Origin of the sequence: Chryseobacterium endalhagicum, assembly GCF_016745235.1 — a bacterium.
In the GTDB taxonomy this organism is placed as follows: domain Bacteria; phylum Bacteroidota; class Bacteroidia; order Flavobacteriales; family Weeksellaceae; genus Chryseobacterium; species Chryseobacterium endalhagicum.
On the sequence record NZ_JAELVM010000001.1, the window covers coordinates 878,927 to 936,597 of the forward strand.

Consider the following 57,671-nt stretch of genomic DNA (forward strand, 5'->3'; position numbering starts at 1 on the left):
GGCATTGTATTTTGTTTTATTACCGTTGGTTTCAAATATAGGATAATGCTGTGAAGCATCAAAAATCTGATTTTGCCATGAAATAGTCTGGTGATCCGCAATTTTATAAGAAGCTCCGATATTCACAGAAGTATTGTAATACTTTCCGTTGATATTGTTGAATCCTGTACTTCCTACCACAAATTCAGGCACCTTATAATCATTCTGACTCGTTAAATAACTTCCTGAAACCTTGATGCTGAATTCATCATTGCTGAAAGAAGCCTGTGCAAAATTATTATACGTATCAAAAGAACTCGCCTCCGAAAAAACGGAAGCCTTAAATCCTCTGTTGAAATCTAAAATATTATTCAAATGAATACTTCCTCCGATGGCTCCGCTGCCATACACAACACTTCCTCCGCCAGCTTTCACATCAATCTGGTCATACCCGAAAGCCGGAATATTATTCACATCTCCCTGCCCCAGAAAACTGGAGTTAATATTGATTCCGTTCCATACAAAGGCGGTCTGCTGAGCGGTTGATCCCCGGAATGACGGTGAAGAAACAGCGCCGCGGCCATTTTCCTTGATGTAAATAGAAGATTGAAAACGTAAAAGTTCAGAAAGATTCGTTGAATTTTTCTCAACATCTTTTGGAGTAATGGTACGGACCGGATGAAAAAGTTTAACCCTGTTCATCTGGTTGTCAAAAATATAAATGGTGTCAATATCCTTCTCCTGTCCGAAAAGAAAGCTGCCGTAAGACGCACAAAGCAGTATTAAAGATCTTTTTATATCCATACTATTTTACTTTTCCTCCGAAAGTAATAAGGTTTTAGTTAGTATTTTGGCAGGTCTCCTGACTTTCGCTTTCTGCGCCTTCCCGTATGAACAGTGGCTTTTTACAGAAAATGGTGTTGCGATTTACAGTTGCGGGGACAGCTTGGGAGTTCCACCCAATTCCCTATTATTTCCAATACGCTGGAAACCAAAATTTTTGCAAAGATAACTTTTTAAATGTATTGAACAAAAAGGCACAAAAGTGAATAATGAATGCAGGATTCTGCTTCTCAAAGAAATTTTTAAATGTATAAGTGATCACGAATGAACAGGATACTATAAAATTGAAAAATTATTCTTTAAATTAACTACCTGCCTGCGAAACAAAATTGATGAAAACCTAAAAGTGAATGGTCAATTTTGCTTCGCAAGTGAATCGTCAATGATCAACCATAAGTATACAGCATTAAAATTCACTACACGTCAGCGAAATAAAATTGATAAAAAACCTGAAAGTGAATGGTGAATTGTCAATTTTGCTTCGCAAGTGAATCGTCAATTATCAACGATAAATGGGCAGGATTAAAATTCACTACCCGCCAGCGAAACAAAATTGATGAAAAACCTAAAAGTGAATGGTGAATTGTCAATTTTGCTTCGCAAGTGAATCGTCGATGATCAACGATAAATGTGCAGCATTAAAATTCACTACCCGTCAGCGAAATAAAATTGATGAAAAACCTGAAAGTGAATGGTGAATTGTCAATTTTGCTTCGCAAGTGAATCGTCAATGATCAACGATAAATGTGCAGCATTAAAATTCACTACACGTCAGCGAAATAAAATTGATGAAAAACCTAAAAGTGAATGGTGAATTGTCAATTTTGCTTCGCAAGTGAATCGTCAATCATCAACCATAAATATACAGCATTAAAATTCACCATTGACTTGCGAAGCAAAATTGACAATTGACATAAATCTATGATCTTGGTTCTTTACTCTTTGTTCTTGGCTCTTTTTCCTCTACAAAAACGAAGAATCAAAATAAAACGGCAGCAGATCCTTAATGGAATGCACCTTCACCACTTCATCATTCATACTTGAAAAATAAAGATCGATATCGTCATTCTGCTTGGTCTCGTATTCTATTAAGCTTTGTCTGCACGCTCCACATGGCGGAATCGGCGGATTTTTCTCATGGAATTCCTTAGGACCTCCCACCACGAAGATCTTTTTTACTTTTACATTCGGAAAATTCGCAGCTACCCAGAAAAGAGTCGTTCTTTCTGCACATAACCCTGATGGATAGGCAGCATTCTCCTGGTTGTTCCCGGAATAAATTTCACCGTTTTCCAGCAGAACGGCACATCCTACAAGAAAATTCGAATAGGGGGCATAGGCATTCTCGCGGGCCTGCTTTGCACGCTCGAATAGTTTTTTTTCTATATCGTTCAGTTCACTGCTGTTTTTAAACTGCTCGTAACTGATCTGTATGTCTTTTTTCATATATTAGTCAGACTAAAAAGGGGGGCTAAAATTACTCCTTTTTCATCAGCTGGACAATGTTTTTTTTATGTATCCATAAATTGAAATTCAAAAAAAGAAAATGCTTTATACTCCAATAAAATTCAGAAATATAGAATTAAAAAACAGATGGGTAATGTCGCCCATGTGCATGTATTCATGTGAAAACGGACTGGCCAATGACTTCCATTTCGTACACTATGGCAGCCGGGCTCAGGGTGGAACCGGACTCATTATGGTAGAGGCCACCGGGGTAGAACCGCGAGGCAGAATTACCAACCACTGCATGGGGATCTGGAATGATGAGCAGGCGGCAGAACTTGGAAAAATCGTTCATTTCGTACATTCCCGTTCAGAAAGTAAAATAGGAATCCAGCTGGCTCATGCCGGAAGAAAAGGTTCCACCTGGAACAACCTCCAGATCCCGCTTGAAGAAGGCTGGGAAACCATAGCACCGAGCGGCCTTCCATATCATCCCTCAGAAAGAATTCCCCATGTGCTGACCGTTGATGAAATCAGAGAACAGGTTCAGAATTTCAAGGAAGCAGCCAGAAGAGCTGTAAAGGCCGGTTTTGATATCATAGAAATTCACGGGGCGCACGGATATCTGATCCACCAGTTTTTATCGCCGCTTTCCAATATCAGAACAGACGAGTATGGAGGAAGCTTTGAAAACAGAACCCGTTTTCTGGTGGAAATTGTAGATGCCGTAAATGAGGAACTGGATGAAAATACAGCCCTGTTTGTAAGGATTTCCGGAACCGAATATGCAGAAAACGGCTGGAATATCAATGACAGTGTAGAGCTGGCAAAAATTTTAAAGGAACATGCGGTAGATCTTGTGGATGTTTCAAGCGGTGGCAATATTCATGGGGCGAAAATCTCTGTTTTTGACGGGTATCAGGTTCCTTTTTCATCACAGGTAAGAAACGAGGCCGGAGTGAAAACCGGAGCCGTTGGATTGATTACAAAAGTTGAGCAGGCGGAAGGAATCCTGCAAAAAGGAGAGGCAGACCTGATATTTGTGGCAAGGGAAATTCTAAGGAATCCATACATTGCCGTTCAGGGATCATTTGAAATGAAGGAGAACTGCTTCTTCCCGCATCAGTACACCAGAGCTAAAATTTCAACATAAGCTCCGGATGGATATAGAAGACTTTATGCTCACGTGTCCCAGTAAGAAATTTCTGGGAATAGAATGTCTGGGATGTGGTGCTCAGAGGGCAGTTGTGCTCGTATTTGAAGGCAGGTTTTCAGAAGCTTTTCATCTATATCCGGCGGTTTACACCCTTTTATTGTTTTTTCTGATTTTAGTTTTGAGTTTTATAGATAAAAAAAGAAAGTATGGTAATCTTCTGATGATTTTGGCAGCTGTAAATCTGGTTATCATGGTCATATCATATTACTACAAACATTTTTATCTGCATGCTCATTAATAAATAAAAAGATCAGAATGAGACAATATTTTTTAACAGCTGTTTAAAGCCTTTGAAAAAAAGTCGTAGAATTACTACAAAATGTGAATCTCTTTAATAAAAACTTTTTAAATTAGAGCGTGGGGGTTATCTTTGTTAGACAAACTTTACGAAATAGTATAATCATTAATGATTAAAATGCAAGAATATGGCAGGAAATTCAAGAGGAATCTTAAAATTCAATGGAGGTGAAGGACAAAAGCTGTTAAAGCTTAATTACAGTGTATCCAGATCTACAGACGTTTCAGGACGTGTAGCATCCGATCCGTCAAATGCTTTGATTAAAGTAACTGTGGAAGCAACGGAAAAATCTGATATCCTGGAAAGCTTATTGAATGGTAAATACAAGCCTACAAGCGGTGAAATTACATTCAATAAATCTCATGAAGAAGGAACATTGATTACCCTGAAATGGGAGAACGGATATGTGATTCAGCATGAAATGGATTTTGATGCTATCGACACCAACAGTATGCTGGTAAGCTTTGTAATAAGTGCAGAAAGTATTTCATACGGAAATTCACTTTACGATGGATTCTGGCCATTGAGCTAGGTCACGCGTAGTGAAAATATAAAGAGACTGTCCCTCCAAGACGGTCTTTTTTTACCTGTTAGGAATGCTGATTGAAAGTAAGGAATCTTTGTTTTTTATCAAAAATTCCCATTTGCATGAATAATATACACCATTTAACACAAATCACTTTATAAAATATGTCAACTATACCTGAAAAATCAAATGGAGCGGCTTTTCGCCCGGCGCAGAACGCAGACGGGGTGTCCGAGAATCATCATACCGGAATCAATCGTTTGGTCAAGCTTTCCTTAGTTATAGAGGGAAAAATTATCAAATTTTATAAACATTTTAAACTGAAGCAAAGTTCCCAGCGCCATCATGAATTTACGCTTACCCTCGCGCATGATACTTTGGGAGACCGGCAGACCCATTCCCTGGAAGATGCCAATAAATTTCTGGGCAAACGTCTTACCGCGGTCATTTCATATAAAGATATAGAAAACAGTCCGGAGAGAACCTTTGTAGGGATTATTACCGGAGTAGGATTCAGCCAGGAGAAGATGAGTCTTGGAAACATTGTGCTTACCGGATGCAGCCCTACCATTCTGCTGGACGGAGCTTCCCATATCCAGAGTTTTGGAGGAAGCCAGCCTGTAAACATAGGTATCATTGCAGAGGAAGTGATTAAACAGGGAATTGATAAAAGCCGCTTTGATATCAGAGTGGATGCCAATAATTTCTCTCAGATCATCTACAGCAGCCAGTACGACGAAACGCATTACAACTATCTGGCAAGAATGGCTGAAGCATACGGTGAACAGTTTTTTTATGACGGTGAAGTCCTGCATTTCGGGAAACTGCCGCCTCAGAATAAACCCATTACCCTTACCTACGGAAGCAGTGCCAATGACATCAAAGTGGAAATGAAAGCGGTGCATACCAAACCACAGTTCTACGGGTACAACAGCAACAGACATGAAAAGCTGACTTCAGGTTCTACGCCTATTCAGCACGTAAGTGATATGGCAAAAACAGCTTACGATCACAATAACAGTATTTATAAAACGCCCGCACTTCAGATCGCTCCAATCAAGGCCTCAACGCATCTGGATGTGGAATATTCACAGAAAAGTGCTTCCGGAAGTGAAGCAGTCAATGTTTTTTCCATCTCAGGAAATACCACGGTTCCTTTCCTTCATCCTGGATGTATTGCCGATGTGCAGATGAGAAAGCAGGATTCAAATGAAACATCTTATTTCACGAGAATAATGATCACGGAATCTGAACACGAAATTGATACCATCGGACATTACAACGGAAGTTTTGTAGGAATAGCCGCAGATACAGGATTCCTTCCGAGACCGGAATACAAAATCCCTAAAGCCGAACCTCAGACTGCCACCGTGATATCCAATACAGATCCGGAAGGACAGGGCAGAATTCAGGTGCAGTTTGACTGGCAGACCAGCGATACCACGCACTTTATCAGAATGATGAGCCCGGATGCAGGTGGAACAGATCAGATCACCCAAAACAGAGGTTATGTAGCCATTCCCGAAGTGGGCGACCAGGTGATGGTGAATTTCGTTCACAGCCATCCGGACAGACCTTTCGTAATGGGAGGAATGTTTCATGGAGGAATTGCGTTGGGCGGCGGCGTGAATAATCATCTGAAATCTATCCAGACACGAAGCGGAATCAGGATCTTAATGAATGATGAAGAAGGAAGTGTAAAGATCATGGATCCAAGCGGAAATATCTATTTCATGGACGGTGCAGGAAATATCAGCATGAAGGCTCCGAAAAATTTCACCCTGAATGCAGGCGACAATATCAATATCACTGCCGGAAAGGAAATTTCGATCAGTGCAGGAGAAGGAATCAACAGTTCTGCGAATGACAGCATTATTTCTACTGCCGGAAAAGATATCGTTCAGACCGCTACCGGGGATATCCGTGAAACTTCGGATACCAGAACGGAAATGGTAGAGAAAGAATTCAAAAGACAGTCTGAAACCTCCAACGAAATAGCCGGCGAAATATCCATGTTCAGCGAGCTTGAAAATATGACGATGCAGAGCGGCAAGATTGTGGAATTCAACAGTGCTGAAAAATCAAAACTTTTCTGATATGGCAATCATCAAAACAGCTAAGAATATACAGGTAAAAGTCACAGACTCTTATCATCTGAATGTTGGCAAAAAGGTTGAAAAAATTGCCCAGAAGATAAACGTGGAGGCGCAGAAGAATAATCTTGTTTTAGCGAGCAATAAGAAAATAATGTCTCATGGAAACAAGTAAATTAAGAATTCTGATTCTTTTTATTGCAGGTAGTTTCTCGTTAATCAATTGTCAAAGTAAAAAAATGGAGCAAAAATACAGCTGGCTGGGAACCGTCTCGGCACCACAGGAATATCCGATGGAAATTTACGGGGGAGCCATTACAGCAGATGATTTCACCTATGGGTTCGATGCCATCTGGGGTACAGCAAATACCGGCTGGGGAACTGAAGGAGGAACCATGAGTGTGGAAACCAAACAGATGGATCTTCCCGGCAAACTGGAATTTACCTGGTACTCATTGGTGGAAAATAAATTTTATACAGGAAAATGGGATCTGGATAAAGAAAAGATAAAGGGTCTTTTTGAAAAAGGTTTTATTGATCAGGATAACGGCAAAAAAACAACATACAGCAATTTTATTGTGGGATTGGCACCAAAAGGCCGTGTTGTTTTATGGATCAACGGTCCGGGAAACCAAAAAGAAGTTGGTGTTTTCCAGGCTCATGATACGCTGATTACCCAGGAAAAAGCCTACGAAAATGCCAAATACATGCTAAAAGAAGGGTTTGCAGACAGAATGCTGAAAGATCCGTCCTATGAAACATTTAAACCCGAAATCCGGGCTAAAATAGAAACAGAAGGATATCCCGATGCAGGCGTTTATGATATCTACAGAGAAAGATATCCATGGAAACCCTCGGTAATCCTTCCGGAAGGCAGTGAATGGATAGATTTCGGACTTACGAATTACAACGGAGAACAGGAAAACCTTTTCGGAGAAAGCCTTACAGCAGATACCTACAGAAAAAGAGCTGTTCCGAAATTCTGTGGTTTTTACTGGAGGGATCAGAACAAAAACCGGTATGCAGTCTGGGTTGATGCCTTTGATGAAAAAGAAATTTTTGAATTATTTGCGAAACTTGGAAAAGAAAAGGATATAGATTTCATCATCAAAGTGAATGGAGGCAATACGGGAGTATCATTATCATTAAAAAATGAAAAGGAGGAACTGCCCGTTACAAAAGCAAAGATCAGGCTTTCCCGTAAAATAGAATAAAAGTAGCCGCCGGAAGGATTTTTCATTGGCGGTCTGTCATCAAAAAATAAAATAAGAACCATGCACAATAATAAATTTGGAGATTATTCACCGGAAATAACCAAAGAGGAAGTGTTAGATATTACTCTTGGGGTGTTTTTTGACGGAACTTTGAACAACAAAACCAATACCACCGAAAGAAGAGCAAAAACAGCTGACTACAAGAAAAACGGTGGGAAAACTACCGATAACAACAGTTATAATAACGACTGGAGCAATGTAGCGCGTTTATGGGACAATTACGATAAAAATTTTGGAATTTATATAGAAGGGATCGGGACGGAAGATAAGCAGGAAGATTCTATGCTGGGCTATGCCTTCGGAACAGGAGATACCGGAATCCGCGGGAAAGTGAGAAAAGGCTGTGAGGAGATCGTGAAAAAAGTAAAAAATATCAAAAGCTCAAAAAAAGCTGATAAAATTGCGGTACTTACTTTCGATGTCTTCGGTTTCAGCCGTGGTGCTGCGGCCGCCCGTAATTTCTTACACGAAATAGGAAAGTCAAAATACAAAGCTAAAACCACAACCGTCTCATACCAGGGGATGACCGCTACTTCCCATTCGGACAGCGATGGAAACACAGTGGCTTCAGTAGAACTTCCGAAATGGGGACATCTTGGACTGCAGCTTCAGGAAGCCGGAATTACAGTAGATGTACTGAAGGTAAGGTTTCTGGGGATTTATGATACCGTTTCGTCCTATTCCAAAAACCTTTCTCCAAAACCGAATTTCCACAATGATGTGGAAGAACTTGGGCTGGATGATATCGGAAGGGCACAGACCATTATTCACTTTGTAGCCGAAAACGAACACAGAGAAAATTTCGACCTTACCAATGTAAGTGTAGGCATTGAGAAAATATTTCCCGGTGTACACTGTGATGTAGGCGGAGCTTATGAAGATGGTCCGGAAGTTTGGGAAGAGGTGGAAACATCCTGGACCACCAGTACGAAATTAAAGGCATTGAGACAGCAGCTGATCAATGAGGCATGGTATACAGATGAAGAACTTACCATTACGCCCGGATTTTATCTGTCATTAAGGGGTGAACGTAAATTTCTGAAAAAGGCATACAGCTTTATTCCTTTGCATTTTATGGCAGAATATGGGGTGGAAGAAAAAGTTCCTCTCAAAATAAAAAAACTTACCGACGAAACCTATTCCATTTCATCAGATGAACTGCTGGTAAGGGTGAAAGACCGCTTGAGACCTTATGCAATGGGAGATGGAAAGCAATATGTTTTTAAGAGAGCTAAAGATATTGAGACGGCATATGGAGGAGCCTCCATACCGGAGCAGAAGTATGCAGATTATCAGAGGGAAATGAGAGAGCATAATGATCTGAGGACCCTCAGAAATAAATACCTGCACTGGTCGGCAAGAAGAGAAGGTATCGGAATGGATCCTACTTCAGACAGGGTAAGAGTGATTCATGAAGCTTAGGTTGAATGAAGAAACATCTGGCCATAAGAACAGGCATTTTATTATCAGGATTTTTACTGATATATATCTATGACAAATGGGATTCGTGGTTCGGTTCTACCCAATCAATAGGAGGAAACAGCGGAATGTCTATTCCTATGGACTTTGTTTTAAATGTCTGCTGGGCAGCTTTATGGTGTCTGTTTCTTCTGATAGAAATTATTGTTTCTTTTTTTACAGGAAACAGAAAGTACAGAGGTGTCAATTTAATACTGATCCTGTCAGTGCTTGCACTGACGGCTATTTATATAGGAAACATTAAATAAAAATAGAAGGAAAAGAGCGTACGGAAGCCGGATTATTTATGCAGAAATTTAATATACATACCGTTCAGACAGGGGAAAGCTTAAGAAGCATAAGTGAACTGTACAGCCTGGATACGGCTGCTTTGAAGATATTTCACAATAGCTGCTGCAACGTAAAAGATATGATCCTGATTGAGCTTACAGGCCAGAAGGAAATATTTCTTCCCAGAACTGCGGTAACGGATAAAAAGAGGCTGGTACAATTCGGGAGGGCAAACAGCCTGATTTTTCGGCCGGAGAATTCGTTCAGCAGGTATGGAGTGACGATTATTATTGAGCATAATGACAGGAAGAATGAGCTGAAATATGAAACTTCAGTGCGTTGGCTGAGAACAGAGAGCAGATTTCATTTTTTTGAAATAGACAGGACTTCGGTCCTTTATCTGAACGAAGAAGAAGTCAGTGAAATAGCAGATCTTCTGGCTTATAAAACCTCTAAAGTTTTGTATCCTCTGCAGATCAGCGTAGATGAACAGGGGAAATTCAATGCGGTAGAGAATCTTCCGGTTTTCATGGAACGGTGGGATGCCGTAAAAGAAGAGCTTTACAAAGAATTTGAGGGTGAAACGGTTGATGAATACTGTTTAAAGATAGAAAAGGTGATATCAGAACCCGATGCCATGGATATTTATCTGAAAAACGATTATTTCATCCGGACTTTGTTCTTCGGAATATATCAGAATTTCGGAAAGGAATACCAAATGGAGATGGCAGACAGTTTTCCTATAGTTAACAATCCTGTGGAGCCGAAATATCAAATAAAGCTCGAAATTGATCCTTTGAAAGATGAATATAATTTAGTGAATATAGAAGGAGAAGGAAGACTGAACGATGAAAGGTCCGCTTATGATTTCATGAATAAAGCACCTTTTTCAATGATCATTGAAGACCATCCGTTAATGAACCATGAAGGAAATTTCAGGATAGCCTGTTACCTGAATGGAGAAACATCGCTGACAGAATCAATGTATCTGGAATGTGATATAGAACTCGAAAAGAAAAAGAAAATATCAGTAGTAGTGGCTGCATTGGCAGATCAATAAAAAAACTAACAAAATGAAAATCAAATTGAATCATAAAATATCCATATTGGTGTTTATATTGAGCTTTGGCCTGTATTTCGGGCAGAAAACAGAGTTCAATGTACCGAAAGATATTGAGACCTTACAAAACGCCATTTTTTATTTCCAGAACGATTTCACGAAAGATGAGCCTAAAGCAGCTGCAGCATCCGACAGTGATTTCTCAACGACTGTTGATCTCTATAATCTGAAATACGACGGAGTTTCTAAAAATCCTTACCTGGATCTGGCACTGAAAAGCGGAGCAAAGCCAAAACAGTTTATTCAGCAGGCGATCTGGACGGTAAACATGAAAAAAGTGTCTTCAAAAAGTACGAAAGTCACGGTTTATCTTGAGCAAATTATTCCAGACAGCTGGTCAAAGAAAGAAGTGGATACAAAACTCACCAAATCCACAGGAAAAGTGGAGCAGGAGATTAAAAAATTTCTTTTAAACTATAAACCCGCCGAGGCCGCAGCAGGAGCGGAAGCCGCAGACGCATCATCAGCTGAAGCCGCGACCACCTATTCGGATGCTCCCACAGTAGCTACTGAAGACGGAACCCCGAAGCAGAAAAAAGCTTCAAAATATCTCCAGAGTTTATTCAGCAAGAAACAGTTTATTGCGCTGCCGGCATCTTCTGACACTTTTACAAAGCTTTTGAAGGTAGATCCTACCCAGCCGGAATGTAAAGACTGTAAAAACGGGAAGTATTCCAACTGGGATTTTGATGATTTCAATATGATCTACGCCAGCATGAATAACGGACTGGAATATTACGCCATTCAGTATTACGGGAGCGATATGGTTTCAGGATTACCGCATGGCCTGGTATTCAATGACAGCTCGCCATCTGAATGCAAACAGAAATTTGCCCGGTATAATGCACAGCTCTACCAGACCACCGTGGATACAGATGAAAATACATCCAGAGCATTAACAGTGGTTACTTTTAAAATGAATTCCTCCTTTGTACGGCTGGAATTCGGGAATGAATATTTAAGCAGATTAGTAATTTCAAATAAAGAATTTTAGCCATGGCAGAAAAACATATTGTAGTACAGGGTGCTATGTGCAAATGCCAGTTCGGACAGGCTCCGGACAAGCTTAAAGTACTCTCACATCAGAAAGAATACGCCAACGATAAACAGGCTTCCAAAAAACTGATCGTCACCACGAAAGAAATAGGAGCCGCCACATTCGAAAAAAATACCTTCGGAAACTGTATAAAAATGGGAACTCCGCCGCCGCCGTGCAAGATCATGGTAACGGAATGGAAGGACTATTATGAAAAAGTACAGCTCAACAACGGCGGATACATTATCCTGGAAACCAGCAAGGCAGTCTGTGCCATCGCCGGAACACCGTGTATTGAAATCATAGACCACGGACAGAGAACGGAAGGCAGCGCGCAGAATTTTAAAAATGCTGATCCGGACGTACAGCAGCAGATCAATCCGATGGTGGATGCTGAGGAAATGTATAACGAGCAGCCCAAATACGGCGGGCAGGATAGTGCAATCTAAACGATAAAGAAATGGCAAAAGGTGTAAAGAAAATAAGGGTTACAAAAGGTAATTATTATCCGAAAATGTCTGTTCCGGGTCAGAGAGTTACGATTGTGCCGAACCAGGATGTAACCTTCCAGGTAGAAGAATGGCTGCCGGATACAACTGCTGAAGATAAAAAGAAACCGGTGATCTGGATGAGACAGACCAACGACCGTAAAATTATCATTTATCAGGTTCCGTCTACAACAGGATATAAATTTAATATTGACAAGCAATACTGCGGAAGCTATCATTTCTATATTGAAGCCAGTTTTTCCGGTAAAAGAGATACCAAAAACAACGTAGGCCTTTACGTAAAAGGCTGGTGCGAACCCAAAATTGTAACCAGTAAATGGACGACTCAGAGAGGAAGCAAGAACAGCATCAAAAACCAGAATAAAACCAATTATATCTCCTACGGCCATATCGTTTATCTTAATCTGACAACGGAAGGGCTTAACGGGAATACCGTGACCGTAGAACTCTGGAACCAGCAGACCGCAAAAGGGGATAAACTGGTCCACACCTACAATAATGTACAGGTTATAGACGGAGAGGTCAATTTAAAAATAGAAAATACCTATTCATGGATGGCCCATGTGGAGAACATTCAGAATGTGGAAGAATTTTACATCAAAGTCAAAGATTCCGGTTCCAAAAAATACATTAAAGACAGCCGCGGTGATGATCTTCACGCCATCTATCTTAACGTGAAAAATAAAGTGGTGACCACCAATGCCAACGTCAGCCAGAACCAGACGCCTACCAAAGTCTATAAGCCGGATGTGAGCGTGGTAAGATATGAGCCCTGTAAATTTGAAGTCATCAAGATTACAGAAACCGATACCAAAGACGGGAAACCTGAAAATACCACCGCTTTGGTTTTTGATAACGGGAAAGGAGTTAAACAGCTTAAAACAGGCCAGCAGCAGGAACATATACAAAGAACGATCTTTTATAAATTTGATTCCACCGTCATTGATAAAGACGGAGAAGCTATCCTGAACAATGTCCTTAAATTCCTTCTTGAGCACAAAGATTCTACCATCAATCTGAGCGGTTATGCCTGCGTCATTGGAAAACAGAATTATAATAAAGGACTGTCCCAGAAAAGATCCGATATCGTTAAGAAATTCTTTGCAGACGGAGGATTGGACCCCAGAAGGATTATCTCCACAGGAAAGGGAGAAGTAGACCCTACCGATGACAAAATGGGCAGGGACAACATCAAGTATAAGGACGAAAAAGACTACGAAAACAACAGAAGGGTAGATATTTCTTTTGTGTTTAATGCCCACGATGCACAGACCATTATGTATGAAGTGGTGGCTCCAAGCGTTTCCACCAAGAAAAACCTGACCATAGATATTGCAGGATTTGATACTAAAATTTGTTTCAGAGACAGCAAGCATAAGCATAAAAAAGAAATTTATGTAGTGGATGTAGGCCAGGCGATAGATGCAGGCGATACCAAAAAGACCTTTACGACGCCATCGTTTAATTATTCGGTATATTCCGATCTTTCGCAGTTCAATGCACTTCCGATACAGTATATATTACCGGGAGCTACTACGCCTAACCAGTTTCATCTCCATGTTCACAGCTGCAGATATTACAGCAATGAAAAACGGACGACGGTATTGATAAAGGTATACCCGGATATCAAGTGGACCCTAAGTTTCTTTCTGAACCTTACCAATGACCTCAGTGTAAAGTGGATGAATATGGATCCGCATGAGCATAAAGAACTGCAGAAAAAAGCAGGAAAGATGGGTGCTGAGAAAAGATGGAAACAGAAAGAGGCATCATTGGGATTCAGCTTAAAGGCAAAATGGAACAATGATAAGCAGGAAAAAGAGCTAAAATACGAATACGAAACCAAGTTTAAAAAAATATACGATACATTTGCTTCCATAGGCGCAATGTCAGATGGAATTACCAACCAGGCAAAAGGAAAAGTACGTTCCATTTCACCCAAAGGGATTCCGGTAAGTTTTGTCGTAAAACCACCCAATCTGGAGCTTTCAGGAAACTGGCTGTTAAAGCACCCGAAAGACAACAATATGATCGTCGGTACAGACGGAACCATAGAATTAAAGGCAAGTCCGCTGATTGGCCTGGAAATGACGGTGGATCTGCTGGGAGCGTTGGTATTCGGTATCGCAGGAGCAGTAAGCGGAGGTACGGCAGCGCCGGGAGTCACAAGACTCTATCAGGAAATTCAGGGGAAACTGAAATCCGGAATTGACGTAGGAAATGATAATGCCGGTTTCAAGGCATCAGTGGATATCTTCATGGATCTGATCATTTCCAGCACCATAGAGGTGGAATCCAGCTTTAATTTTAATACAGCCGGGAAACTGAAAGATTCTGAATTTAAAATATCTTCTAAAACCAAGCTTAAAATAGAATTGAAAGTAGGAGTGAAAATCCAGGGAGAGGTTTCATTAGCCGTTATAAAAGCAGAGGCCTATTTTGAGGCTTCCGCGTCGGGAAGTGCTTCCATCACATTCGGACATGGCATCAATTATGATGATAAAGGACTTTACTACCGTCCTGCTCTTGGATTTGACGGACTTGATGCCCAGTATGTGGTGACCATCAGCGTAGGCCTTGCGATTAAAATTGCAAAAAACAAGCATAAAGTACAGGAGAGCAGAAACGGAAAATATGAAATTGCAAAAGGAGATTATAAAAATGTGATTCCTCCTTTTGATGTTATAAAAGAACTGGAATCTTACTTTGGAATAAGTGCGAATATTCCTTTAATTAAAAATGATTAATACTCATACAATGAAAAATCTTATCTTATTATTTAGTTTTTTGGCTATTGTGTCCTGCAACGGACAAACCGATCTGGAAACGTTTAAATTTGACGAAAAAGTACCCGGAAATATTGCGAAAGGGGAGAAGGAAACAGAAGCCAATTATGGGTTATTATCATACAAGCAGGCAGATGTTCAGAACTATAAACTGGGAACTGCATCATTTTCTTCGTATTCAGTTCCGAAAGGGTATGAGTACTCAAACAATAATCTTTCCGTATTGGTAAACTCTTACCAGAATAATAACTATCTGGGATTCATCCTTAATCTTGCCAAAGAAGACGAAGGGAAAAAAGTAATTGATTACCTGACTAAAACATACGGAGCCCCGGAAAAACGTTCAACGGATAAAACCGGACTGGCTTATTTCTGGGATGCCGCTGCAAAAAATAAGTGGATATTTTTAACCCAGACTCAGGAATTAACAGAAGATAACGCCAAGTATACCAATACAAAACTGATTGTGGTAAAGAAAGGCACCAGAGTAGACAATGCTTCTGATGCAGGCGTTTTTTCTATTTTAGACAGCTTTAATCTTGCTTATCCAAAAAAATAACAGATGAAACCTTATTACGAAATAGATTTTAGTGCCGTAATGTGCTCCTTTCAGATCAAAATTAATGATGTGGAACTGATTTCATTGAGTATAGACGGGCAAACCAGATCCGACTTTCCGGTGAATCATCTGATCCTTGAAAGCGGAAAGCAGACCATAGAAGTGAAAGGACTTCCCATGAGCGGGCATACAGAAATGCATGACGATTCCTATATGAGATACCGGGTGAATGTGTACGATATGTCTTCAGGAGACTATGCTTTCGTAAAACAGTTTGATGAATATTTTACGCAAAAACCAGACAAAAACATTCCTTTTATTGGTCATACAAGCACATTTAACGCAGATGTTCCTTACAAGCTGGATGCATGGCAGAACGGAATCAATCTGAAAGATGCAAAATTCGATGTCAAAGAAAAACTGATCAGAAAATACAATGAGATCATCAGGCTGATCAATGGCGGCAATTATGAATCATTTATGGAGCAGTATCAGAAGAGAGAAGGTAATAATGCTTTAGCCATGTACTTAAGTAAAAACCAGGCAGAAAGCAGAATGGGCGGTGTTATTTCTGATATGAAAGACGGATACAGAGCGCAGCCCCTTCTTGACGATATTTACGTTGAATATTCAGGGTACGGGAAACTGGCTGCTTTAAAATGTACAGATATGATGCCTGCAATACGTTTGGAAAATCCGGAAACCGATGAAGAATTGGTATTGCCCATGACATTTTATATTCCTGAAGGAAAAGACGAATTTGAAATCATTTAACTGCTGTAAATGAAACATGTATTATTGGTCATAAGTTGTTTTTTGATGTTGAACTGCCATTCTCAGAAGAAAGAGGATGTTCATCTTATTGGAAAATGGAATGGTTCCCTTAAAGATGTGAAAACAGGAAAACTGATAGAAAAAATTATTCTGGAATTCACCGCTGACGGAAAGTTTTTCCAGCATTTGGGCGAAGGAAATCACAAGAATACCATAGAATCCAGATTTGAAATTCAAAATGACAAGATCATCACCACTGAAAAAGATACCGGAGAAAAAGCAGAAAGTAAGTATACCATTAAAAATGATACCCTGACTATTCTATATGAAGGTATTGAAAATAAATATATTAAAATTAAATAACCTGGCATTTTGGTCAGGAAGTTTGAGGCCGGAAGAGGGAAGTTATTGAAGTGCAAAGGCAGAAATATACGGCGGTGTTTATTAGGCTTTTTAATCCACTTCAAACAAATTTAAAAGGAGCTGTTTGATATTATTGTCTGGGAGTAACTTCCATCCTCCATCTTCCGTCCTCCATCCTTTTAATCTTCACTGCTTATCTCAAACTCTGGTTAAATAGTATATTTTCTTCTGTTTTCTTTAAAACAATCATATGACTTATTTCGGGTACTTTGTTCTGGCTGTTGTTTTATTCTCATGCTATATTGCATACAGGATCTTTGATAAAATTCTGAAAAAGAAGGGTTCTGAAAAAGGAGAAAAAAATCTTCCGGAAAAAATATTTGTTCTCTTCTTTGTGTTTCTGCTGGTGGCTTCCATCAATGTATTAACGATGGTATTGTCATATACTTTCTTTTGGGAAAAAGGATACAGAACGCTCAGTGAGACGAAATATGAAGCCGTTGTCATTGGTTATAAAAAAGAAACAACTAAAACACAGAACTTCCGGAATTCCACATACGACAGTAAATTCATCTATTTTCCAAAAGTAAAATATACCAATTCAGAGGGGAAAGAAATCATTAAAACGGTGGATATGACCAGCAACCATCCGCCTGCTCCCGGACAATACATAAAGATTACCGACCGGACATCCAGAGAAAGCGCAAATGCTGTGGAACTTAATTGGATCGTTTTTATTTTCGGAGGAATTTTTACTGGAATTGCAGCATTTTTTGCCCTTTTAATTTCCAGCTATATCACAGAATGTACTTTAAAAAAAAGAATCACATTATCCCTGTATGGAGCATTCATCCTATGCCTGCTCAATATCTCATGTGTGATGCTTATCTGGTTTAAACAATAAAATTACACGGAACTTTTACTTCCCGAAGCAGAATTAACCACCATTTTAAAATAAAATGTATTTTTGAGTTGATAATAATAAACCCTATTTAGGATTAAGAATGGAGAACAACAGGAAAATGTCGAAAACAGGATATATAATTCTGGGAATTATAGTGTTCTGCTTTCTCTATTTTATTTTATGGATCATCTTCAAAGAAAAAATGCCGCTGCATGAATATCTGTATGAGATCTCCAAAAATTATGACAGCTATGCAGAACGGATCATTATTCTGGTTCCTCTGGCCTTGGTGGTCGCAGCAGCTTTGCTTTTTATGCGTCCCACTCCTGCTAAACGGTTTTTAAGATTACAGAACTCTCTTCCTACATCAAAAATAAAATCCCTGGCAAAAGGGCTTGTAGAAGTGGAAGGCACCCTGATCATGAAAAATCCGCTGACCTCTCCGGTGGATCACGAAACCTGCATAGGATATTATTACACCATTGAAGATATCAGCAAAGATTCCGACGGCAGGCTTTCTTATACCACCGTTCACAGGGAAACCCAATGTAATGTTTTCCAGATGCAGGACGAAACGGGAACCATAGAAGTACAACCCGATAAAATTGAATTGGTCCTGTTAGGAGAAACGAATGTGAGCAGCAACAACAATAAAAGATATACGGAAACCCTTTTGAAGGCCGGCCAGAAAATGCTCCTGGTGGGCTATGCAGATGCTGAGAATGGAGTTCCTTTTATAAGAAGAGATGATCATTATAAAATCCTGGGAATCACTTCAGCTTCCGGAATCACCGTGTGGAACAGATACCAGCCGCTGCTGAGGTCATTTTTATTCATTTGTTCCATCATCCTTTTAATAATCATCTATATACTCGTAGAATAATGAACCGGACAACCGCCATCATATTACTCGGATTGCTGGGGGCAGCAGTCATCAGCTTTTTAATCAATTTATACAACAAATTGGTGATGCTTAAATTTAATGTAGAAAAAGCCTATGGAAATATCGATGTTGTTCTGAAACAGAGAGCAGATGAAATTCCTAACCTGGTCAGCGTGGCCAAACATTTCATGAACTATGAAAAAGAGATTCTTACCCGTCTTACGGAGTTGAGGTCCTCTTACAGCAATGCCTCAGATTCAGAAAAAAAGACCGCATTAGCCAATGAAACCTCAAAAGCACTTACCTCATTTTTTGCTGTGTCTGAAAACTATCCGGAACTTAAGTCCAATAATAACTTCCTGGAACTGCAGAAAAGAATTTCCGAACTGGAAAATAAGATCGCGGACCGCAGAGAATTCTTCAACGACAGTGTAAACCTTTACAATATCGGCATCCATGAATTTCCCAATGTAATTTTTGCGAAAATGTTCGGTTACAAAGACAAAACCTTACTGGAAGTTCCTAACCCTGAAAAACAATATGATGGCGTTCAGTTTTAATACATTCTTTGGATTTGAGCAGGATCTCATCGCTTATCCGGAAGCAGCCATTTTTGGAGCCATGCTCGTACCTGTGTTACTGATGATTCCCATTGCAGTTATCGCCTGGATATTCAGAAAACTTAAAATTAATATGTACATCATCCATGTCCTTTTATATACCCTGATGTTTACATTTTTCCTGGGTTCTATAGCGATGCTGATCCTTTTCTTTATTACGGACAGAAACGGAATTAAATTAGCGTATTGCTGGACGGTCATTCTCGCGGGGATGTTCTTCTTTAGCCTTATCAATACAAATACTATCACCAAAATGTTTACGGATTGGTCAAAGATTATCAAAGAAAAAGATAATTCGAGGCGGTAAATAAGTGTAAAAATATATATTAAAAAAGAGGCTGTCTCAAAAGTGAGGCTGTCTTTTTTAGATAATTTCAACGCAAAGTCTGATACTATTTCTCCTAATTTCAAGGTATACAAAGAGATGTGGCTGTGCCACTGAATATGCGGACGTTTTATCCACACGCTTCATCGAATCAATTTCAATTGATTCTCTACTTTGCATTCCTAAAATATAAAGTATGATCTTCAAACTTTGCGTCTAATAAAAAAACTCTGCATAAAAAAAGCCGGCTCAACAAAGTTGAGCCGGCCTTCCTGACATTTAATCATTTATTTTACAATAAATTTCAGTGTAGACTGATCCAGTTTTAAAATATAAACGCCCTGCTCAAGATTTCTGATCTTAATAGAGTTTCCGTTTTTAAAAGGACTGTTGATCGTTTGAAGAGATTTACCCTGAAGATTGAAAATCTCAGCTTTCTGGATATGCTGAGTTTCTCCCTTGACAAAAATTTCCTGACCGGAAATTGGGTTTGGATATACCTGAAGCTCCTGAACTGCGGCTGCTTCAATTGAAGATTTTTGAGCCATTTTTGCTGTCCCGGATGAATAGCACGTCCATTTAAGGTCGTCGATCGCTACTCTGTTGCTGGAAGAGTTGTTTACAAGGCTTACCGTAACGTTTCCTGAAATATTGATGTTATTAATGGTTGTTGTGGCCGCTGTAGCACTGTAAGGGATGGTTCCTACTGTTGTACCGTTTACTTTTACATCAAAAGTTCCGTTGCTTCCTGAGAACTTAAGCTGTGTAGTTACAGTTAATGATCCGATACCGTTTGCTGAGCTTCCTGAAGTTAGAGAACCGTCTCTTACCGTGATCGCTTTGCTGTTGATGGTTTGATCTGTTCTGGAATCAGTTGCAGTCCATGAAATACCGCTTCCTGTCCATGTTCTTGAAGTATAAGATGATGCGCTGGCAGAAGGAATGGTTTCGAAAGTTTCATTCACGCAGTCTGTACCAGGATTAGTTGGTGTTCCTGGATCAGGAGTTCCCGGACCTGCATTACCCCAGATCTGGGCTACATAATTCGGATTGTCGATGAATGGATTTCTGTTCCCCTGATACGTATAAGAGGCATTATTTCTTCCGATTTCAGCAGCAGAAACAGGATCCTGATTGTGCCAAGCCAGAAGAACATTCAGCTCCCATGTCTGTAATCCCGGAAAAGCTGAATTTCCAAGCATATTTCCTGAAGAGAAAGTAGAAAGTTTGCTCTGGTAACGGGTTACAAAATAAAAGATCATTCTGGCTACATCACCTTTAAATTCGTCGATAGGTTCAAAAACAGTTCCGCCATAACCTGAAGATGAAGAACTTCCCAGCTTTGATCCGTTTTTAGAAGTAAATGTTGCTGAACCTACCTTTCCGAAAGGATAATTGCTTCTCATACCGTTCACTTTTCCGTCAGTGGCACGGATGAAATGAACATCAGAAACCATTGGCGAAGATTCACTGAATAAGCTTTGAGGCACAATATGTTCTCTGTTGTAGCAGTTTCCTTCTACGGAATATGTACCACACTGATTTGTTCCCGGAGTATATTTGTAAGGATCGGTACCTGTTGGTTTTTCCGAATAGATATCCATGATAGAACCGTCATTTTCATAGTTCTTATCAATATCAGTCGTTTTATAGGCTGTCCAGAGTCCGCTGTAGCCTTTGTCCTGATGTCCGCTGGTAATGATAGAACTTAATGCCGTTTTAAGTGCAGCACCGGTCAATCCATTGGCTGAACTGTAATACCCTGCAGGAGCCTGGGCATTCGCAAGCCCCGCTATCACAGTACATAAGATAATTTTTTTCATACTAATAAAATTTATGTAAGAATACTATATTTTCCCGAAACAGAAATTACATTACTGTTAATTTTGAAATGTACAGCATGCAGTTTTACAACGAACATAACTGTTTTCAAGCTTTCCACCGATAAATTTAAATGTTCAAAAATATACACAAACATCTGTGCTGATCTGAGAAATCTGTGGTTAAAAAGATATGTATTATAAAAGATAAAAGTTTTTAAATTTAGCTTATTGTAAATGAAATTTTAAACCGTTAAGGGATTTTAAGTCTTTAAGATTATTAAGTTGAGCTTCGCTTTAAGCAATGCATATCTTAAAAAATCTATAGATTTTCCTTAACTATTCTTATCTCCTGAATTAAACTTAATGTTTCAAAATAAACAAATGTTTGCTTTTTCTAAATCTTAAACATAAAAAAATCCGGTACAAAAAAATTGCACCGGATTATATATAAAATTGATTTAAATAAAATCTTATTTTCTCTGAGGAGGATAGTTTTTCATAATCTCAGCCATAATCTCAGGAATCTGTCTCTGCTTGGATCTCGGAGAATCTACGGAAATCCCGCTTCCGATGCCCTGCCAAACCAGCTTGTTTGTTTTAGAATCAATAAGATCTACGATCAATGCTCCTTCATTATAATTGCTGGTCCATGTTCTGCTCATACCGACACCCCATCCGAAAGGACCGCCCCATCCCCACATTCCGTAAGGAGAACCGTTGTTGGTAATATCCGTTACTTTTTTGTGATTTGCTTTTACATTGATGATCAGATCAGGATTTTCGCCGGACTGAAGTCCTTTGCTCTGAAGCTGTCTTGATAACTCGTTCAACACTCTGTCTTTATCAATATCATTCAGTTTCAGATCGTCAATTCTGATTTTATATGTTTTGTAGGTAGTGAAATTAGCCGTTTCAGCATAATCTGAACGTACCTGGAATGGACTGCACGATGTAAGGCCTAATGCAGCCGATGCTAACAAAATAAAAATATATTTTTTCATTTTATTTATTTTTTTTATCGTTTTTAATGAATGTATCAGTCTTTTTATCGTACCCGTAAGGACAGTGTCTGCAGCCGCTTTTACAGCAATATCCTCTTTTCAGATGGAATTTTTCCGTAAAAACCTTGTACCCCTGTTCATTGTAGTAGAAGTCTTCACCTTCTTTGATGTCATAATGGGCCATAAGTTAAATCTCTAAGTCAAAAAACTTTATATTTGTTAGTATGATAATTATATGCCAAAAGCCATTAAAAAAATTAAAAATTAACGGCATTGCTCTTTTTCCCTTTATCTTCATTAGGAAACCCGAAGATAAGGAAAATAATGTACTTATCAATCACGAAAAAATCCACTTAAGACAGCAGCTTGAAATGCTTATCATTTTCTTTTACATCTTCTATGTCATCGAATATTATTACTGGTTTTTCAAACTTAAAGACGGGTTCCTTGCCTACAAAAGAATCTCATTTGAACGCGAAGCCTATGCAAATGAACGGAATCTGGATTATCTGAAGAAAAGAAAATTCTGGGGTTTCAGGAAGTATTTGTGATATAAAATTAAAAGATTAAAAGATTAAAAGATTAAAAGATTAAAACATTCAAACATTCAAACATTCAAACAATTTCATTAAATATTCAATAGGAATGGGCTTTAATCCATTTTTAAAATATTAAATATTCATCAAGGCTTCAGCCAAAACATATATTCTTCATCCTTAAAAACGCAATCATCTGTGAAAATCTGTGTAATCCGTGGTGAATAAAAATTTTCACGAAAAAACGCATAAAAATTCAAAGCATATTACAAAATTAATAATTTCAAATATTCAATAGGGGCGGGCTTTAGCCCGCCTATAATAAATAAATCTGCATTCATCCGGCTTTAGCCAAAACCTAAAAATTAAACCTAAATTCCACAAATTTTTCCACGAATAATCACAAAAACATTTAACATCATCATCTGTGAAAATCTGTGTCATCCGTGGTTAAAAAATATTCCTACAAATAAAATATTTTTGCAAATACCTGCAATCATCTCTGCAAATCCTTACTCATCGGTCGTCAAAAAAATCAATTCCAAATCTTTTACTAATTTTGCATATAATAGTTAAATACTAATAATGCTGTTAAAGCTCCCGGCAGAACCTATTCCCATTCAGGAAATATCCATTTCTGAAAACATAAAACTCTTTCTTAAAAGAGAAGATCTTATTCATCCCCAAATCTCAGGAAATAAATATTGGAAACTGTTTCACAACATCAATAATTATCTGGAGAATAATCCGGAAAACCCTTATCTCATTACGTTCGGAGGAGCATTTTCCAATCATATTGCTGCGGTTTCTGCGGTTGGAAGCCTGTCCGGTATTCCTACGCTGGGAATGATAAGAGGGGAGGAGCTTGCGGCTAAATGGCGGGATAATCCTACATTAATTTTTGCAAAAAGAAACGGGATGAACCTGAAATTTGTCACCCGCGAAGAATACAGACACAAGGAAAAACTTACGGAATTTCTGCAGAACGAGTTCCCTGAGGCACTTATCATCCCTGAAGGAGGAACCAATGAAGAAGCGGTGGAAGGCGTGAAAATGATGCTGAATGACCAAACAAAAGATTTTGATTATCTTTGCACCGCAGTCGGAACGGGAGGAACCGTTGCCGGAATTGCAAAATTTTGTGAAGAAGATCAGAAAGTTATAGGATTTAAAGTAGTTGACGATGCTTCACTGGAGAATAAAATCTCTGAATTAACTTTGAAACAGAATTTTAATCTAATAGATTCATGTTTTGGAGGTTATGGTAAAATAAAAGATGAAAACATCCGTTTTATCAATGATTTTAAAGAGAAATACGGGATTCCTTTGGAACCGGTATATACAGGAAAGATGATGCAGAAAGTTTTCGAACTTATAGAAGAAGGATATTTTCCTGAGAACAGCAGGATTCTGTGCTTTCATACCGGAGGATTACAGGGTATTGAAGGAGCAAATCTGCTTTTGGAAAAACAGAATAGAAATTTAATTATATAAGTAAAAATTGAAAAACATGAAAAGACTTTTCTTACTCATAAGCCTTTTAGTTTTATCAAAATTCTCAGCTCAGGCTTGGGCTACTGAAGACCAGTACATTCAAAAATTCGCTAGATATGCGGTAGAAGAAATGGAAAAATACAAAATTCCGGCTTCCATCACATTGGCTCAGGGACTTCTGGAAACGGGAGGAGGGCAGAGCAGACTGGCTCAGGAAGGTAAAAATCACTTCGGAATAAAATGTAAGGAAGACTGGACCGGAAAAACCATGAAGCACACAGATGATGCGCCTAATGAATGTTTCCGTGTTTATGACGATCCTCGGCAGTCTTATGAAGATCATTCCATATTCCTTTCAACAAGAAAATACTACGCCAATCTTTTCAATCTTAATATGAAGGATTACAAAGCGTGGGCACATGGATTGAAAAAAGCGGGCTACGCAACCAATCCTCGTTATGCCTCAATTCTGATCACTAAAATTGAAAAGTACAGACTGTATGAGTACGACGATACCAATTCTAAAGAAGTACTCTATGCCGTTCTTAAAATGTATCCTAACCTGAAAGATGACCAGACGTTCATGGCTCAGCTGGAACCTTCGAAAATGGGAATTAAGAAAAAAGATCCCGTTACAGTAGAGGTTCCTTACAAGCAGACCTCTTATGTGCAGCAGCAGAAAAGAGTGGAAAGGATCAAAACGAAAGCTGAAATTCTTAACTCAATACTTATCAAAAGCCACCCGAATGACGGGCTGAAATATATTGTAATTCCGGAAGATACTACCGTTAAATTCATTGCAGACAAATTCAAAGTAAGCGAAAGCAGACTGATAAAATGGAATGAATTAGATAACAATGTTTTAAGAAAGAATGATATTGTCTTCCTTGAATCTAAGAATTCTGAAGGAAATACCGCAATGTACAAAGCCGAATCCGGTGAAGATATGCACGATATCGCACAGAAATTCGGAATCAAATTGAATAAATTATATGCTAAAAACAGAATGGATGAAGGACAGAGACCTTCTCCGGGCCAGCTGATTTATTTAATTGACAAAAAACCACGAAACTAATTTTTTGTTGCAGGTTCCTTGTTTTCAGTTGCTGAATAACTGCGAATGATGAACTTTCAGCGTTCAACTACAATATGAAATACCAAAGAAGTTCGGCTCTGTTTGATGAAGCCTACAAATACATTCCCGGCGGAGTAAATTCCCCGGTACGCGCATTCAAATCGGTAGGAGGTGTTCCTGTATTTATGAAATCTGCCAAAGGGGCTTACCTTACCGATGCAGACGATAATACCTACATCGACTATATCAATTCCTGGGGGCCGGCTATTTTAGGGCACACCCATCCGGAAGTTCTGGAAGAATTGAAATTACAGGCTGAGAAAGGCTTCTCGTTCGGAGCGCCTACAGAACTGGAAACAGAAATTGCAAAATTCATCATAGAAAACGTTCCGAATATAGATCAGATCAGAATGGTTTCTTCCGGTACAGAAGCATGTATGAGTGCTGTAAGACTGGCAAGAGGATTTACAAAAAGAGATAAGATCGTTAAGTTTGAAGGCTGCTACCATGGCCACTCAGATTCATTTCTGATCAAAGCGGGAAGCGGTGCAGCTACTTTCGGAAACCCGAATTCTCCGGGAGTAACGGAAGGAACGGCGAAGGACACTCTTCTGGCCCGTTATAATGATTTTGAGCAGGTAGAAGACCTGTTCCGTCATAATCAGGGAGAAATCGCAGCAGTGATCATTGAACCGGTTGCCGGAAATATGGGCTGTGTACTTCCTGAAAATAATTTCCTTCAGAACCTTAGAAAGATATGTGACGAAAACGGAGCTTTACTGATTTTTGATGAGGTGATGACCGGTTTCAGACTGGCTTTCGGAGGAGCACAGGAATTGTATAATGTAAAAGCTGACCTGGTAACTTACGGAAAAGTTATTGGCGGAGGTCTCCCGGTAGGAGCTTTTGCAGGAAGAAATGAAATTATGGATCATCTGGCCCCAAAAGGAGGTGTGTATCAGGCTGGAACATTAAGCGGAAATCCATTGGCAATGAGAGCCGGATTGAAAACTTTACAGCTGATCAAAAATGATCCGGAATTTTTCAACAGGATCAATAAAACAGCAGAAACACTGGATTTTGAGATGGGTAAAATTCTAAATGAAAAAAGTATTGCCCATAAGATCAACAGAAAAGGATCCATGATGTCTGTATTTTTCCATACCAACAGAGTTTCCAATTTTGATGAAGCGGAAGCGGCCAACCATCCTTTGTTCAATAATTTCTTCCACCAGATGCTTAAAAATGGGGTATATCTTCCGCCAAGCGGATATGAAACGTATTTCATCAGTGATGCCATCAAGGATAAAGAAATTGATATGACACTGGAAGCCGTAAGAAAATTTGAATATTATTCTTAAGATTTAAAAATAAATAATAACAGGACCGGGTTTTAGAATCCGGTCTTTTTTATGTCCGATAGATTGAAAGGATGGATCGTTAAATGTTTTTTTGAACCATTAAGAGCAATAAAGGAGGTAAGAATAGGTAAGGAAATCTAAAGATTTTTTAAACAGCACAGCCTTAAATAAAGCGAAGCCTAACTTAATATTCTTAAAAACTTAATGAATCTTAATGGTTCAATTTTTTATCTCCCGCAGATGACGCGGATTATACAGATTTATAAGTTGCTAAATCCGGAGATTTTAGACGAATGACAAATATCTGGTGGCTGAGGGCCTCTAAGCCACCAGTATCTAAATTTTCAATAAATCATACAGATATTGTAATAAACCATACATCCCGATCATTCCGCTTCTTTATATTTTTGTCATAAATAGATTGGAAATGAAGACCCCTTCCCACACAATATCCCGCAAAGATTTTATAAAAAACTCTGCACTGGCAGCAGCCGGACTCACCTTAATCCCCAATATTATGGCCGCAACCCCATTTTTTGATGAACAAAATGCTTCTGCAAAAGGAAAATTGACTTTAAAAAATGTCCGCCTGGAAACCGGTTTTGAATATGAAGAAGGAGAAGTGATTGCCACAAAGACCGGTCTTTTTTATATAGAAATTGAAAACGGAAAGATCAAAAGTATTGCTCCCAACCAACCCAATTCGAAGGCTGTGGATGCTAAAGGAATGCTGATGCTGCCTGCGTTTAAGGATATGCATATTCATTTGGATAAAACATTTTACGGCGACAAATGGCAGGCTGTAAGAAAAAGAACGGGCGGGGTGAAAGGAATGATTGCGCTGGAACAGAAAATGCTTCCTGAATTGCTTAAAAACTCAACGTTCAAAGCAGAGAAAATGATTGAGCTTCTTCAGTCTAAAGGAACTTCTTTTGCCAGAAGTCATGTGAATATTGAACCGACTTCAAAGCTGGAATCATTAAAAAATCTTCAGAAAGCGTTAGAAAACAGGAAGAAAAGTTTTGGAGCTGAGCTTGTGGCTTTTCCGCAGCATGGAGTATTTTACACAGATTCGGTGCCGTATCTAAAAGAAGCGGCTCAAATGGATATCGATTTTATTGGTGGAGTAGATCCCTTTACCATTGATGGATCCATTGAAAAAACTATAGATTTTACCGTTCAGCTGGCTTTGGACCATCAAAAAGGAATTGATATTCACCTTCATGAAACCGGGGAATCCGGATTGAATACTGTGGAATATCTTATTAAAAAAGTCAATGAAAATCCGTCCCTGAAAGATAAAACCTATTTAAGCCATTGCTTTATTTTGGCTAAATTAGAGAAAGCGAAACAGGAAGAAATTGCTGAAAAACTGGCTGATGCCCGCATTGGAATTGTGTCTACCATCCCTTTCGGAAGCCTGGTCATGCCGATTCCAACTTTATATAAACATCATGTAACAGTATTAACGGGTAACGACAGTATTGTAGATCACTGGAATACTTTTGGAACGGGAAGTGTTCTTCAGAAAGCGAATCTGATGGCCCAGCTGTATGGCTATTCCACGGAGTTTTTACTCTCAAGAAGCCTGAAACTGGCGACTGCGAATATTCTTCCACTGGATGATAAAGGGAATCAGCAATGGCCCAAATCCGGAGATGCTGCTGATTTTGTCCTGATGAATGCCAGCTGTTCTGCAGAAGCCGTTTCAAGAATTTCTAAGGTAGAATCATTGGTGCATCAGGGAAATGTGGTGTATTAAAATTTTACTTTAAAAAATTGGAAATATCTGGTGGCTTCGAGGCCCTCAGCCACCAGATATTCATCATTCGTCTAAAATTTCTGAGTTTAATAACTATTAATCTGTATAATCTGCGCAATCAGCGTGAGATGAAGATTACAGAAAATTCACCGTTATAAGTTTCAAAGTCTGCTTAATATGAAAATATCTTCATCCGTTCAGATTTCCTGCATAAATTTTACTAATTTTAGGAGAAAATCAAGCCAGGTGGGGCATCATACAGATTATTTTCCGGTTTTAGGCATTCAGGAGTTCAATGAAAACCAGCTTCAGGGCTGTCATTTGCTGTTTAATGAGCTGCATGGTGAACGTTCCATTGATGAACCTCATAAACACGATTTTTTTATTATCAACCTTTTTGAACAGGGAAAAGGCAGCCATACCATCGATTTTATAGAATATGAAGTGGGAAATTTTCAGATTCATCTTGTTTTTCCGGATCAGGTCCATCAGTGGGTCATTGAAAAGGAAACAATAGGCTATCAGCTGATGATCAGCAGGGATTGGTTTGAGAGTTTTCTGCCGTCGCTGAGGTTTTCAGCTTCTTATTACCAGAATCATCCTGTAATTCATCTTTCTCAGGAAGCTTTTGAAACGTTCCGTCACGAATTTCAGTCCATTCAGAAAGAAGTGGGCGAAGAGCATGTATTCTGGGAAGTGGTTCAGAAGCGGAGTGAACTGATCGGGTTGCTGGTCAGCAAATCTGTGGAAGGTGCTTTTAAAGATTTTGAAATGTATCATTCCAATCCTATTATTTCTAAATTTCTACATCTTATTGACGAGCATTTCAGAACGGAAAGATCAGTTTCTTTTTACGCGGATAAGCTAAATATTTCTGCTAACTATTTAAATATTGTCTGCAGGAAAAACCTGAATGCTTCGGCGTCATCACTTATTCAGGACCGGATTCTGCTGGAAGCGAAACGTCTTTTGAAAGTCTCGGAAATGTCCGTAAAAGATATAGTGTACGATCTGGGTTTTTATGATCATGCAAGTTTTTCTAAATTTTTCAAAGCACAAACGGGAATGACTCCGTCTCAGTTCAAAGAATAATTCATACAAGACATGGCATAATTGATACACTGCTTCTGAAACAAAAGCGGGGTAACTTTGTTCTGTTAAAAGTAAAGTCATGCAGTTTCCCTATCAATTAACCGCAAAAGGAAAATATTCACTCAAAAATGTCCGCCTTGAAACCGGATTTGAATACGATGAAGAAGAAGTGATCAGGACAAAAACCGGCCTGTTCAGTATTGACATCGAAGCTGGAAAGATTAAAGCCGTAAAAAAGAATGATCCTGCTTCAGATGCCCTGGATGCCAAAGGATTTCTGATGCTTCCGGCCTTTAAAGATATGCATGTTCATCTGGACAAAACCCTGTACGGACTTCCATGGCAGGCACTTTCCCCGAAAAGAAGATCGGTAAAGGATATGATCGCTTACGAACAGGAAATCATTCCCGAACTCTTAAAAACATCCGTGGAAAGGGCAGAGCAGCTCATCAGTCTGCTTCAGCATTACGGAACTTATTTTGCAAGAACGCACTTTAATATTGATCCTACTTCGGGATTGAAATCACTGGAACATCTTGAACAGGCATTGGAGAATAAAAAGGATTCTTTCAAAGCTGAACTTGTGGCTTTTCCGCAGCATGGATTGTATTATACAGATACTATTCCCTTGATGAGGGAAGCGGCACAGCTGAAAAGTGTAGGTTTCATCGGCGGGCTAGATCCGTTCAGTATTGACGGAAGCATTGAAAAAGTACTTGACTTTACGGTACAATTAGCCTTAGACCATCAAAAAGGAATTGACATCCATCTTCATGAAACAGGAGATTCCGGGATGAAAACAATCAATTATCTGATCGATAAAGCCATTGAAAATCCCGAACTTCAGGGAAAGACATTTGTAAGTCATGCTTTTGCTTTAGCTCATCTTTCCCCAAAAGAAACGGAACAAATTTCTGAACGGCTTGCAGAAGGAAAAGTAGGAATTGCGTCATCAGTTCCTTTCAGGGGAACCATTATGCCGATTCCGGTATTGAAAAAATACGGAGTGGATGTCCTGATCGGAAATGACAATGTTCAGGATTACTGGAGTACTTTCGGATCGGGAAATATGCTTCAAAAAGCGAATCTTATTGCTGAGCTTTACGGCTGCGAAACAGAATTTGAACTGTCGAGAACCCTTCAGTTTGCCACCCAACAGATTCTTCCGCTGGACGAAGAAGGAAAGCAGCAATGGCCCAAAGCAGGAGATGCAGCATCGATAGTACTTACTGACGCTTCCTGTTCAGCAGAAGCCGTTTCCAGAATCTCTGGGATAAAAGCCCTGATGAATGAGGGAACCCTTTTCTGGAGGCATTAATTAAAATATATATTTTTTAATATACTTGTTTTTTGTGAATAAAGCCATTGGATTTTCCGGTGGCTTTTTCGGTGTAGTTTTGTCTGATTGACGATTTGTTCATATTTTGCATATGATAAAATAATAAATCTTAAAATATGCCTCAATATATAGATTCGTATTATCTGGTAAATCAAAGAAGTTCCTGTCTCATTGAAAAATTTTTCCATGATTTTGCACCATCGCACAGAGAATTAGCTTGTGATTATCCTGTTCCTCAATATTCAGATGATACTGAAATAACTTTTTTTAACACTAAAGAACTGTTGAGCTATTTAGATCAGAATCCAACTATTGATTATATTATTTACTGGGAAAATCTGGATAATACTTCAGAGCTTAAACAGATTACTTTACAATATACGGATGATGGAAAAATGATTTTTGGAGCCTCAATTTATGGAAATGAAGTGGATTCAAAAGAAAGCCTGTTAATGTTCTATAAAGTGAAAAGATATCTCAATGTTGATTACGCTTGCATAACCGGTGAAGAACCTCCTCCTGGCAATTCTGAAGAGTTTATCAGATTTTGTGAGCAGCGGTATGTACCCTTGAAGAATTTTGATATAAATTTATAAAAATAGAAAGGGAAAAAGATTTGTAAAAGGAAAGCAAAAAATATTGACTGGAAATTTTAGCTGTCAATTTGATATGAAAATAAAAAGCCATCAGAAAAAATCCTGATGGCTTTTAAAATTTGATATGAAGAAACTAGTTACTTATTGTAATCCTGCTAAAAGGTTTACTCCGTCTACTGTAGCCCAAGCTCCAGGAGTAAGAGATACTTTAGTAACAGTACCAGCATTGGTGAACGTTTTTCCACCATTAGTTTGAGCATAACCCCAAACTCCCTGGTTGTCAGAATTTACATAGTTAATAGGCGATACTACTACTTTTCCTGGGGTAACCTGGCTTGTATTGGTTGCGTCATCCTGAATCAGTACAGCGTAAGCATTTTTACCACCTGTATTTTTGTATCCGCTTATATAAACATTAGAGAAAATACCTGTTCCTTGTCTTTTGAACTGGATTGCTGAAATTTCTACTGAACCAGCAACTTCAGGATTTGTATTAGCATCTCTGATTAATGTGATGTTAGAAATCTTAGGAGCTGTGTTGTCTACGTTTGCAGAAGCTTCGATTTCCATTCCAAAGTTTCCTGTTGCAGTTTGGAAAGCATACCAGTTGGTATTATTCTGCCCGCTCCATGCATCCTGCCAGTCGAATGAATCATCATAATTTCCGTAAGCAACAATATTTTTAGCACTTACTGTTCCTCCGAAGAATTCAAAACCGTCATCTGTTCCTTTGTAAGAAACAAGATTTTCAAGAGTGGTTCCTGCTCCTACAGAATAGAAAGTCATAGAATTGGTTTCAGAAGTACCGTCATTGATCTTTTTACCACCATATTCTACACGAACAAATTTCATTGTTCCAGAATTATGGTTAGCATCATTACCTCCGTAATAAACGCTGTTTCCATCTTCAGAAAGAGCCTGAGCTAATCCGTTAACAGCTTTAATTGGTGCGTTACCATATAGTGTAATTCCTCCCCAATCTCCAGGCTGCTTATTGGTAGTAGTGAAAACAATAGGTTCACTTGCTGTTCCTACCGCATTTATTTTTCCATCCTGTAATATTACTAAACTACTGGATTTAGTTGTTACTGCATTAAAAACTGCACCTGGCTCAATGGTTATTGTTGCTCCGCCTGTTATCTTTACAACCCCATCTAATATATATGTACCTTTTTTAATTAAAATATCTTTTGTGATTGTGCCAGAAAGTGTTCCACTACCGCTTAGTACACTTTCCGTAGTACCTGGAGTAGTTACTGTCCCACTACCATTATCTCCATCATTTATTTCGATTGAGCATGAAGATAATGTTAAACTCACTGCTAGAGTTAAGGATAATAAAGTTAAAAGATTCTTTTTCATTTTATACTAAGATTTAATTTTTACGAATTTAGAAAGTGTAGCCAACTGTAAAGTTGAAGTTGACTCCGTTGAAATAATTGTTAAGTGCGTAGTTACCGTTTGTTTTAACAGGATAATAGCTGTTATCTCCCAATTCCACACGATATTTACTGTTAAGGATATTTTGAATTCCTAATTTGACATTCCAGTTTTTAGTGATTTGATTTTGATATACAAAATCTAACTGATGAAATGGTTTTTCATAGTAGTTATCTGTTCCTGAACCTCCTACAGCATAGATTTTTGATCCTGAAACATTATAAACTACTGATAATGTACTGCTTAGGTTTTTAGAGTTTTTGTATTCATATTTCAGGTCTGCGTTGATTGTATATGGAGCAGCTCCCTGTAATCCTCTTTTATGAAGCTGATCATCTGTGAAGCCTGGAAGGTTGGGTCTTTCAGTCTTCAATTGCTCTTCACTTCTCTTTACATCAGTGTACATAAAGGTTGCATTGGCACCTAGTGTAAATTTATTTAATGACTCTGAAATTCTACCTAAACTTAAAATTCCTTCTAGCTCAACTCCCGCCAGCGTTGCTCTGTCTGCGTTATAAAAAGTAATTACAACACCACTTGCGTTTCCAGATGGAGCAATTGATTTTTCAATAGCATTGTCAATTCTCTTTGCAAAAAGGTTAACAGCAAACATTTCTTTGTTTGTAGGGAAGTATTCCCATTTCAAGTCAATATTATAATTTTCGCTGTTGCTGATGTTTTCATTTCCTCTAACTGTAGTATTATCAGGGTTGATATACTCAATAGGCATAGTTTCAATAAGAATAGGACGTGTAACAGTCTTGCTTACAGAAAATCTTAAATTGTTTTTATTATTTAATGCCTTTTTGATGGAAAGGGAAGGAAGGAAATAATTTTTATTATTCGTTAAATTAAGTCTGGTGGCATCCCCCGGTTTATTATAACGAATGATTCTCATATCGTTTTCAAATCTACCTCCAATTAAAATATCCCAGCTGTCATTTGGCTTATAGTCAAAATTAAGATATCCCGCATTGACAAACTGATATATATTTGATAGATAAGAATAAGCATCGGAATCCTCTTTATAGAATAGTCTGTCATTATTGATAGAATTTTCTAAAGTAGACTGAATATTGTCTACATCAATATTAACAGGAGTGTTTAAGCCTTTTGGAGTACCAAATATAAATCGGTAAGAATTTTTTCTTACATCGGTAAATCCATTATATCCTACTGATAATTGCATTGGATAATCTTTTCTCTCACCCTTGTCGCCCAATAGAACCGAATATTCTCCGAAAGCAGAAGCATAAAATCTACCGTCAACATCTAAGTACTGTCTTATCAGGTTGTTTCCTCCATATGAAAACGCTGCATTTCTGAAATCCTGAGGATAAGTAAGTTCAAATATTTTTCTGTCAGGCTGGCTGTAATTATTCATTACGTAACTCCCTCCTGCTTTAAATAAATGACGCTCTCCAAGTTTTTGAGAAGCTGTTAACTGCAGATTTAAAAATCTGGATACATCCTGCTGATTAGTTCTGAAAAAACGTTTGTCTTCAACACTGAAATTTTTAAAACCTGTAAAATCTTCAATAATATTTGCAGAATTCTGAAGATAGATAGCATTTAAGTTAATATTTGTACCCTTATTCTTATAGGCTGTTCCAAACAATACTGATGACTCAAGTTCATAAACATAGCTTTTCTTGTCTAGTAAATTACTGAGTTCTATAATTTGGCCATTATCTCTATATTGATTATTAGCTCCCTCTCTGTATGAGAATTTTGAACCTTGATTCAAAGAGAAAAGGAATCCGATATTTCCTGTTTCACCTGCTTTTACCTTTTGCACAGTTGTGAAACCAATACTTGTATTCGGAAGAGACTTAATATTGTCAACATTCCATGAATCTTTAAAAGAATTTAAGGATTCGCTTTTGTTAAAGTTATAAGTATTAGGCCTTGAATCTCTCACCTCATTCGGAAGTCTTCTGTCTCTGGAATTCAAACCTAAGTATCCATTAATACCCTGTGCCCCCTCAGACACTTTAAAATTATCCCTGAACGTACTCAAAGTATTCACGCCCACACTGAATTCCACCTTCGTAAAAGGCTTGTCGATTGTAAGTGTTTCAATATCAAACGTAGCACCGGCAAAATCTCCGTAAAGGTTAGAATTGAAGGTTTTATAGATATTCAGTTTTCCTACTACATCAGTCGGGAACTGCTTTAAAGCAATAATCTTCTGGAAAGGGTTGTTGGATGGTGAACCAAGACCGTTGATCAATAGATAATTGTATCGCTCTTCAAGTCCTCTTACAAAAAGTCCTCTTCCTTCTACTGTAGTGATCCCCGTTACTTTTGTAAGTCCTTGTTCCACGTTCGAGATCCCTTTTCTGGAAATCTCTTCAGCACTTACAGCCTGTTTTTGAATAACCGCTTTTTTTTGTTCTCCTAATACCGCAGTTTCAGTTTTCTTGTTGCTGCTTCCCTGGATTACTACGCCATCAATTTTTTTCTCCTTTATGATCGTGTCCTGCTTCGTTTCTTGAGCGTAAAACATGGATCCGGATAAAAATACGACCGCAATGCTAAGTTTATTAATTTTCATTATCTTACTTACTTTGTTTACTAGATTCTTTCGGTGCAAAGGAATAAAAGTTTAACCGGGTAAGTGGTTTAGTGAATTTTAATTTTTCTTTAACTAAACATTAATAAAAGAAGATTATTGTTAACTTTATATGAACGATAATACATTTGTTCATCTGTGCTTTAAAATTTATTAACTTTGACTCAGTAAAAATTTAAAATGAACCAAAAGAAAATACTCTTAATAGACGACGAACTGGATATTTTAGAGATTCTGTCTTACAACCTGGAAAAAGAAGGCTACGATATTTATACAGCCACAAACGGTAACGAAGGTATAGATAAAGCCAAAGAAATCGTCCCTGATCTCATCCTGTTAGATGTCATGATGCCTGAAAAAGACGGGATCGAAACATGCCAGGAACTTCGTAAAGTAAAAGAACTTCAGAAAACACTGATCGTTTTCCTTTCCGCAAGAAGCGAGGAATTCTCTCAGCTGGCAGGATTCCAGGCTGGAGCTAATGATTATATCGTGAAGCTCATCAAACCGAAAATCCTGATCTCTAAAGTAAATGCTTTACTGCAGCTTACGTCACAGGTTTCAGACAACGCGAAGCTTATCGAGATTGGCGACCTGGTAATCGACAAAGACAATTTCAGAGTTTCAAAAAGCGGACAGCAGTTCCTTCTTCCTAAAAAAGAATTCGATTTGCTTTACCTTTTGGCTTCCAATACCGAAAAAGTATTCAAAAGAGAAGAAATTCTTGAAAAAGTATGGGGCAATGATGTAATTGTAGGAGAAAGAACCATTGACGTACACATCAGAAGATTAAGAGAAAAACTGGGAATCAATACCATCCAGACATTAAAGGGAATCGGTTATAAGCTTATTGTTTAATAATTTAAATTCCTACCTTTACATAACCTATAAAAACTTGTAAAATTGAAATTTTACAGACTTACACTCGTCGCCTCGTGTCTTCTGACACTGGTGATGTTTCTTTTAGTGATCATCTTCGATTCACTGAAGGATATCTATTACCAGACCCCATTCTTTAAAATCGGTCTTTTCATCTGCCTGATCCTGATTTTTATGATCAATTATGTAGTTCTTGAGCTTCTCTTCAACTACTACGGAAAAAAACAGGTACGCGGCCTTTCACAGATGCTTCCGCAGGAAATTGTTCATAACAATAACGAAAATATTACCATCAGAGAACTGGGTGAAAGATTCTCGGATCTCAACCAGCAGCAGGTAACGGAAATCGATATGATGAAAGAAATGGAAAGCTACCGTAAAGAATACATCGGAAACGTTTCCCATGAGCTTAAAACACCGTTGTTTTCCATTCAGGGATATGTGGAAACCCTCAGGGATGGCGGTGTCGATAATCTGACTATCCGCGATAAATATCTCGAAAGAATTGATAAATCTGTGGAAAGGCTTATTGCCATTGTTACCGATCTGGATATGATCAACAGGCTGGAAGCAGGGGAGATCAGCATCAGCGCTTCAAAATTCGATGTTAATCTTTTAATTAAAGAAATTTTTGAACTTCTGGAATTTGAAGCCGAAAAACATAATACCACGCTTCAGATTCAGACCCTTCATCCGCAGATATTTGTAGATGCAGACAAACAGAAGATTTCCCAGGTTTTTATTAATTTAATTTCCAATGCCATTCATTATGCCAACCGTCAGGAAGCAAAAGTCGTGGTGAAAACCAGCGTTCTTAAAAATAAAGTGCTGATAGAGGTTATTGATAACGGAATGGGAATAAAAACAGAGATTCTTCCAAGGATCTTTGAAAGGTTCTACCGCGTAGAAACCAGCAGAAGCAGAAGGGAAGGAGGTTCAGGCCTTGGGCTGGCCATTGTAAAGCACATCCTTGAAGCACACCATGAAAATATCACCGTAGAAAGTGTCTATCTCGAAGGAACCAAATTTAGCTTTATGCTTGAAAAAAGTAAATAATTTTGGTAAAATGTAAGAAAAAAAAATATTTTAAAAAATCGCTAAATATTTTTTTGTCACATGTCATTTATTATATATTTGCAACAGAGATTTATCATAATAATTAAGGGCAAAAAAAGTAATTTAAGAAACTGATATGGTTTACAAGATCCGCGTAATATTAGATGCGAAAGAGGATATTTTCCGTGATATTGAAGTAAAGGGAAAACAGTCACTATGGAACTTACATTTGGGAATTAAAAGTGCGTTCAGTCTTCAGGGAGACGAGCTTTCTACTTTTAATATGTTGGAAGACGACGGAACAATTGTTAAAAGCGTTCCACTGGAAGATATGAGTGATGATGGTGACGGCGAAATTATGTCTGACGTGTACATTGATGAAGCTTTCGAAAAGGCGGGTGACAAAGCACAGTTCCAGTACGGACTTCTTGACCTTTGGGAATTTTTCTGCGAGCTTGTAGAAGTGATCGATGAAACAAAAGGCGTTATTTATCCTATTACCGTATACAGATTTGGAAATGTTCCGTTAAAAGCACCAAGCAAGAGCGGAACCGGAGGATCCAAAAAGAGATCAGCAATGCCGTTAATGGACGATGATTTCAGTTTTGATGATGACTTTGGATCAAGCACCAGTTTCGAAGATGAAGATGACGACAGCTTTGATGACGAAGAAGAAGACTACAACGATGATGTTTTCGAAGATGAGGAAGACAATGACGATGAAAGATAGCATCTGAATACAATATAAGGCCTTGGATTTTTGTCCGGGGCTTTTTTATGTGAAAAGTGAATTTTGCTTCGCAAGTGAATGGTGAATTTGAAAGTAGCATGCTTTCAATCACGGTTTACTTTTCACCTGTGGTATTTTCTTTGAAACTTAATGTCAATGGTGAATTTTGCTTCGCAAGTGAATGGTGAATTTGAAAGTAGCATGCTTTCAATCACGGTTTACTTTTCACATGTGGTATTTTCTTTGAAACTTAATGTCAATGGTGAATTTTGCTACGCAAGTCAATAGTGATTTTAAAGCTGCATATTTATTATTGACGATTCACAATTCACTTACGTAGCAAAATTCACCATTAACATTTCTTAATCTCAGTCTAAACCTCTGCCTTTGCCTCAACCTGAAATAAAGATTCACCATTCACTCGCGAAGCAAATTGACAATTGACCATTCACATTTAGCAAAATTCACGATTAACTACTCACAATTCACCCTCACACACTTCATTTTTCCTTACTTTTGTTAAAAATAGATGAATGAAGAAATTAATTCTACTAGCAATAATTGGTCTGGGAATTGTTTCCTGTACCACTCAAAATACAATAAACACTATGGATTTGCCGAAAGACTGGAAGCATACAACCAATATATACGAAGTCAATGTAAGACAATACACTCAGGAAGGAACATTTAAAGCATTTGAAAAAGAAATGCCCCGACTGAAGAAAATGGGCGTAAAAACGCTCTGGTTCATGCCCATAACGCCAATCGCTCGGCAAAATAAAAAAGGAAGCCTTGGAAGTCCTTATGCAGCCTCGGATTATACTTCTGTCAACCCTGAATTCGGAACCCTGAATGATTTTAAACATATGGTAAATGAAGCCCACAGACTGGGTTTCAAAGTCATTATCGACTGGGTGGCCAATCACACGGGCTGGGACCATATCTGGACCAAAACACATTCGGAGTTTTACCTGAAAGATCCCGATGGGAAATTTCACATCGCTTCTGGAATGGATGACATCATTGAGCTGGATTACAAAAACCAGGAAATGAGACTGGCCATGATTGATGCCATGAAATTCTGGGTAAAGGAAACCGGAATTGATGGTTTCAGATGTGATCTGGCCTCCTGGGTAGAAGTGGATTTCTGGGAGCAGGCACGTCCCGAAGTTGAAAAAATAAAGCCGTTGTTCTGGCTGGGAGAATTTGATGAACTGGAAAGCCCGGAATACGGAAAAGTATTTGATGCCAGCTATTCATGGAAATGGATGCACAAATCCGCCGATTATTATAAAAAAAATGAACCGCTTCAGGAACTTAAAGACCTGTTGGTGAAATATTCAAATATTGGCGATGCTTCCATGAGAGCATGGTTTACAACCAATCATGACGAAAATTCATGGAACGGCACCGAATACGAAAAATACGGTACGATCACGAAACCTATGGCTGTTTTCTCCGCAACCTGGAATGGGGTGCCTCTTCTGTACTCGGGCCAGGAGCTTCCCAATATGAAAAGACTGGAATTCTTTGAAAAAGATGTCATCAAGTGGACCAATACCTTCCAGATGGCTGAATTTTATAAAACCCTTCTCGAATTAAAAGCTTCCAACCCGGCATTAAAAGGCGGAGATGCCAAAGTATCAACCTATCTTCTGAACACGACCGCCAATGATAAAATTCTTGCCTACATAAGAAAGAACGGAAAAGATGAGGTTCTCGTAGTTCTGAATATGTCCAAAGGGCCTGTAGACTTCACTATTGAAGATGAAAATCTTTCAGGAACTTTCAGGAATATCTTCGACAGGACCAAAAGAGATTTCGACAGCGGAAAATATTTCACATTTAAGGTTTCAGATTACGCCGTTTTTGAAAAATAAATAGTCATGAAACAAAGTTGAAATATTTTCAGCGATGATAATATTCAACAGGGGCGGACTTTAGTCCGCTCATTTTATGCATATTTGTATATGGCTTTAGCCAAAACGTATATTTTGCAGGCTATCCTTCTCTTGCAAGATGAATTAAGAGATTTTCACACGAAAACTTTCACGACATGAACAAACAGGAATTACTAGACATCATAAAAACAAAAATCACCACCAAGATCCAAAACTTTGAAAATCTTATAGCCGAAACCCGTGCTTCCAGTAATGACACTAAAAGTTCAATGGGCGATAAATACGAAACCGGCAGAGAAATGCTCCAGCAGGAGATCAATAATCTTCAGCGGCAGCTTAACGAATCTTTGAGTCAGCTTGCAGTGATCCAAAAAATATCCGCCGAACCATCTGATAAGGTACAGACAGGCGCTTTAGTAAAAACAGACAAAGGCTTATTCTACATTACGGTATCCGTAGGTGAAATTATTTCAGACAATCAGAAGATAATGACTGTTTCTGCAGAGTCTCCACTGGTGAAAGCGATGTCAGGTAAAAAATCTGCAGAAGGATTTGTTATAAATAATATTCACCAAAAGATTGTCGATATCTGGTAAGTTATCAGGGTGAAAACAATAAATTGAAGTGAAAATTTATCAAGTCAAACATCAAAAAGTGATTTTTACACCTTTTATGATCAATTATTGTTAAAAAATTAAGAGGATTTTTGAAACAATATGATAATTTTTAGGTTGGATTTGAAGAAATAACGGAAATTTAAGTGTCAATATGAATAAATTTTTATTGTTAAAAATTTAAATTAATGTCAGAGTTTTGATGGATCATTTTTTCTTAATTTGGAATATTTAAGTTAATTTTTTTTATATTAATTGTAAATTTTGATTAATTATATTTCAATTATATTTAATAAAAAATGTGAATTTCATAACAATATTTTGATTTTTTTGTTGATTGTATTAATTCAATTATTATATTTGGATTGATAACACACCAAAATAATATTGTTTATGAAAAACAAATTGACACTTATGGTTTTTGTTCCGCTTTTGGTAAGCGGAATCAGCCTGCAGGCTCAACGATATGTTGAGCAAAGAATTGATGAAGGAAATTCATCAATGATTACATTCAAACCTGGAACCAATGCGAGGGACCTTGCATTATCCGACAGCGGAAAATTTTTCTCCGAGATCTTAAACCTTCCGGCGGGATCTAAAATGGTTAAAATTAATTCGGCAAAACTCTTCAGTGATTTTTCCGATGAAAAGTACCAGCTGTATCACAACGGAATTAAAGTGGAATTTGCCAATTACATGCTGCACTATGTAAAAGGCAATCTGGTAAGCATGAATGGCGAATTCTATGATACCAGCGATCTGAATACCCAGGCCGATGTCCCTGAATCTGCCGCACTTAAGGCCGCCGTGAAGTATATCGGCGCCAAAGAGTTAATGACAAACACGGAGTATGGCAGAGAAATTAATTATCAGCCTAAAGGAGAATTGGTATTATTGCCGGTTGAAGCGGCCAATGGAAAATACAGATTGCTGCTGTCCTACAAATTTGATATCTTTTCCGCCGAACCTTTCCTGAGATCCAATGTGTATGTGGATGCCAAATCCGGAGCCGTTTTGCTTAATGACCAGATTATGAAGCATACGGGAGAACATTCCCACGGAAAAGGAATGATCGGTATTTCTCCTGCAGGACCGGAAAACCAATCCAAACAGGATTTTGCATCAATTTTTGTTGCCGGAAGTGCCCAGACCAAATACAGTGGAACAAAATCAATTGAAACGACCCTTGTTAGCGGAAAATATGCATTAAAAGACAATACAAGAGGAGGAGGAGTCAATACCTACAATAACAATAACGCCAACTATACCAGTCTTACAAAAAACAATATTACCGATACGGACAACAACTGGACCACAGCAGAACATTCCTCAACAGGAAATGATGTGGCGCTGGATGTTCATTGGGGTGTAGAGAAAACATACGATTATTTCAAAGATACATTCAATAGAGACAGTTATGACAATCAGGGAGCTGTTCTTGACAGTTATATTCATGTAAGAAACTCATGGGAAAACGCAGCCTGGACCGGAAGCGCAATGGTTTATGGGGATGGGGCTACCAACTTTAAGCCTCTGGGAGCATTTGACGTAACCGCCCACGAATTAGGACATGCGGTATGTCAGGAGACTGCGAATCTCGTTTATCAGAGAGAATCAGGAGCCTTGAATGAAGGACTTTCCGATATCTGGGGAACCGTGGTTGAAAATGCCTACGCACCGGAGAAGCAGAATTTCTTAATCGGTGAAGATATTACCAAAGTATCTCCCAATTATTTAAGATCCATGAGCAATCCCAATTCAGGATTGTCTAAACAGCCGGATACCTACAAAGGAACCTATTGGAAAGATGCCAGTAATTCCTGTATCCCCAATCCGGATACTAACGATAACTGCGGGGTTCACTACAACAGCGGCGTGCTGAATTACTGGTTCTATCTTCTGGTAATGGGAGGCACCGGAACCAATGATATCGGAAACAGCTTCAATGTGACCGGAATCGGATTTGAAAAAGCAGCAAAAATTGTCTACAGACTGGAAACTTCTTATCTGACATCCAATTCTAATTATAATAATGCCCTGACTTATGGAATTCAATCTGCAAAAGATCTTTTCGGCGCAGATTCAGCAGAACATAAAGCTACCCAGAATGCATTTTATGCGGTAGGTTTAGGAACAGCTTATTCCGGCGGAACTCCTACAACAGATACTCAGGCACCTACAGCACCTCAGTTGTCTGCATCTTCTACCACACAAAACTCTACATCATTGTCATGGAGCGGATCTACGGATAATGTAGCTGTTACAGGATATGATGTATACAGAGGGACAAGTCTTCTTGGATCTACAACTACTGCCACAACGTATTCCGTGACCGGACTTTCTCCGGCTACAGCGTACAGCTTCACTGTGAAGGCAAAAGACGCCGCAGGAAATATTTCCGCAGCAAGCAATACTGTGAATGTCACTACACTATCCGGAACGGCTGCAACCTATTGTTCAGCGTCTTCCAATTCTACAGCAGACGAGCGCATCAGTAATGTGAAGTTTGCAGATATCAACCAGTCTTCTACAGGTACGGCAGGGTATGAGAATTTCACTTCTGTGATCGGAAATGTTACAAAAGGAAACGCTTATTCTATCTCAATAACGCCATACTGGACCTCTATAAAATACAGTGAAGGATATGCTGTTTATATTGATTATAACGGTGATGGAGACTTTACCGATGCGGGAGAACTGGCATGGACAAAAACGGCAGGTACAACTTCTCCGGTTTCCGGCAGCATAACCATTCCAGGTACTGCTCTTACAGGAAACACAAGAATGAGAGTGATCATGAAATACAATTCAGTGCCTTCGTCTTCATGCGGAACAATCAGTTACGGACAAATTGAAGATTATACCTTAAAAATAACTTCTGCAGGTGCTGTTTCTTCGTTGATCGCTGAATCTTCAGCTGGTAACACAGCCATCAGCGTTTATCCGAATCCGGTAAAAGAGGTCATTAAGATTAAATCCGAATCCGGTTCAGAGTTCAGATATCAGCTTGTGGATGCCCGCGGAAGCGTGGTTCAGTCCGGAGAAACAAAATCCCAGTCTATCAATGTTGAATCATTGCTTTCGGGAGTGTATATCCTTTCACTGGATAACGGGAAAGAGAAAATTACCCAGAAAATTATTAAAAATTAACCATTGATTTTTAACGGATCCTGCGGGATTTAATAAGTAAATGATACGATGAAACAGTTGTGGAAATAATTTTCACAGCTGTTTTTTTATGACCTGTGATAACTCAAAATCGGTTAGTTTTTTCTAAATTTGAACCATAAAAACCCGCTTTCAAAAATGCAGAACTACCTAGACCTTTTACAGCATATCCTAGACCATGGAACAGATAAGACCGACAGAACAGGGACCGGAACCAGAAGTGTTTTCGGATATCAGCTGAGGTACGATCTGTCTGAAGGCTTTCCTATGGTGACCACCAAAAAAGTACACCTGAAATCCATTATCTACGAACTGCTTTGGTTTTTGAAGGGAGACACCAATGTCAAATATCTGAATGACAACGGCGTAAGCATCTGGGACGAATGGGCAGATGAAAACGGTGACTTAGGTCCTGTTTACGGTGCACAGTGGAGAAGCTGGCAGGGAGCGGATGGAAAAATCGTGGATCAGATCACTGAGGTCATTGATCAGATCAAAAAAAATCCGGATTCCAGAAGACTGATTGTTTCTGCATGGAACGCTGCCGAAATTCCCAATATGGCGCTGGCCCCATGTCACGCTTTATTCCAGTTTTATGTAGCAGACGGAAAGCTGTCGCTGCAACTGTACCAGAGAAGTGCGGATGTTTTTCTTGGAGTACCGTTCAATATTGCAAGCTATGCATTATTATTGATGATGGTAGCGCAGGTATGCGATCTGGAAGTGGGAGATTATGTCCACAGTTTCGGAGACGTTCATATTTACAATAATCATTTTGAACAGGTGAACAGACAGCTTTCCAGAGAACCAAAACCGCTTCCGGTGATGAAACTGAATCCTGAGGTCAAAGATATTTTTGGTTTTAATTTCGAGGATTTTACCCTGGAAAACTACGATCCGCATCCGGGAATTAAAGCTCCTGTAGCTGTTTAATAAGTCTGACCGGAATTTTTGGAGTACCGGAAACAGTAAAGCATCCTGAATGATCTCAAAAAAGACAGCCTTTGGAAAGAGAACGGAAAAATTCTGATCCAAATAGAAAATAACGGCGTTTTTTTGTAAGATTATGATTAGTATTTTAACGGGTTGAGCTGTAACGAACTGCCCTGTTTTACTACTGATTGTAAAATGATACTATGATCCTGAAACGCGTTTTTTTGGTGGCAGCAACAGGTATTTCCTGTATGATGTTTTCCCAGCATTCCAACAGACAAAAATTAGCAGATTATCTCGATTCACTTTCGGTACACCATAAAGTAATGGGAAGCTTTGCTTTTGCAGAGAATGACCAGCCGACATTTTTGAAGACAACAGGTTTTTCTGATGCCGCGAAACAGCAGAAAGCCAATATGAATACCCAATACCGCATCGGTTCTATTTCCAAGACTTTTACCGCTGTTCTGGTGATGAAAACGGTTGAGGAGAAAAAAATTTCAACAGATACTAAGCTCTCCCTGTTTTTTCCTGAAATAGAAAATGCGGATAAAATAACCATCGGAAACCTTCTGCAGCACAGGACCGGAATTCATAATCTGACCAACGAAGAAGAGTACTGGACTTACAATACCAAACCTCAGACGGAAGCCTCATTGGTTTCAATCATTAAAAAATACAAAAGTGATTTCCAGCCGGGAACCCAATATGAATACAGCAATTCCAACTACATTCTGCTGGGATTTATTCTGGAAAAAGTGTATAAAAAAAGCTATGCAAAGCTTATTCAGGAAAAAATTACAGCTCCTTTAAAATTGACGCTGACCCAGGTAGGTGGAAAAATTGACCCTTCCAAAAATCAGGCGCTTTCTTACACCTACTCTAATGGGAAGTATGAGCCGTGGCAGGAAACGGATATGAGCGTTCCGATTGGGGCAGGAAATATTATTTCTACTCCAACTGAACTTCTGAAATTTATCATTGCGCTGGAAAACGGCAAGCTGATTACGAAGAACAGCCTTAAGGAAATGAAAACATTTACAGATAATTATGGCTACGGAATTACAAAAGTGCCGTTTGAAAAATATTCAGGTTACGGGCATAACGGGGGAATCGATCAGTTTCAGTCTGTATTATACTATTTCCCGGAACTGAAAGGGGCGGTCAGCTTTATTACCAACCAATCGGATTACAACAATAATGAGATTTCTATTAAAATGCTGGAGACTGTTACCGGTAAAGATTTTAAAATGCCTAATTTTAAAGAAATTTCAGTACCGCAGGAACTCCTGAAAAAATATGAAGGACTTTACAAAGCGGAAGGCTTCCCGCTGGACATAAAAATATTCTCAGAAGAAGGAAAACTGAAAGCGCAGGCTACCGGCCAGGGCGCATTTCCACTTGAAGCCGTTTCTGAAACTGAATTCAGGTTTGAAGTAGCCAGGATCAGAATGAAGTTCAATGCTGAAAAAGGAACAATGGATTTTTCACAGGGAGCGAATAACTTTACCTTTAAAAAACAGTAAAATGAAGTATTTAAAAATTAATACCGAAGACAATGCAGATCTGGAAGCACTCAGAAATGCCGTTCTTCAGTTAAAAGGAGTCGCTTCGGCCGAGATCATCGATGATGAAAATCCGGAAAGCGAACTGAAAAAAGCATTTGCTAAAACCAAAGAGCAGCTTAAAACAGGCGATTACGAAACTTTGGTGAATGATATTTTTGATATCATCACAAAAAATAATTCTAAAAAATAATAAAGTTAACAAATGAAAAAGGCGATTTTATCAATTGCTATACTCGGAATCTTTTTTTCCGCCAATGTATCAGCACAAACCGAAACTTCAGGTCGTGAGCAGGCGTACAGAGCCACACATACTAAAGTAACGGAGCTTAAACATACCAAACTTAAAGTAAATTTCGATTATCAGAAAGAACAGATGGGTGGAGAAGAATGGCTGACCGCCTCTCCGTATTTCTACCCGACCAATGAACTTACCCTTGATGCGAAAGGCATGCTGATCCATGAAGTAGCCCTTGATAACAACGGAAAAAGATCCCCTTTAAAATATGAATATAAAGATGATATCCTGAAGATCAGTCTGGATAAGACCTATCAGAAAAACCAGGAATATACAGTCTACATCAAATATACTGCACGTCCTAATGAAGTAAAACAGAAAGGAAGCATGGCTATCAATGATGCCAAAGGGCTTTATTTCATCAATGCACAGGGCCAGGATCCGGATATGCCTACGCAGATCTGGACGCAGGGAGAAACAGAATCTTCTTCTGCATGGTTCCCGACCATTGACAAACCCAATCAAAAGACCACTCAGGAGATCTATATGACGGTTCCTGACAAATATGTAACGCTTTCCAACGGGATTTTAAAAGATTCCCAGAAAGAAGGAAATAACCTGAGAACCGACCATTGGGTGATGGATAAAAGACATGCCACTTACCTGTTCTTTATGGGCGTCGGCGATTATGTTATTGTTAAAGACAAATGGAAGAATATTCCGGTAGATTACTATATTGAAAAAGAATACGAGCCTTATGCCAGGCAGATCTACGGAAACACCCCTGAAATGATGGAGTTTTTCTCCAAAAAGATGGGCTACGATTATCCGTGGGCAAAATATGCACAGATCTCAGGAAGGGATTATGTAAGCGGAGCTATGGAAAATACGACGGCAACTCTTCATGGAAGTGATGTTCTTCAGAAACCGGGACAGCTCATCGATGAAAATAAATGGGAAGATACTATTGCTCACGAATTGTTCCACCACTGGTTTGGAGATCTTGTAACGGCAGAAAGCTGGAGTAACCTTACCGTGAATGAATCTTTTGCCAATTATTCCGAGTATTTATGGAATGATTATAAGTATGGTAAAGACCACGCAGATTACCACCAGATGATGGACGTGAACATGTACATCCACAATCCTTCAGACTTCAAGAAAAACCTGGTAAGATTCAATTATGATTCCCGTGAGGATGTTTTTGATCTCGTAACCTATCAGAAGGGAGGCGGAATTCTTCATATGCTGAGAAACTATTTAGGGGATGATGCATTCTTTGCCGGAATGAATGATTATCTGAAAACATATCAGTACCAAAATGCAGAAGCTCACGAGCTAAGGCTGTCTTTCGAAAAAGTTACCGGAAAAGATCTGAACTGGTTTTTTAACCAATGGTATTTCGGAAGCGGGAACCCGAAGATCAATTATTCATTTACTTTCGAGCCTGTAAAAAAACAGGTAGCGGTAACGATTAATCAGACTCAGGAGCAGCCGTTTGAATTTCCGCTTGCGATTGACGTTTATGACAACGGAAAGCCAAAAAGATATAATGTATGGGTCAATGCTGAAGCTAAGAACACCTTCAATTTTGATGCTTCCAAAAATCCGGACCTTGTGAACATCAATGCAGACGGAATTCTACTGGCAGATATCACTGATACGAAAACTCCGGAGCAGAACCTGTTGCAGTTTACGAATTCCAAAGAACTTAAAAGCAGATATGGAGCGCTGACCGCGATTAAAGATCAGGTAGGAAAAAATCCTGCAGCGACAAAATTATTGGCTGCTGCCATCAAAGATCCGTATTTTAAGGTTAGAATCAAAGCACTTCAGTTAATGGATCTTTCCAATCCTGAACAAATGAAAGCGTTAGGGGCGGAGGTAGAAAAACTGGCTTCCAATGATCCAAGAACACTGGTTCAGGCTGCTGCTATCGGTGCATTGGCAAAAACCAAAGACAAGAAATACCTTCCGCTTTTTGAAAAAGGAGTGAATGCGGTTTCCAATGCCGTAAAAGCCAATTCATTAAACGCCGTTTTAACTGTAGATCCATCGAAAGCCAATACCCTGGCTGATAAAATTGATCTTGAAGGGGCTTCTGATGAAATGCTGGGTCAGCTTCTTCCAATTATAGTTAAAAATAAGGTAACTTCTCAAATGTCGAATATCACTCCGCTTGTGGCGTTTTATCCGTTCATTAAATTCCAGAATCCTGAACTGGGGAAATCTGCGGAAGAAGGATACAACTGGATCATGAGCTCGGATAATCTGAAAGCTACTGAAAATATCACGAAAATCATCACCCATGCAAAAGGAGAGATGGGGGATAACCCTCAGGTGAAAATGATGATTTCCCAGATGCTGAAAGACGGTTTAAATAAAAAAATGGAACTGTTGAGACAGAATCCTCAAAATGCAGCAAGTATCAACAAACAGATTGATGCGATAAACAAAGCTATTGAAGATTTCAAATAGTTAAACAGACATTATACTTAATTAAAAAGACTATCTCACTTTTGAGATAGTCTTTTTTTTGTGATTAATTATCAAAATAACAGGATCAATTTTTATTGCAAAGTTTTCCATTAATAAAATGTTTGCTTTACCTAAATCAAACATTCGCTTAGTCAAATCAATCTTTGATTGATTTACCTTTGCAATCTCAATAAGGTATAATTTTTTCAACGCAAAGTTTGAATATCATGGTTTAATATTGTAGGAATGCAAAGTAGAGAATCAATTGAAATTGATTCGATGAAGCGTATGGATAAAACGTCTGCTTATTCAGTGGCGCAGCCACACCTCTTTGCCCACCTTGAAACGATGAGATATAATATGAAACTTTACGTCAAAAAACGTCATTCTTTTCCCTATAGTACCAGAAAAAGATATCTCGAAAGATTATTTTTAAACAATTTGAATTATTCTGTTCAATATTTTCCAGAATCTGTTTGCAAGACAATTCGGACTATAAAATTTTGTTATTTTTTACAAACGATAACCGTTTCCTGATCCGAAAAGCCCCAATACTGATCCTGCTCAAAAACTTTGATTTCCGTCTGGAATCCGGCTTTCTGTAGCCGTTGAACTAAACTTTCCACAGAATAAATCCGTACATGATCTTCCTGTCCGAAGTGCTTTAAACGTTCCTCAGGTGTTTTAATCTGAAAATCCTCATAGATGGTTCCGGCTTTAAACGGCGTTTGAATCAATGCAGTTCCCCCTTTTTTGAGAACCCTGTATAATTCGTTCATGGCGGCAGCATCATTTTCAATATGCTCAAGGACATGATAACACATGATCAGATCAAACTGATCAGATTCCGAATCTATTTTTGTAATGTCAAAATGATAATCTGCTAAAAATTCGTCCTCATAATCCGTTGGAAAATATCGGATATCTTTTCTGCTTTTCAATGCCCGGAAAATAGCCCTTGAAGGAGAAAAATCCAATATGGAAAGATCCGTTTTCAGATAAGTTTCAGTTACAATTTTGAAGAGCCTTCTGGATCTTGGGAGGCTTCCGCAAACAGGGCAAAGCAGATTGCCATTGTCCAGTTTTATAAAGTGTTTAAGCCTGGCGTGGCAGATATTACATTCGCAGTTGCTGCCTTTATAGAATGGATATAAACTCTTTCTGAAAAACATTTCATTTTCAAAAAGAAACTTTTGCGGGAGTATTTTTCGGATAATTTTTTTTACTGCAGAATACATGATTGGCTGCAATTTAATAATACTAATCGAAATATCCTGTGTCGGGGCTGATAATTTTTTAATCTCAGTGCAGGATTTAAAAATAAGATTAATGGATTGTTCTCACTCAATTGTAAGTTGCGGGTTGCGGGTTCCGAGATTTATAAACCTGAAACCCGAAACTCGAAACCCGTATTCAATATTAACCTCCTATCCAAACTCAGTTTTATGATTTTTAACCTTAAAAGGAAATTATAGTTCATAACTGATGGCTTATTCAAACATCATTTTATAAATTCGTATAAAAATTGACAATAAAATGACTTTTGGAATTGAGGCTGCGGGCTATTATGTACCGTCTTTGTATTTGGAAATCAAAGATCTGGCGGGAAAAAGAGGAATTGAACCTGCAAAACTGGAAAAAGGACTAGGACTGCATAAAATGGGCTTTCCTGATGTTCATGAAGATACGGCAACCTTTGCGGCAGAAGCTCTACTGAAGCTGATTAAGGATTATGATCTCAACCCAAAAGATATTGCCAGGATTTATCTGGGAACAGAAAGTGCGCTGGATGCTGCAAAGCCAACTGCTTCCTACACTTTACAAATGGTGGAGCAGGTATTGGAAGAGGATTTCGGAGCAAGATGTTTCAGGAACTGTGATGTGGTAGATATGACGTTTGCCTGCATCGGTGCGGTGGATGCGCTTCATAATTCCCTGGATTTTGTCAGAGTAAATCCGGATAAAAAAGCAGTTGTTATCGCCAGCGATTATGCTAAATACGAGCTGAATTCTTCCGGAGAATATACGCAGGGCGGCGGCGCAGTGGCATTACTGATCTCATCAAAACCCGATCTCCTGGAAATTGAAAATAATTGGGGTGTTGCAACAGAAAGTGTTTTTGACTTTTTTAAGCCGAGAAGACATTATAAAAAAGAAGACTTAATAGATGCTCCGGATGCATTTCCTGATAAAATCGAGGTCTTTACCGATGAGCCTGTTTTTGACGGGCAGTATTCAAACCAGTGCTATCAGGACAGAATCAGAGAAGCATATCAGCATTATAAAGAAATTACCGGGAAAAATAAGCCTTACGAAGAATGGAAATACCTTATTTTTCATCTTCCCTACGCATTTCACGGAAAAAGAGTTTTTACGGAAATCTATAGCCTTGAGAACAATCTTTCTTACAATACGCCAGATGAGCAAAAAGCAGTTGCAAAATCTGACGATTACCTGAATTTTATCAATGACAAAATTGAAAGATCACAGCGGGCATCTTCTGAAATAGGAAATATGTATACGGCTTCCATCTTTATGGCTTTACTCTCTGCATTGCAGGTTTCTTTCAGTGAAAATGAAGAACTGACTGGTTCCGAAATCGGGTTTTTAGGATATGGAAGCGGTTCGAAATCTAAGGTTTTTGCCGGGAAAGTTTCAGAAAACTGGAAAACTGTAGTCTCAAAATGGAACCTGTTTGAAAGTTTAAAAAACAGAACGGCCATTGACTTTGAAACCTATGAAAAACTGCACAGAAAGCAGCTGGATAATTCTGTCAATACCAATTATAAAGGCTTTGGTCTTGTATCGGTAGAATCTGAAAATCCTGTTTTAAAGGGTGCACGTTATTATCATTATCAGGGGGAGAAATAATTAATGTGATTTGGCTGGAAGCTGGAAGAGGGAAGCTGGAAGTTAATGTTGGTCATTCATTTTTAAAGTTCACTGTAAAATTGAATGAAGTATTTAAAAAAAATAATAAAACTACATGGTAGCTATGCTTTCGGAAGGCAATAACTTCCATCTCCCAGCTTCAAACTTCCTTACATATCTATTTACAAAAACCATTATTCTTCATCCAGGTTTTGAAAAGTTCGGGCCAGGCGGCAACAGGACTTCCTTTTTTACCCAATCCCCAGCCGTGACCTCCGGTTTGAAAAAGATGCATTTCAGCTTTTATCTGTACCTGTTTTAGCGCTGAATAGAGCAGTAGACTGTTATCAACAGGAGAAATAGGATCATCCATAGCCTGTGCTAAAAACGTAACCGGCATATGAGAATCAACCAGTTTTTCTACTGAAAATGCAGTTTCTTCCGAAACAGAAGGTTTTTTTCCCAGAATACTTTTTCGTGAATGGGTTTTATTGTTGGGAGGAAGCATGGAAACAACGGGGTAGATGAGTCCGGTAAAGTCAGGCCTTGCAGACAAAGAATCTATTGTGTCAACAGGTTTGTAAATTTTTTTGCCAGGCAGGGCTGAAGTGAATCCTGCTAAATGACCTCCTGCAGAAAACCCGAGTATTCCTATTTTATTGGTATCGATCTGATATTTGTCCGCCAGACTTCGGATGATACGCATCGCCCGTTGAGCGTCTTCAAAAGGGACAAGGGTATTTTTCCAGTTTTCCTGCGGGAGGCGATAGATAAGTTCAAATGCCGTTACGCCTTCAGATTGAAGCCAGCTGGCTGCAGGTGTACTTTCTTTCCCTATTTCAATATGAGCATATCCGCCGCCGCTGATTAGTAATATGGCCGTTCCGTTGGGATTTGATGGGCGGTGAACAATTAACCGTGGTTTTGAAATGTTGGTGACAGACCCTTTAGCGGTTATTATTTCCGGTCCCTGAGGTCCTGAACCACCAGGCATATCATTATTCCATAACGGAATCTGCTCCAAAGATGAGGATATCTGAAATCTGTTCTCCTGGATCTGGGCATCGAATCTGGGAGAAGTACTAAAAAGCAGAATTGCAAGGAATGGTAGAAATTTCATAATTGTATTTCCCATTAAAATTAAGCAATCTTCCGGAAAAACCAATTTATGCTTTATAAATTAGAATCTTTTAAAGGATGTGATCTGGCTGTTATTTTGGAAGCCAGACTGAATTTAATTCTTAAAAAATCATAAAAAGATATGGACAACTGATGATTCTTTTTTCTTTTATATGTTGTATTGTGTGTTTTTTGATCAATTTTTCTGCTTCATCTTGATTTTATACTGAATCTGGGGAATAAACAGTCTTTACTTTTTTTGTTAATAGTTTGATTTACTGTTGATTTTATTTTCAGTTTTATAGATTTTACATAAGGCGGCAGGATTTTTTTTTCATGATTAAAATTCCAGATAAATAATATTTATAAGAATTTTTTTATAGTATTATTTCAAATATGCCTTTTAATTAAATCTGTTTTCTCGCTTTTTAATTAAATAATTTAATTTTAACTATCTGTAATTCAATTATTTATATTTTGATATTGTTAAGCTTTATTAACATATTTGCTTTTTAAATATTAAAATTTGTTAATATGAATGTAAAAATACGTGTATTAAGTGCCGGGGTTTTGTTCTTTATGGGGCATGCTGTTTCGGCGCAGAAAGCAAAGAATGACACTATTCGGGGAGAAATTGATGAGGTAGTAATAACGGGTTCTTATGGGATCAGGCAGACTCCTGAACAGGTGACAGGTTCAAGTGTTAAAATTGGATCTGATAAACTTGTTAGGCCTTCAGCGGTATCTATTGAAAACGCGTTACAGGGCCAGGTTGCCGGGTTGATGTCAACAGCCAGCAGCGGGCAGCCTGGAGCAAATAGTATTACACTAATCAGAGGACTTGGTTCATTAACTTCTGGGAATAATCCTTTATATATTTTGGATGGGGTTCCCATACCTTCTGGAGATGTTTCCGGATTAATGACATCACAGAATTCATTATCACTGATTAATCCTGCTGATATTGAAAATATAGAAGTATTAAAAGATGGAGTCGCTACTGCAGTATATGGCTCAAGAGGGGCTAACGGAGTTATTGTGATCACTACAAAATCTGGTAAAAAAGGAAGATCAGATCTTAACTTTACCAGTGAAATAGGAGCAGGTGAGATTGCTTTTGAAAAATTTAAAATGCTTAATGCGAGTGAATCGACTAATCTGTTTGGTTTGAGTTTATTTAATGCAGGACAGGCTACCACACTTCAGAACGGTTATAATTTAGCAAAATCTGAATATGCTTGGGATGGTGTTTCTGATTATGACTGGAATCGAGCTGTACGAAGAGCGAACCCTTCATTCAGCAGGTATAATTTAAACTATAGTGGAGGAGTAGAAAATCTTTTGATTTTTGCCTCGCTGGGTTATCTGCAACAGGAGGGAATTTCAAGAGATTCTAAATTTGACAGATATAATGCGGCTTTAAGAGCAGACTGGAAAGCCAGCGAAAAGTTAAAGATGAATATGTCGGTTAATCTGTCAAGGTCTGTTCAGACGGGAGCGACTGACGGATCAGCTTTTAGCAATCCTGTATTTACAGGCAGATTGATGTCTCCTACACAATCGTTTTATAATCCTGATGGAACCTACAATACAAAACTCTATTACATCAGCGAAGAATTTAATCCTATTGGGATTCAAAATGAAAATTTAGAAAAAGGTATTTTTAATAAAATTATCACGAGTATTGGTGCTGATTATCAGTTTCTTCCTAATTTCAGATACTCTTCCAATTTTGGACTAGATTATACATCAGGAAATGAATTGGTCTATTGGAACCCTGATTTTGGAGATGGAACGTTTGATGGAGATGCTAATGGAAATGGATATTTAGGAAGGCAATTTAACAATTATCTGACCTGGAACTGGTATAATTTTGTGCATTACAATAAGATCTTTGCGGATAAACATGATGTTTCTGTTTCAGTAGGTTTAGAAGCTACAAGAACGGAAAGAGAATTTAATTTTCTATCCAAACAGGGATTTCCTGCAGGAACAAGAATAAAATATGCAGATGTGGGTGCCAATCCAACAGGAGCTACCGGGAATGCTGATTTTAGAAGTTTGGTAGGGTATGTTACAAGGGCTTCTTATACATACAATAAATTTTTAACGTTTACAGGTTCTTTCAGAAGAGATGGTTATTCTGGATTTACAGGTTATAATGGTAATTTTTGGGGAGCAGGGCTAAGCTTTGATTTTGGTAAAGCAAATATTCTTCCGGGATTTTTTAAAAGCTTGAAACTGCGAGCCAGTTACGGGGAAAATGGTAATCAGGCAGTAGGTCCTTATCCAAAATATGATCAGTATTCTTACAGAGGGGCATATATTTCTTCTAATGCGGGCTTTGTGTCTAATGTTGCTCCTGTTGAAGGATTATATTGGGAAAAATCAGATAAATCCAATATAGGTTTAGATTTTACATTTGGTAAAAATGGTGTTGTATATGGTACCGTAGAAGTGTATAAAAATAACAATACTGATCAGATTTTTAGTGTACTGAATCCTGCATCTACAGGGTTTAATTCTCTAACAAAAAATATTGCTGATTCTTATTCAAAAGGATTAGAAGCCACCTTAGGATTTAAAGTGGGGAATGGTGAGGGCCTCAATTGGAATACCAAATTTAATTATGCTTATAACGACAGCAGAATTAAAAGCTTGAATGGGGAAACTAACCCAACTACAATCGATGGCTTTAAAGCTTTTTTCCCAGGCCATAATCCTACAGAGTTTTACACAAGACTTTGGGCTGGGGTTGATCCTAAAAATGGGGACCCATTGTGGTATACTGATGATTCAAAGACTGCTACAACAAACAATTCTGGTTTAGCTAAACTATCTTTTACAGGTAAGCATGCTTTGCCTACTCATATTGGAAGCTGGTATAATGAATTGAATTATAAGAATTTCAAATTATCATTCTTGATTAATTATCAAGGTAATTATTCGGTATATGACAGATGGGCGTTTGTTTATGATTCCAGTGGGCAGTATGGCTATCTGAACCAGTTATCTTCAGCATTATATAACTCCTGGACTCCGGAAAACCCTAACGCTTCACAACCAAAATATGTTTATGGTGGAAATAAGATTGCTAATTCAGCTTCTACTAGATATTTATTTGACGGGGATCATGTACGGTTAAGAAATGTAGAATTTGGTTATAGATTTACAAAGGATGTCTTAAAGATTGATGGTGTCAAAGGTATTTACATATACGCAAGAGGGATTAATTTATTGACTTATGCGTTTGATAAGAATCTTTATTTTGATCCGGAATCCAACTCAAATGCTTTCACCTATACCGCTTCTAATTTGGGGGTTTATGATCAGACACAACCCAATTTGAGACAGTATATGCTGGGGGTTAGTATAGATTTTTAATTTAAATAAGATAGAAATGAAAAATATTAAATATATAATTGCATCATTAATTATAACTGTATCATCTACTTCTTGCAGTAATGATTTTCTGGAAGAAAAACCACGGGTTGATGTAGAATTAAAAGAAGGAATCACCAATGAGAAAAATCTTGCTGTTGCAATTCTTGGATTACACAATGCATTGCAGAATACAGATTCTTATGGTGCGTTGATTCCTACTTTAAATGAACTCTTGGCAGATAATAGTTTCGTGAGTTTAAGAAACTCAAATAGATTTGCAGGTACTAGACAGACTGATTTGTCATATTATGTTACCCAACAAGGAAATTTTGCCAGTTTATGGGGAAACTTATATAACATAATAGCAAATGCAAACTTTGTTTTGAGCTATGAAGGGAAAATTCAGGATGATACCAATACATCTGAGACCCCTGTCAGCCTTTTTGCTCAGGCACATGCTGTAAGAGCAATGGCTTATTATGATCTGATAACTCACTTTTCCGAAGTTTCGGGAAATGGGAATCAAGATCTTGGGGTTCCACTTCCTTTGGTACTGGATGTAAATGCTAAGCTTCCAAGGTCTACAGTTGCTCAAATTTATAATCAAATTCTTTCCGATCTTACTACCGCAGAAGGGAAAATTTTAAATACCAATAAGAGGCAGATAAACAACTCAGCTGTAGATATGTTATTTAGCAGATATTATCTGGCAGTTAAAAACTACTCTCAGGCAGATGTTTATTCTCAAAAAATATTGAATAGTAATTTTTCCAGCCTTTCAACCGCTACAGAGGCTCCGACTATGTTCAGTGCTACTGAAGAAGGAGGAAAGGAAACAATTTTTAAGCTTGAATTTAATGATAAAGATCTTCCAGGAGCTAATGATGGGATTACAGCAACTTGGTATTCTGGAGGAAGGTATAGACAAAACTTTGCTACAAGAGCATTTTATGATAAACTTTCCAATAGTGATGTAAGGAAAAATAGTTGGTTTACATTAACCAGTGTAGGCTCTCCAGCGATATCTGCATTTCCTGATAACCCTAAACCTGTTGACGTCGCCAAATATAAAACTCCTGCAACAGATATTATCCTGATGAGAAAATCTGAGGCAGTCTTTAACCAGTTGGAAGCTCTTTATTATACAAATCCTACTTCTGCTTTGGCAAAATTAAATACTCATGTTTCAACTTATAGAGTGCCGGGATATGTTTTTGCAGGTACAGGACAAGCTTTGTTAGAGGAAATCTTATTTCAGAAAAATGCTGAGTTATTTTTGGAAGGATTCAGATATCGGGATCTAAAAAGAAATGGAATAGGTTTTACAAATTCTCAAAC

General features: G+C 38.4%; 49 protein-coding genes and 1 riboswitch (2 of these 50 running past the window's edge). Of the genes, 40 read left to right on the forward strand and 9 right to left on the reverse strand.

Going from position 1 to position 57,671, the window contains the following annotated elements; genetic code table 11:
- Positions 1–783, reverse strand: the 5' end (the start) of a protein-coding gene (locus JET18_RS03945) for a TonB-dependent receptor plug domain-containing protein (RefSeq protein WP_202089311.1). It extends 1,059 nt beyond the left edge of the window; the window shows 783 of its 1,842 coding nt (coding positions 1–783); it begins with the start codon at positions 781–783; its stop codon lies beyond the left edge, outside the window.
- Between the two features lie 31 nt (positions 784–814).
- A riboswitch (cobalamin riboswitch) is annotated at positions 815–990 on the reverse strand.
- A gap of 795 nt (positions 991–1,785) precedes the next feature.
- Positions 1,786–2,268 carry a cytidine deaminase gene (cdd, locus tag JET18_RS03950; RefSeq protein WP_202089312.1) on the reverse strand — a complete coding sequence of 161 codons (483 nt, stop codon included), beginning with the start codon at positions 2,266–2,268 and terminating at the stop codon, positions 1,786–1,788.
- Between the two features lie 100 nt (positions 2,269–2,368).
- Here cdd and namA point away from each other — a divergent pair, with 100 nt between their 5' ends.
- From namA to JET18_RS04045, 19 genes are all read left to right on the forward strand, one after another.
- Positions 2,369–3,421, forward strand: a complete 1,053-nt coding sequence (gene namA, locus JET18_RS03955) for an NADPH dehydrogenase NamA (RefSeq protein WP_202089313.1) — start codon at positions 2,369–2,371, stop codon at positions 3,419–3,421.
- Between the two features lie 7 nt (positions 3,422–3,428).
- Entirely contained in the window at positions 3,429–3,722 is a 294-nt protein-coding gene (locus JET18_RS03960) for a DUF2752 domain-containing protein (protein ID WP_202089314.1), read from the forward strand.
- A gap of 187 nt (positions 3,723–3,909) precedes the next feature.
- Positions 3,910–4,314, forward strand: a complete 405-nt coding sequence (tssD, locus tag JET18_RS03965) for a type VI secretion system tube protein TssD (protein ID WP_202089315.1) — start codon at positions 3,910–3,912, stop codon at positions 4,312–4,314.
- Between the two features lie 158 nt (positions 4,315–4,472).
- Positions 4,473–6,404 carry a type VI secretion system Vgr family protein gene (locus tag JET18_RS03970; protein WP_202089316.1) on the forward strand — a complete coding sequence of 644 codons (1,932 nt, stop codon included), beginning with the start codon at positions 4,473–4,475 and terminating at the stop codon, positions 6,402–6,404.
- A gap of 1 nt (position 6,405) precedes the next feature.
- Positions 6,406–6,576, forward strand: coding sequence for a hypothetical protein (locus JET18_RS03975; RefSeq protein ID WP_202089317.1), 171 nt, complete (start codon positions 6,406–6,408; stop codon positions 6,574–6,576).
- A 64-nt stretch (positions 6,577–6,640) separates the two neighbouring features.
- Positions 6,641–7,615 (forward strand): DUF2931 family protein, encoded by a 975-nt coding sequence (locus tag JET18_RS03980; RefSeq protein ID WP_228728478.1) that lies wholly within the window; start codon positions 6,641–6,643, stop codon positions 7,613–7,615.
- A gap of 60 nt (positions 7,616–7,675) precedes the next feature.
- The gene (locus JET18_RS03985; RefSeq protein ID WP_202089319.1) at positions 7,676–9,097 is read left to right on the forward strand and encodes a phospholipase effector Tle1 domain-containing protein; all 1,422 of its coding nucleotides are present in this window, start codon (positions 7,676–7,678) and stop codon (positions 9,095–9,097) included.
- Between the two features lie 5 nt (positions 9,098–9,102).
- On the forward strand, positions 9,103–9,402 hold the full coding sequence (locus JET18_RS03990; RefSeq protein WP_202089320.1) for a hypothetical protein: 300 nt from the start codon (positions 9,103–9,105) through the stop codon (positions 9,400–9,402).
- Positions 9,403–9,440: 38 nt separating this feature from the next.
- A complete protein-coding gene (locus JET18_RS03995; protein ID WP_202089321.1) occupies positions 9,441–10,484 on the forward strand; it encodes a hypothetical protein in 1,044 nt (347 codons plus the stop codon).
- Between the two features lie 13 nt (positions 10,485–10,497).
- The gene (locus tag JET18_RS04000; protein WP_202089322.1) at positions 10,498–11,538 is read left to right on the forward strand and encodes a hypothetical protein; all 1,041 of its coding nucleotides are present in this window, start codon (positions 10,498–10,500) and stop codon (positions 11,536–11,538) included.
- A 2-nt stretch (positions 11,539–11,540) separates the two neighbouring features.
- Positions 11,541–12,029, forward strand: coding sequence for a DUF4280 domain-containing protein (locus tag JET18_RS04005; RefSeq protein ID WP_202089323.1), 489 nt, complete (start codon positions 11,541–11,543; stop codon positions 12,027–12,029).
- 11 nt (positions 12,030–12,040) lie between these two features.
- Entirely contained in the window at positions 12,041–14,836 is a 2,796-nt protein-coding gene (locus JET18_RS04010) for an OmpA family protein (protein WP_202089324.1), read from the forward strand.
- A gap of 10 nt (positions 14,837–14,846) precedes the next feature.
- On the forward strand, positions 14,847–15,434 hold the full coding sequence (locus JET18_RS04015; RefSeq protein WP_202089325.1) for a hypothetical protein: 588 nt from the start codon (positions 14,847–14,849) through the stop codon (positions 15,432–15,434).
- A 3-nt stretch (positions 15,435–15,437) separates the two neighbouring features.
- Positions 15,438–16,208, forward strand: a complete 771-nt coding sequence (locus JET18_RS04020; protein ID WP_202089326.1) for a hypothetical protein — start codon at positions 15,438–15,440, stop codon at positions 16,206–16,208.
- Positions 16,209–16,253: 45 nt separating this feature from the next.
- Positions 16,254–16,571 carry a hypothetical protein gene (locus JET18_RS04025; protein ID WP_202089327.1) on the forward strand — a complete coding sequence of 106 codons (318 nt, stop codon included), beginning with the start codon at positions 16,254–16,256 and terminating at the stop codon, positions 16,569–16,571.
- Between the two features lie 250 nt (positions 16,572–16,821).
- Positions 16,822–17,475, forward strand: a complete 654-nt coding sequence (locus JET18_RS04030) for a hypothetical protein (RefSeq protein WP_202089328.1) — start codon at positions 16,822–16,824, stop codon at positions 17,473–17,475.
- A gap of 118 nt (positions 17,476–17,593) precedes the next feature.
- On the forward strand, positions 17,594–18,358 hold the full coding sequence (locus JET18_RS04035; protein ID WP_202089329.1) for a hypothetical protein: 765 nt from the start codon (positions 17,594–17,596) through the stop codon (positions 18,356–18,358).
- On the forward strand, positions 18,358–18,918 hold the full coding sequence (locus JET18_RS04040) for a LemA family protein (RefSeq protein ID WP_202089330.1): 561 nt from the start codon (positions 18,358–18,360) through the stop codon (positions 18,916–18,918). Before JET18_RS04035 ends, JET18_RS04040 begins: the two co-directional genes overlap by 1 nt.
- Positions 18,899–19,285, forward strand: a complete 387-nt coding sequence (locus JET18_RS04045) for a hypothetical protein (RefSeq protein ID WP_202089331.1) — start codon at positions 18,899–18,901, stop codon at positions 19,283–19,285. The genes JET18_RS04040 and JET18_RS04045 overlap by 20 nt, the downstream gene beginning before the upstream one ends.
- Positions 19,286–19,590: 305 nt before the next feature.
- On the opposite strand, the gene JET18_RS04050 is transcribed toward JET18_RS04045, so the two are convergent.
- From JET18_RS04050 to JET18_RS04060, 3 genes are all read right to left on the reverse strand, one after another.
- Positions 19,591–21,126, reverse strand: coding sequence for an endonuclease (locus JET18_RS04050; protein ID WP_202089332.1), 1,536 nt, complete (start codon positions 21,124–21,126; stop codon positions 19,591–19,593).
- A 470-nt stretch (positions 21,127–21,596) separates the two neighbouring features.
- A complete protein-coding gene (locus JET18_RS04055) occupies positions 21,597–22,127 on the reverse strand; it encodes a DUF4136 domain-containing protein (RefSeq protein ID WP_202089333.1) in 531 nt (176 codons plus the stop codon).
- A 1-nt stretch (position 22,128) separates the two neighbouring features.
- The gene (locus JET18_RS04060) at positions 22,129–22,311 is read right to left on the reverse strand and encodes a DUF5522 domain-containing protein (protein WP_007842321.1); all 183 of its coding nucleotides are present in this window, start codon (positions 22,309–22,311) and stop codon (positions 22,129–22,131) included.
- 40 nt (positions 22,312–22,351) lie between these two features.
- Here JET18_RS04060 and JET18_RS04065 point away from each other — a divergent pair, with 40 nt between their 5' ends.
- The 8 genes from JET18_RS04065 to JET18_RS04100 all read left to right on the forward strand — a co-directional run bounded on the left by JET18_RS04065 (position 22,352) and on the right by JET18_RS04100 (position 31,382).
- A complete protein-coding gene (locus JET18_RS04065; RefSeq protein ID WP_202089334.1) occupies positions 22,352–22,678 on the forward strand; it encodes a hypothetical protein in 327 nt (108 codons plus the stop codon).
- 570 nt (positions 22,679–23,248) lie between these two features.
- A complete protein-coding gene (locus JET18_RS04070) occupies positions 23,249–24,157 on the forward strand; it encodes a 1-aminocyclopropane-1-carboxylate deaminase/D-cysteine desulfhydrase (RefSeq protein WP_202089335.1) in 909 nt (302 codons plus the stop codon).
- Positions 24,158–24,173: 16 nt separating this feature from the next.
- Complete coding sequence (locus tag JET18_RS04075) at positions 24,174–25,232, forward strand: glucosaminidase domain-containing protein (protein WP_202089336.1); 1,059 nt, start codon at positions 24,174–24,176, stop codon at positions 25,230–25,232.
- Between the two features lie 74 nt (positions 25,233–25,306).
- Positions 25,307–26,593 carry a glutamate-1-semialdehyde 2,1-aminomutase gene (hemL, locus tag JET18_RS04080; RefSeq protein ID WP_202089337.1) on the forward strand — a complete coding sequence of 429 codons (1,287 nt, stop codon included), beginning with the start codon at positions 25,307–25,309 and terminating at the stop codon, positions 26,591–26,593.
- Between the two features lie 427 nt (positions 26,594–27,020).
- Complete coding sequence (locus JET18_RS04085) at positions 27,021–28,355, forward strand: amidohydrolase (RefSeq protein WP_202089338.1); 1,335 nt, start codon at positions 27,021–27,023, stop codon at positions 28,353–28,355.
- A 246-nt stretch (positions 28,356–28,601) separates the two neighbouring features.
- A complete protein-coding gene (locus JET18_RS04090) occupies positions 28,602–29,447 on the forward strand; it encodes an AraC family transcriptional regulator (RefSeq protein WP_202089339.1) in 846 nt (281 codons plus the stop codon).
- 79 nt (positions 29,448–29,526) lie between these two features.
- A complete protein-coding gene (locus JET18_RS04095; RefSeq protein WP_202089340.1) occupies positions 29,527–30,765 on the forward strand; it encodes an amidohydrolase in 1,239 nt (412 codons plus the stop codon).
- A 137-nt stretch (positions 30,766–30,902) separates the two neighbouring features.
- The gene (locus tag JET18_RS04100; RefSeq protein WP_202089341.1) at positions 30,903–31,382 is read left to right on the forward strand and encodes a hypothetical protein; all 480 of its coding nucleotides are present in this window, start codon (positions 30,903–30,905) and stop codon (positions 31,380–31,382) included.
- A 141-nt stretch (positions 31,383–31,523) separates the two neighbouring features.
- On the opposite strand, the gene JET18_RS04105 is transcribed toward JET18_RS04100, so the two are convergent.
- Positions 31,524–32,744 carry a hypothetical protein gene (locus JET18_RS04105; protein WP_202089342.1) on the reverse strand — a complete coding sequence of 407 codons (1,221 nt, stop codon included), beginning with the start codon at positions 32,742–32,744 and terminating at the stop codon, positions 31,524–31,526.
- A gap of 28 nt (positions 32,745–32,772) precedes the next feature.
- The gene (locus tag JET18_RS04110; RefSeq protein WP_202089343.1) at positions 32,773–35,379 is read right to left on the reverse strand and encodes a TonB-dependent receptor plug domain-containing protein; all 2,607 of its coding nucleotides are present in this window, start codon (positions 35,377–35,379) and stop codon (positions 32,773–32,775) included.
- A gap of 198 nt (positions 35,380–35,577) precedes the next feature.
- On the opposite strand from JET18_RS04110, the gene JET18_RS04115 reads away from it, so the two are divergent.
- From JET18_RS04115 to JET18_RS04160, 10 genes are all read left to right on the forward strand, one after another.
- Positions 35,578–36,255 carry a response regulator gene (locus JET18_RS04115; protein WP_202089344.1) on the forward strand — a complete coding sequence of 226 codons (678 nt, stop codon included), beginning with the start codon at positions 35,578–35,580 and terminating at the stop codon, positions 36,253–36,255.
- 45 nt (positions 36,256–36,300) lie between these two features.
- A complete protein-coding gene (locus tag JET18_RS04120; RefSeq protein WP_202089345.1) occupies positions 36,301–37,332 on the forward strand; it encodes a sensor histidine kinase in 1,032 nt (343 codons plus the stop codon).
- Positions 37,333–37,468: 136 nt separating this feature from the next.
- Positions 37,469–38,062 carry an IS1096 element passenger TnpR family protein gene (locus JET18_RS04125; RefSeq protein ID WP_202089346.1) on the forward strand — a complete coding sequence of 198 codons (594 nt, stop codon included), beginning with the start codon at positions 37,469–37,471 and terminating at the stop codon, positions 38,060–38,062.
- Between the two features lie 533 nt (positions 38,063–38,595).
- Positions 38,596–39,942: an alpha-amylase family glycosyl hydrolase gene (locus tag JET18_RS04130; RefSeq protein ID WP_202089347.1), complete on the forward strand. Its 1,347-nt coding sequence runs from the start codon at positions 38,596–38,598 to the stop codon at positions 39,940–39,942.
- A 176-nt stretch (positions 39,943–40,118) separates the two neighbouring features.
- The gene (locus tag JET18_RS04135) at positions 40,119–40,559 is read left to right on the forward strand and encodes a hypothetical protein (RefSeq protein ID WP_202089348.1); all 441 of its coding nucleotides are present in this window, start codon (positions 40,119–40,121) and stop codon (positions 40,557–40,559) included.
- Positions 40,560–40,970: 411 nt separating this feature from the next.
- Positions 40,971–43,727, forward strand: a complete 2,757-nt coding sequence (locus tag JET18_RS04140; protein ID WP_202089349.1) for a M4 family metallopeptidase — start codon at positions 40,971–40,973, stop codon at positions 43,725–43,727.
- Positions 43,728–43,883: 156 nt separating this feature from the next.
- On the forward strand, positions 43,884–44,678 hold the full coding sequence (locus JET18_RS04145; protein WP_202089350.1) for a thymidylate synthase: 795 nt from the start codon (positions 43,884–43,886) through the stop codon (positions 44,676–44,678).
- A gap of 203 nt (positions 44,679–44,881) precedes the next feature.
- Positions 44,882–46,204, forward strand: coding sequence for a serine hydrolase domain-containing protein (locus JET18_RS04150; protein ID WP_228728480.1), 1,323 nt, complete (start codon positions 44,882–44,884; stop codon positions 46,202–46,204).
- Between the two features lies 1 nt (position 46,205).
- Complete coding sequence (locus JET18_RS04155) at positions 46,206–46,436, forward strand: hypothetical protein (RefSeq protein ID WP_202089351.1); 231 nt, start codon at positions 46,206–46,208, stop codon at positions 46,434–46,436.
- Positions 46,437–46,448: 12 nt separating this feature from the next.
- The gene (locus tag JET18_RS04160) at positions 46,449–48,959 is read left to right on the forward strand and encodes a M1 family metallopeptidase (RefSeq protein WP_202089352.1); all 2,511 of its coding nucleotides are present in this window, start codon (positions 46,449–46,451) and stop codon (positions 48,957–48,959) included.
- Positions 48,960–49,465: 506 nt separating this feature from the next.
- Here the strand turns inward: JET18_RS04160 and JET18_RS04165 are convergent.
- A complete protein-coding gene (locus tag JET18_RS04165) occupies positions 49,466–50,131 on the reverse strand; it encodes a class I SAM-dependent methyltransferase (protein WP_228728481.1) in 666 nt (221 codons plus the stop codon).
- Positions 50,132–50,495: 364 nt separating this feature from the next.
- Here JET18_RS04165 and JET18_RS04170 point away from each other — a divergent pair, with 364 nt between their 5' ends.
- Positions 50,496–51,830: a hydroxymethylglutaryl-CoA synthase family protein gene (locus JET18_RS04170; protein WP_202089354.1), complete on the forward strand. Its 1,335-nt coding sequence runs from the start codon at positions 50,496–50,498 to the stop codon at positions 51,828–51,830.
- A 178-nt stretch (positions 51,831–52,008) separates the two neighbouring features.
- Here JET18_RS04170 and JET18_RS04175 read toward each other — a convergent pair whose 3' ends face one another.
- A complete protein-coding gene (locus tag JET18_RS04175) occupies positions 52,009–52,950 on the reverse strand; it encodes an alpha/beta hydrolase (protein ID WP_202089355.1) in 942 nt (313 codons plus the stop codon).
- 533 nt (positions 52,951–53,483) lie between these two features.
- On the opposite strand from JET18_RS04175, the gene JET18_RS04180 reads away from it, so the two are divergent.
- Both JET18_RS04180 and JET18_RS04185 read left to right on the forward strand, forming a co-directional pair.
- The gene (locus tag JET18_RS04180; RefSeq protein WP_202089356.1) at positions 53,484–56,333 is read left to right on the forward strand and encodes a SusC/RagA family TonB-linked outer membrane protein; all 2,850 of its coding nucleotides are present in this window, start codon (positions 53,484–53,486) and stop codon (positions 56,331–56,333) included.
- A 16-nt stretch (positions 56,334–56,349) separates the two neighbouring features.
- Positions 56,350–57,671, forward strand: the 5' portion of a protein-coding gene (locus JET18_RS04185) for a RagB/SusD family nutrient uptake outer membrane protein (RefSeq protein WP_202089357.1). 103 nt of this gene lie beyond the right edge of the window; 1,322 of the gene's 1,425 nt are visible here — the first part of the coding sequence; it begins with the start codon at positions 56,350–56,352; its stop codon lies beyond the right edge, outside the window.

Coding starts and splice junctions, on each gene's coding strand:
- cdd (WP_202089312.1), bottom strand. CDS start 2,268: ATGAAAAAAGACATACAGATCAGTTACGAGCAGTTTAAAAACAGCAGT.
- namA (WP_202089313.1), top strand. CDS start 2,369: ATGCTTTATACTCCAATAAAATTCAGAAATATAGAATTAAAAAACAGA.
- JET18_RS03960 (WP_202089314.1), top strand. CDS start 3,429: ATGGATATAGAAGACTTTATGCTCACGTGTCCCAGTAAGAAATTTCTG.
- tssD (WP_202089315.1), top strand. CDS start 3,910: ATGGCAGGAAATTCAAGAGGAATCTTAAAATTCAATGGAGGTGAAGGA.
- JET18_RS03970 (WP_202089316.1), top strand. CDS start 4,473: ATGTCAACTATACCTGAAAAATCAAATGGAGCGGCTTTTCGCCCGGCG.
- JET18_RS03975 (WP_202089317.1), top strand. CDS start 6,406: ATGGCAATCATCAAAACAGCTAAGAATATACAGGTAAAAGTCACAGAC.
- JET18_RS03980 (WP_228728478.1), top strand. CDS start 6,641: ATGGAGCAAAAATACAGCTGGCTGGGAACCGTCTCGGCACCACAGGAA.
- JET18_RS03985 (WP_202089319.1), top strand. CDS start 7,676: ATGCACAATAATAAATTTGGAGATTATTCACCGGAAATAACCAAAGAG.
- JET18_RS03990 (WP_202089320.1), top strand. CDS start 9,103: ATGAAGAAACATCTGGCCATAAGAACAGGCATTTTATTATCAGGATTT.
- JET18_RS03995 (WP_202089321.1), top strand. CDS start 9,441: ATGCAGAAATTTAATATACATACCGTTCAGACAGGGGAAAGCTTAAGA.
- JET18_RS04000 (WP_202089322.1), top strand. CDS start 10,498: ATGAAAATCAAATTGAATCATAAAATATCCATATTGGTGTTTATATTG.
- JET18_RS04005 (WP_202089323.1), top strand. CDS start 11,541: ATGGCAGAAAAACATATTGTAGTACAGGGTGCTATGTGCAAATGCCAG.
- JET18_RS04010 (WP_202089324.1), top strand. CDS start 12,041: ATGGCAAAAGGTGTAAAGAAAATAAGGGTTACAAAAGGTAATTATTAT.
- JET18_RS04015 (WP_202089325.1), top strand. CDS start 14,847: ATGAAAAATCTTATCTTATTATTTAGTTTTTTGGCTATTGTGTCCTGC.
- JET18_RS04020 (WP_202089326.1), top strand. CDS start 15,438: ATGAAACCTTATTACGAAATAGATTTTAGTGCCGTAATGTGCTCCTTT.
- JET18_RS04025 (WP_202089327.1), top strand. CDS start 16,254: ATGTTGAACTGCCATTCTCAGAAGAAAGAGGATGTTCATCTTATTGGA.
- JET18_RS04030 (WP_202089328.1), top strand. CDS start 16,822: ATGACTTATTTCGGGTACTTTGTTCTGGCTGTTGTTTTATTCTCATGC.
- JET18_RS04035 (WP_202089329.1), top strand. CDS start 17,594: ATGTCGAAAACAGGATATATAATTCTGGGAATTATAGTGTTCTGCTTT.
- JET18_RS04040 (WP_202089330.1), top strand. CDS start 18,358: ATGAACCGGACAACCGCCATCATATTACTCGGATTGCTGGGGGCAGCA.
- JET18_RS04045 (WP_202089331.1), top strand. CDS start 18,899: ATGATGGCGTTCAGTTTTAATACATTCTTTGGATTTGAGCAGGATCTC.
- JET18_RS04050 (WP_202089332.1), bottom strand. CDS start 21,126: ATGAAAAAAATTATCTTATGTACTGTGATAGCGGGGCTTGCGAATGCC.
- JET18_RS04055 (WP_202089333.1), bottom strand. CDS start 22,127: ATGAAAAAATATATTTTTATTTTGTTAGCATCGGCTGCATTAGGCCTT.
- JET18_RS04060 (WP_007842321.1), bottom strand. CDS start 22,311: ATGGCCCATTATGACATCAAAGAAGGTGAAGACTTCTACTACAATGAA.
- JET18_RS04065 (WP_202089334.1), top strand. CDS start 22,352: ATGATAATTATATGCCAAAAGCCATTAAAAAAATTAAAAATTAACGGC.
- JET18_RS04070 (WP_202089335.1), top strand. CDS start 23,249: ATGCTGTTAAAGCTCCCGGCAGAACCTATTCCCATTCAGGAAATATCC.
- JET18_RS04075 (WP_202089336.1), top strand. CDS start 24,174: ATGAAAAGACTTTTCTTACTCATAAGCCTTTTAGTTTTATCAAAATTC.
- hemL (WP_202089337.1), top strand. CDS start 25,307: ATGAAATACCAAAGAAGTTCGGCTCTGTTTGATGAAGCCTACAAATAC.
- JET18_RS04085 (WP_202089338.1), top strand. CDS start 27,021: ATGAAGACCCCTTCCCACACAATATCCCGCAAAGATTTTATAAAAAAC.
- JET18_RS04095 (WP_202089340.1), top strand. CDS start 29,527: ATGCAGTTTCCCTATCAATTAACCGCAAAAGGAAAATATTCACTCAAA.
- JET18_RS04100 (WP_202089341.1), top strand. CDS start 30,903: ATGCCTCAATATATAGATTCGTATTATCTGGTAAATCAAAGAAGTTCC.
- JET18_RS04105 (WP_202089342.1), bottom strand. CDS start 32,744: ATGAAAAAGAATCTTTTAACTTTATTATCCTTAACTCTAGCAGTGAGT.
- JET18_RS04110 (WP_202089343.1), bottom strand. CDS start 35,379: ATGAAAATTAATAAACTTAGCATTGCGGTCGTATTTTTATCCGGATCC.
- JET18_RS04115 (WP_202089344.1), top strand. CDS start 35,578: ATGAACCAAAAGAAAATACTCTTAATAGACGACGAACTGGATATTTTA.
- JET18_RS04125 (WP_202089346.1), top strand. CDS start 37,469: ATGGTTTACAAGATCCGCGTAATATTAGATGCGAAAGAGGATATTTTC.
- JET18_RS04130 (WP_202089347.1), top strand. CDS start 38,596: ATGAAGAAATTAATTCTACTAGCAATAATTGGTCTGGGAATTGTTTCC.
- JET18_RS04135 (WP_202089348.1), top strand. CDS start 40,119: ATGAACAAACAGGAATTACTAGACATCATAAAAACAAAAATCACCACC.
- JET18_RS04140 (WP_202089349.1), top strand. CDS start 40,971: ATGAAAAACAAATTGACACTTATGGTTTTTGTTCCGCTTTTGGTAAGC.
- JET18_RS04145 (WP_202089350.1), top strand. CDS start 43,884: ATGCAGAACTACCTAGACCTTTTACAGCATATCCTAGACCATGGAACA.
- JET18_RS04150 (WP_228728480.1), top strand. CDS start 44,882: ATGATCCTGAAACGCGTTTTTTTGGTGGCAGCAACAGGTATTTCCTGT.
- JET18_RS04155 (WP_202089351.1), top strand. CDS start 46,206: ATGAAGTATTTAAAAATTAATACCGAAGACAATGCAGATCTGGAAGCA.
- JET18_RS04160 (WP_202089352.1), top strand. CDS start 46,449: ATGAAAAAGGCGATTTTATCAATTGCTATACTCGGAATCTTTTTTTCC.
- JET18_RS04165 (WP_228728481.1), bottom strand. CDS start 50,131: ATGTTTTTCAGAAAGAGTTTATATCCATTCTATAAAGGCAGCAACTGC.
- JET18_RS04170 (WP_202089354.1), top strand. CDS start 50,496: ATGACTTTTGGAATTGAGGCTGCGGGCTATTATGTACCGTCTTTGTAT.
- JET18_RS04175 (WP_202089355.1), bottom strand. CDS start 52,950: ATGAAATTTCTACCATTCCTTGCAATTCTGCTTTTTAGTACTTCTCCC.
- JET18_RS04180 (WP_202089356.1), top strand. CDS start 53,484: ATGAATGTAAAAATACGTGTATTAAGTGCCGGGGTTTTGTTCTTTATG.